Genomic DNA, 56,000 nt, shown 5'->3' on the forward strand with positions numbered 1-56,000 from the left:
TCGGGATACTTCCTCGGTGCTGCCATGACCCTCATCCTCCGTGGGTTGAGAGCCTCTACGGAAGTCGGGGCGGTTCACATCGAAACTCGCGGACTTCACATGGCAGAATCGCACTTACCGGATGCCCTTCTTCCAGGCACGCATGGACCCTCGAGAAGTCCTATCGTCCCAGGCCAGAAGGGCATTCGCGTCTCACGACCCACCCTCGGCCGCGACCCGCATCGGCGGATCCAGGCTGAAGGGGCGGGGGAACGACTAGTCCGCCTCAAGCGAGGGGCAGGATGCCCGGGTGTGTTCGAGCACCCGGGCATCCTGCATGCAGGGTCAGAGTCCTCGGCAGGTGTCGTTGCCGGGCCCAGGGCCGGGCGCACCGTCGACCACGTCGAGCTCGCGACCGCCGAGTGGGTCGACTGGTTCAACCACCAGCGCCTCTACGAGTACTGCGGAGACATCCCACCCGCCGCCCTCGAGGCGCGGGGCCACTCGGCTCACACGCGTGCGTGAGTCGACGCGCGAGGTCCTGCGCGGCGTCGCGCAGCTCGGCCGGCCCGACGAGTTCGAGCTCGGCCTCGAACATGCTGAGCCAGGCGACGAGACTGGTCCACGACCACGAGCTCGCGACGACCCTGCAGCGGTCCGGGCCGAGGGGCTCGACGACGGCGCCCGAGCCGGCCCACCGGGCGACGCGCTCGGCGGGTGCGTGGAGCACAGCCTCGCCGGTGCAGGGCAGCGGCATGCTCGCGAAGCGTTCGGCGATGAACGTCGCGACGTCGGGCGCGGGCAGGGGCCGGGGTGTGAAGCGCGGACCGGTCATGGTGCGCGGGTCCATCCGGTCCACCCGGAACGTGCGCCAGTCGGCGCGGTCGAGGTCCCACGCGACGAGGTACCAGCGCCCGCCCCAGGTGACGAGGTGGTGCGGCTCGGCCCGGCGCGGAGGTGCGGGGGAGACCGCGTGCGCGGGGCCGCCGCCCGCTGCGTCGGTGTCCTCCGTGCCCTGGCCGGGCGACGCGTAGTCGAAGCGCACCACCTCGCGGGCGCGGACGGCGGTGCCGAGCAGGAGGAGGCGGTCGGCGTCGACCGTCGTGCGACGTCCGGGACGCCCGACGGCGGTGACGTGAAGCGCGTCGACCCTGGAGCGCAGGCGCGTGGGTATGACCTGGCGCACGGTCGCCAGCGCGCGCAGCGCCGCCTCGTCGACCCCGTCGATGCCGGTCGAGGCGGTCTGGAGTGCGACGGTCACGGCGACGGCCTGCTCGTCGTCGAGCAGCAGGGGTGGCATCTCGGCGCCGGCCTCGAGGCGGTAGCCGCCGTCGGGCCCCTTGGTCGCGCGCACCGGGTAGCCGAGGCCGCGGAGGCGGTCGACGTCGCGCCGGACTGTCCGTGGGCTCACGCCGAGCCGGGACGCCAGGGTCTCACCGGGCCAGTCGCGTCGCGCCTGGAGCAGGGACAGCAGCGTGAGGAGTCGTGCGGGGGGCGAGGGCTGCTCGGTCATGCGTGAAGTATCCGCCCGGGTAGCGGACAGGATCCGGCCTCTTCTCCCGGCATCGTCGGTCCTGACAGATCGGGCGCGACCCCAAGGAGCCACACATGATCCGCACCCAAGGACTCACGAAGGACTTCGTCGTGAGCCGCACCGAGACCGTGCACGCGGTCCGGGGCATCGACCTCGAGGTCGCCCCGGGCGAGCTCGTCGCGGTCCTCGGGCCCAACGGCGCAGGCAAGACGACCACGATGCGCATGCTGACGACGCTCATCCGGCCGACGTCGGGCACCGCCGAGGTCGCCGGCCTCGACGTCGCGCAGGACGCCGCGTCCGTCCGCCGCCGCATCGGCTACGTGGGCCAGGGCAACGGCGCGGGCCACACCCAACGCGTGCGCGACGAGCTCGTCGTCCAGGGCGTCGTCTACGGGCTGGACCGTCGCTCGGCCGCGCGCCGGGCGGGCGAGCTCCTCGACGCGCTGGACCTCGCCGAGCTCGCGCGGCGCAAGGTCGCGGACCTCTCCGGCGGGCAACGTCGGCGGCTCGACGTCGCGCTCGGGCTCGTCCACGCGCCCGGGCTGCTCTTCCTCGACGAGCCGTCCACGGGCCTGGACCCGCACAACCGCGCGAACCTGTGGGAGCACATCATGCGGCTCCGCGCGGAGCACGACATGACGATCATGCTGACCACGCACTACCTCGACGAGGCCGACTCGATGGCCGAGCGCGTCGTCGTCGTGGACCACGGGCAGGTGATCGCCGACGACACCGCGGACGGCCTCAAGCGCGACCTCGCGGGCGACCGCCTCGTCGTGGAGGCCGGCGGGGGCGGTGACAGGTCGGTCGCCGCCGTCGAGCGGCTCGTGCGGATCGTGCACGCCCAGCCCGGTGCGCGGGACGTGTCCGTGGACGGCGTACGGGTCACGGCCCGAGTCGCCGACAGCGCCGGCGCCGTGCCCGAGGTCGTCCGGGCCGCCGCCGCGCAGGGCGTCGCCGTCGTGCGCGCCCAGGGCTACGCGCCGACGCTCGACGACGTCTTCCTCGCCCTCACCGGGCGCAGCCTGCGCGAGAGCGCGGCGACCCAGCACACCGGCACCACCGACCGCGAGGCCGGCCTCGCAGGAGAGGACGCAGCATGAGCGCCAGCACCAGCACCACCCCGGCGTCGACCCGTCGCGGCTCGACGGGACCCGGCACGCCCGCCCCGGCCGGCGCCGGCACGACGACGCGTGCGGGCACCTCGGCCGGCGCGGTGGCCGGCCGCGGCTGGCTCGCGGACACGGTCACCGTGATGGCGCGCGAGCTGCGGCCGGTCGTACGGGAGCCCTTCTCCGTCGTCTTCGGCCTCGTCCAGCCGATCGTGTTCCTCGCGCTGTTCGGGCCGCTGCTCGCCGGGTCGCTCGGCGGGCAGCTCGGCACGGGCGTGTGGCAGTGGTTCGTGCCGTCGATCCTCGTGATGATCACGCTGTTCGGCACGTCGACGACCGGCTCGAACCTGCAGATGGAGATGCAGACGGGTGCGCACGAGCGACTGCTCGTCACCCCGCTGTCGCGGTCCGCGCAGCTCGTCGGCCGGTCGCTCAAGGAGATGGTGCCGATCGTCGTGCAGGCCGTCGTCGTCATCGCGGTCATGCTGCCGTTCGGGTTCGACCTCCACGGCGTCGGCACGGTCATCGGCCTCGCACTCCTCGCGGTGCTCGGCGTGGGGCTCGGCTCGCTCAGCTACGCGCTGGCGATCGCGGTGCGCCGTCAGGAGTGGATGTTCTGGGTGGTCCAGCAGACGTTCCTGTTCCCGGCGATGATCCTGTCCGGGATGCTGCTCCCGCTCGACGAGGGGCCGCGCTGGATGCAGGTCGCCGCGCTCGCCAACCCGCTGCACTACGTGGTCGATGCCGAGCGCGCGCTGTTCGCGGGTGAGGTCGCGTCGGCGACGGTGCTGTGGGGCTGGGTCGCGGCTGTCGTGACCGCGCTGCTGGGGCTCGCGGTGGGCATCCGGACGATCGTGCGCAGCACGGACTGACGCCACGGGTGCCGCCGACGGGCGGGCCGGTCCCGGAGGGGGTCGACCCGCCCGTCGGCGTGCAGCGGACGCGGGCGCCGTCAGGCCGAACGGGTCAGTGCGGCGCCTTGACGGCGACGACCGGGCAGGGCGCCTCGAGGATGATCTGCTGGGAGTTGCTGCCGAGCAGGAGCTTGCCGACGGGGCTGCGGTGCCGCAGCCCGATGACCACGAAGTCGGCGAGGGTCTCGGTGGCGAGGTCGATGATTTCGTCGGCGGCGTCCTTGCCGCGGACGAGCTGGCGCAGGGTGTACGGCACGCCGCTCGCGTCGAGGGTGGCGCGCACGGCGGCGAGCTCGGTGTCGGTGGCGAACGTCGTCTCGGGCGGGTCGCTCGTGGCCGAGACGTTGACGACGAGGAGGTCGTGCTCGTGCACCTTGGCCTCGGCGATCGCGTGCCGCAGCGCGGCCTCGCCCTCGGGGGTGGGGGTGTAGCCGACGATGATCGACAAGGCCGCGCTCCTCTCGTCCGTGCTGGGGCCCGGACGAGGTCCCGGACCCTCCGGCGCGATCATCGCAGCACGCGCACGCCGAGGATAGGGGTCAGCGAGCGGCTCGCTGCACCCGGGCTCGCCCGCAAGACTTGAGTGGAATAGGCTCAAGTCTGCAGAGGTTGCTCTGATCGGACGATCGGACCGCCACGGAGGCACACCCAGATGGACCAGAAGTTCACGACCAAGTCGCAGGAAGCGCTCGCCGAGGCGATCCAGAGCGCCTCGGGTGCGGGCAACCCGCAGATCGAGCCCGTCCACGTCCTCGAGGCCCTGCTCGGCCAGTCCGGGGGCGTCGCGAACGGGCTGCTCGACGCCGTCGGCGTCGACCGCGCGGCCCTCGTGCGCCGGGCCGAGACCGCGCGCGCGACCCTGCCCGCGGCGTCGGGCGGGACCGTGAGCCAGCCGACGCTCTCGCGGGCCATGAGCGCCGTGCTCACCGCCGCCAAGGCCGAGGCGGACGCGCTCGGCGACGAGTACGTCTCCGCCGAGCACCTGCTCATGGGCATCGCGGCCGGCTCCTCACCCGCCGCCGAGGCGCTCAAGGCCGTCGGCGCGACTCGTGACGCGCTGGCCGCCGCGCTGCCCGGCGTCCGGGGCTCGGCACGGGTCACGACACCCGACCCCGAGGGCACGTACAAGGCGCTCGAGCAGTACGGCGTCGACCTCACGGCCGCCGCGCGCGAGGGCCGCCTCGACCCGGTCATCGGCCGCGACAGCGAGATCCGTCGCGTCGTCCAGGTGCTCTCGCGACGCACCAAGAACAACCCTGTGCTCATCGGGGAGCCCGGCGTGGGCAAGACCGCCGTCGTCGAGGGCCTCGCGCAGCGCATCGTCGCGGGCGACGTCCCCGAGTCCCTGCGCGGCAAGCGCCTCATCGCGCTCGACCTCGCGTCGATGGTCGCCGGCGCCAAGTACCGCGGCGAGTTCGAGGAGCGGCTCAAGGCCGTGCTCGAGGAGATCAAGGGGTCCGACGGGGAGGTCGTCACGTTCATCGACGAGCTGCACACCGTCGTCGGCGCGGGCGCGGCTGAGGGGTCGATGGACGCCGGCAACATGCTCAAGCCGATGCTCGCGCGCGGCGAGCTCCGCATGGTCGGCGCGACCACGCTCGACGAGTTCCGTGAGCGCATCGAGAAGGACCCCGCGCTCGAGCGCCGCTTCCAGCAGGTGTTCGTCGGTGAGCCGAGCGTCGACGACACCGTCGCGATCCTGCGCGGCCTCAAGGAGCGCTACGAGGCGCACCACAAGGTCGGCATCTCCGACGCCGCGCTCGTCGCCGCCGCGACCCTGTCCGACAGGTACATCAGCGGCCGCCAGCTCCCCGACAAGGCGATCGACCTGGTCGACGAGGCCGCGTCCCGGCTGCGCATGGAGCTCGACTCGTCGCCCGTCGAGGTCGACGAGCTCCGCCGCACCGTCGACCGGCTGACGATGGAGGAGTCCTACCTCTCCGACGCCGACGACGACGCCTCGCGCGACCGGCTCGAGCGGCTGCGCGCCGAGCTCGCGGACCGTCGCGAGGAGCTCGCGGCGCTCACCGCCCGGTGGGAGCGCGAGAAGGCCGGCCAGAACCGTGTCGGTGACCTGCGCGTGCGGCTCGACGAGCTGAAGATCCAGGCCGAGCGGCTGCAGCGCGAGGGCGACCTCGACGCGGCCTCCCGCCTCCTGTACGGCGAGATCCCGGCCGTTCAGAAGGAGATCGCCGCCGCCGAGGCGGCCGAGGCGGGACGCGGCGACGCCGCGCAGGTGCCCGGCGAGGCGCCGATGATCGCGGAGAAGGTCGGCACCGACGAGATCGCCGAGGCCGTCTCCGCCTGGACCGGCATCCCCACGGGCCGCCTGCTCGAGGGCGAGACGGCCAAGCTGCTGCGCATGGAGGACGTCCTCGGGCGCCGGCTCATCGGCCAGCGCCGCGCGGTCGCGACCGTCTCGGACGCCGTACGTCGCTCCCGCGCGGGCATCGCCGACCCGGACCGGCCGACGGGCTCGTTCCTCTTCCTCGGGCCCACGGGTGTCGGCAAGACCGAGCTCGCCCGCTCGCTCGCCGACTTCCTCTTCGACGACGAGCGCGCGATGGTCCGCATCGACATGTCGGAGTACGGGGAGAAGCACTCCGTCGCGCGCCTCGTCGGCGCCCCGCCCGGGTACGTCGGCTACGAGGAGGGCGGGCAGCTCACGGAGGCGGTGCGCCGCCGGCCCTACTCCGTGGTGCTGCTCGACGAGGTCGAGAAGGCGCACCCCGAGGTGTTCGACATCCTGCTCCAGGTGCTCGACGACGGCCGCCTGACCGACGGGCAGGGGCGCACGGTCGACTTCCGCAACGTCATCCTCGTGCTCACCTCGAACCTCGGCTCGCAGTTCCTCGTGGACCCGATGCTCGACGACGTCTCGAAGCGGGAGTCCGTGATGACCGCGGTCCGTGCCGCCTTCAAGCCCGAGTTCCTCAACCGGCTCGACGACGTGGTGGTGTTCGACGCGCTCACGCTCGAGGAGCTCAGCCGCATCGTCGACCTCCAGATCGAGCGGCTCGGCCGACGCCTCGTGGAGCGGCGCCTGACGCTCGACGTGAGCCCCGCCGCGAAGGAGTGGCTCGCGATCGAGGGCTTCGACCCCGCCTACGGCGCGCGGCCGCTGCGGCGCCTCGTGCAGCGCGAGATCGGCGACCGGCTCGCGCGGATGCTGCTCGCCGGCGAGGTCCCCGACGGCTCGACGGTGGTCGTCGACCGCCCCGACGCCACCGCGGACGCCAGCCAGGCGCCGGTCGCCGAGGAGGGGTCGAGGCTCGTGCTGCGCGTCGCCTGAGCACCGGTCGCCCTGCCGCGACGCGCGCGCGGGCGTAGCGTCGGGCCATGCGTTGGCAGCAGGCGGAGGCGGTCCTGTTCGACCTCGACGGCGTGCTGACGCCCACGGCCGCGCTCCACCGGCGCGCGTGGGCCCAGGTGCTCGGCGCGTGGTTCACGGCCCACGGCGTGCGGCCCGGGTACACCGAGGACGACTACTTCGAGCACGTCGACGGGCGTCCGCGCCTCGACGGGATCCGCGCGGTCCTCGCGTCGCGCGGCGTGACCCTGCCCGACGGCGAGCCGGGCGACCCGCCCGACGCGGCGGGGGCGGCGACCGTGACGTCGCTCGGCAACGCGAAGAACGCGGCCTTCGGCGCGCTCCTGGCCGAGGGCGTCGCGCCGTACCCCGGTGCGACGGACGTGCTCGACGACCTCGCCCGCCGCGGCGTCCCGACGGCGGTGGTCTCCGCGTCCCGCAACACCACCGCGGTGCTGGCAGCGGCGGGCCTCACGGAGCGCTTCGGCGTCGTCGTCGACGGGGTGCGCGCAGCGGCCGAGGGCCTGCCCGGCAAGCCCTCCCCGCGGACGTTCCTGCGCGCCGCCGAGCTGCTCGGGGTCCCGCCGGACCGGGCGGCCGTCGTGGAGGACGCGGTGTCCGGTGCGGCCGCAGGACGCGCGGGCGGGTTCGGCCTCGTCGTCGGCGTGGACCGGGGCGCGGGCGAGGACGCGCTGCGCGAGGCGGGTGCCGACGTCGTCGTGCACGGCCTGACCGAGCTGGTGGCCGCACCGTGAGGGTCCCCGGCCCCTCCCTGCCCGCACCCGACGGGCCGACGCGCTGGGGCACGCCACGGTCGCCCGGCGGTTCGATCCCGGGCGGGGCGGGCGGCGACGAGCCGCTCGACCGGCTGCGCTTCCCCGTCGACCCGTGGCGGCTCACCGAGCGCTTCCTCGACACGTCCGACCTCGGGCGTACGGAGACGCTCTTCGCGGTCGGCAACGGCTACCTCGGCATGCGCGCGAACCCCGAGGAGGGGCGCGACAGCGAGCGCCACGGCACGTTCATCAACGGCTTCCACGAGACGTGGCCGATCCGCCACGCGGAGTCGGCGTACGGGCTAGCGCAGGTGGGCCAGACCATCGTCGACGTCCCCGACCCCAAGGTCATCCGCCTCTACGTCGACGACGAGCCCCTGCTGCTCTCCGTCGCCGACCTCATCACCTACGAGCGCACGCTCGACCTCGCCGACGGCGTGCTGCGCCGGGACGTCCTGTGGCGGACGCCGGGCGGTCACCGGGTGCGCATCCGCTCGCAGCGCATGGTCTCCTTCACGCAGCGCCACCTCGCGCTCATGACGTTCGAGGTCACGGTGCTCGACGCGTCCGTGCCCGTGGGCATCTCCTCGCAGCTGATCAACCGCCAGGAGGGCGTCGACGAGTACCGGAGCGCCGCGGTCGCAGCCGGGGCGTCCGAGGGCGTCGCGGTCGCGGAGGGTGAGGGGGCGCCCGCACCGGACCCGCGCCGAGCTCAGCCGCTGCACGAGCGCGTCCTGCTGCCCGAGGTGCACGGCTCCGAGGGCGCGCGCGCCGTCCTGGCGTACCGGAGTGCGTCGTCGGGCATGAGCCTCGCGGTCGCCGTCGAGCACGCCATCGAGACGGAGAACGAGTACGAGGAGCAGGTCACCGTCGGGCCCGACGCCGCCAAGCACGTGTTCCGCGTGCAGGCCCGGGCGGGCCGGCCGATCACGATCACCAAGGTCGTCAGCTACCACACGTCACGCAGCGTGCCCCCGCGCGAGCTCGTCGACCGCTGCCACCGCACCCTCGACCGGGCCTGCGCCGAGGGCGTCGAGCACCAGCTCGCCGACCAGCGCGCGTGGCTCGACGACTACTGGGCGCGGTCCGACGTCGAGGTCGAGGGCCGCCCGGAGCTCCAGCAGGCGATCCGCTGGAACCTCTTCCAGGTCGCCCAGGCGGCGGCACGCGCCGAGGGGAACGGCATCCCGGCCAAGGGCGTGACGGGCAGCGGCTACGGCGGCCACTACTTCTGGGACACCGAGATCTACGTCGTGCCCTACCTGGTGCACACCTCGCCGATGATGGCCCGCAACGCCCTGCGCTTCCGGTACACGATGCTCCCCGCGGCCGAGCGGCGGGCGCGCGACCTCACGGAGGACGGCGCGCTCTTCCCGTGGCGCACCATCAACGGTGAGGAGGCCTCGGCCTACTACGCGGCCGGGACCGCGCAGTACCACATCGACGCGGACATCGCGTATGCGCTGAGCGCGTACGTCGAGGCCACGGGCGACGAGGAGTTCCTCGCGCGCGAGGGCATCGACGTGCTCGTCCAGACGGCCCGGCTGTGGGCTGACCTGGGCTTCTGGCGCGGCAACGGCGAGCGCACGTTCCACATCTACGGGGTGACGGGGCCGGACGAGTACACGACCGTCGTGAACGACAACCTCTACACGAACGTCATGGCGCGCTTCAACCTGCGTCGCGCCGTGCAGGCCGTGCGCGACCTCGAGCGGTCCTGGCCGGGCGAGCACGCGCGCATGGTCGCCCGGCTGCACCTGCGCCCGGAGGAGCTCGACGCCTGGACCCGTGCCGCCGACGCCATGGCGATCCCCTACGACGAGGGCCTGGGCATCAACCCGCAGGACGCCCAGTTCCTCGAGCGTGAGGTGTGGGACCTCGCGAGCACGCCTGCCGACCGCCGGCCCCTGCTGCTCTACTACCACCCGCTCGTGATCTACCGCTTCCAGGTGCTCAAGCAGCCCGACGTGGTGCTCGCGATGTTCCTGCGCGGCGAGGACTTCACGCCCGAGCGCAAGCGCGCCAACTTCGAGTACTACGACCCGATCACCACGGGCGACTCGACGCTCTCCGCGGTGGTTCAGGCGATCATGGCCGCGGAGGTCGGGTACCACGCCCTCGCCCTGCGGTACTTCGAGGACGCCCTGTACGTGGACCTCGCGGACCTGCACCGCAACACGGCCGACGGCGTGCACGTGGCCTCGGCGGCGGGCGTGTGGGGCGCGCTCGTCCAGGGGTTCGGCGGGATGCGCCAGCGGCACGGGACCGTGCACCTGGACCCGCGGCTGCCCGAGGGCTGGCAGGCCCTGACGTTCCGCCTCACGATCCGGCGCAGCCGCGTGCGGGTCACGGTCCGGCAGGACGCCGTCGACCTCGCGGTGGAGACGGATGGCGCGGTCGTGGTCGCGGTGCGGGGCGTGGAGGTCCGGGTGGAGCCCGGGGTCACGACGACGGTCCCGCTCGACGGGCACGGCCCGCGCATCGCCGGCGAGCCCGACCCGGAGGCGCTGACGGGGACGGTCCGTGCCGACGGGACCGTGATCAGGTCGTCGGTGCCCCGCAGGCCCCCGCGACGGCGCTGACGCGCGGGGCGCCCGTCAGGGCGTCGTGACGTCGTCGCCTGCGGTGAAGGAGCCGCGGACGCCGCCGCCGTCGAGCCACGCCAGGCACAGGCCCTCGCGGTCGCCCCGCGCCCAGCCCGCCTCGGACGGCGCCCAGACGACGGGTACGAACCCGGCGTCGGTCTGCGAGGTGTCCATCTCGCACGAGGCCGCGACCTTGGCGTCGACGACGTCCTGCCCGGGCCACGCGTCGTCGGTGAGCTTGCGGACGCCGAGCACCTCGGCCGCGTGGGCGTCGTCGCACGGCACGACGTCGACCGTGTCGACCGTGCCGTCGTCGGGCAGCTCCGCGACGCAGTGCCCGACGCCGAGGCGCTGCGCGCCGACCGTCATGGCGCGGTCCACGTCGCCGAGCGGACGCGTGCCGAGCCAGGCGCGCAGCCCCACGACGCCGCCGGCGAGGACCGCGACGACCAGCACACCGGCGACCGACGCCAGCACGACGCGACGACGACGGCGGTCGCGCGGCGGTGGCGGGCCCTCGGGCACCGGCTGCTGCCAGCCCGGCGCGTAGTAAGGCTGCTGCGGGTAGTAGCCCTCCGGCGGAGGGGGAGGTGTGCTCATGAACCGGACCCCGAGTCGACGATCAAGCCGATGATGAACAGGACGAGGATCACCGTCGCCACCACGCCGATCGCGATCCCCGCGATGGCGAGGCCCTGCCCGCGCGTGCCCCGGCGGGCCGTCAGGCGGATGCCGGCGATGCCGAGGCCGACGGCGACCGGCCCGAGGAAGAAGAGGCAGAGGAGGCTGACGATGCTCGTGACGAAGGCGGCCACGGCCATGGGCTCGTTCGCGGGCGGCGGCGGTGCGCCCCAGCCCGGCACGGTGCCGTAGCCGGGCCCCCCGCCGTAGCCGGGCACGCTGCCGTTGCCGGGTCCCCCGCCGTAGCCGGGTGGCCCGGCGTACGGGCCGACGGGTGGGTACGTCGTCGGGCCGACGGGTGGGTACGCGGTCGGACCGACCGATGCCTGCGCGGACGGGTGGGCAGGCGGGTAGGCGGGCGTCGTGCCGGGCGGGTAGGCCGGCGAGGGCGGCGGGTATGCCCCCGTCGCAGGACCGTGCGGCGGCCCGGGCTGACCCGGAGGCGGGAAGGGTGGGCCGGGGCGGCCGACGGGCGCGAAGCCCGGGCCGGGGATCCCTCGGGGCGGGGCACCGCCGGGGACGCCGGGGCCTGTGAAGCCGGGCGGTGGGCCGGCGGGACCGCCGGGGCCTGTGAAGCCGGGGGGCGGGCCGGCGGGACCGTTGGGGCCGGGGAAGCCGGGCGGCGGTGCGCCGTGCCCGGGCGGACCGGGGAACGCCCGGTGGGGGTGTGGCGCGTCGTCGGGCTCCGGCGGGTAGCCCTGGGCGGGGTACGTGTCCGCGAGATAACCGGCGAGGCGGGTCGAGACGGACCTCGGGGCGTCGGTGACGAGATCGGTGCGGGCGGCCCGGCTGTCGAGGGGCTCCGTCTGAGGGACCTCAGCCTGATCGTGGCCGCCCGGCTCGTCGGCCGCCGTGCCCTGCGGAGTCTCGGGCCCCGGGACCGACGGCGTGCTCATGGCGCACAACCTAGCGCCCGAGCGCGTCGTGGGGCCGCCCGTCCACCGCCGGCGCGTGCGTCTCAGTCGGCGAGGTCCAGGACCACCGGGACGTGGTCGGAGGCGCCCTTGCCCTTGCGCTCCTCGCGGTCGATCGTCACGCCGGTGACGCGTGAGGTCAGCGCGGGCGACGTGTACGCGAAGTCGATGCGCAGGCCGCGGTTCTTGGGGAACGCGAGCTGCTGGTAGTCCCAGTACGTGTAGCGGCCCTCGTCGGGGATGTGCACGCGGGAGACCTCGGTGTAGCCGGCGTCGCCGAAGGCGAAGAACGCGGATCGCTCCACGGGCGTCACGTGTGTGTGCCCCTCGAACGCCGTCACGTCCCACACGTCCGTGTCCAGCGGGATGACGTTCCAGTCGCCGACGAGCGCGACCTGGGCCTGCAGGTCGCCCGTCGCCGGGTCGATCCAGCCCGCGGCGGCCCGGCGCAGACGCTCGAGCCACTCGAGCTTGTACGTGTAGTGGGGATCCTCGGGCGAGCGGCCGTGGGGCACGTACAGGCTCCACACCCGCACGCCGCCGCACGTGGCGCCCAGGGCGCGGGCCTCGACGACAGGGGTCTCGGCGCCGAAGGTCGGCTGGTCCGGGAACCCGACCTCGACGTCCGCGAGGCCGACGCGCGAGACGATCGCGACCCCGTTCCACTGGCTCAGGCCCACGTGGGCGACCTCGTACCCCGCCGCCTCGAACACCGAGTACGGGAACTGCGCGTCGGAGCACTTGGTCTCCTGGAGAGCGAGCACGTCGGTGCCGCTCCGCTCGAGCCACGCCACCGCACGGTCCGCCCGGGCCCGCACGGAGTTGATGTTCCATGTCGCGATGCGCATGCGTCGCACGGTATCGGCAGCCACCGACGCGCGCGGCCCGCCACCGACGCGCGGTCACCTGCGCCCCCGGCCAGGGCCCGGCACGTAGGCTGACCGCATGGCTACGGCACTCATCACCGGCGCGAGCGCCGGGCTCGGCCTCGAGTTCGCGTGGCAGCTCGCGACCGCCAGGCACGACGTCGTGCTCGTCGCGCGCAACGGCGAACGCCTCGAACGCCTCGCGTCGCAGCTCGGTGCCGCCGCCGGCGTCCGGGCCGAGGTGCTCGTCGCGGACCTGGCCGACCGCGCGCAGGTCGATCTCGTCGCGCAGCGCCTCGCCGACCCTGAGCGCCCCGTCGGCCTCCTGGTCAACAACGCGGGCTTCGGCCTCGGTGAGCCGTTCGTGGGTGGCGACCTCGCGTCGCACGAGCGCGCGCTCGACGTCATGGTCCGCGCGGTCATGGTCCTCTCGCACGCCGCCGTCGGGCCGATGGTCGAGCGCGGCCGCGGGGCCGTCCTCAACGTCTCCTCGATCGCGGCGCTCGCCGCGGTGGGCACCTACTCGGCGCACAAGGCCTGGGTCCGCACCTTCACCGAGGGGCTCGCCGTCGAGCTCCGGGGTACGGGCGTGACCGCCACGGCGCTGTGCCCGGGCCTCGTCCACACCGAGTTCCACGAGCGCGCCGGCCTCGAGCACGGGGCGTACCCGGAGATCGCTTGGCTCAACGCCGAGGCCGTCGTGACCGCGGCGCTCGCGGACGTGCGTCGTGGGGCGGTCATCTCCACCCCGAGCCTGCGCTACGGGCTCGCGGCCGAGGTCGCGCGCCTGCTCCCGCGTGCCGCGATCCGTGCGCTCTCGGGTGACCGCCGCGTGCGTACCGCGACGTCCGAGCCGGCCGACGGCCCGGTGTCCTGACTCGCCAGTAGCCTGGGCGCCGTGACCTTCGACGACGCCCGCACCGTGATGTCCCCGACCCCGCGTGAGCAGCTCCGCGACCTCATCGCCGAGCTCGCCGTGGTCCACGGGACCGTGACCCTCGCCTCGGGCAAGCAGGCCGAGTACTACGTCGACCTGCGCCGCATCACGCTGCACCACCGTGCCGCGCCGCTCGTCGGGCACGTGCTGCTCGACCTCCTCGAGGAGGTCGGCCTCGGCGCGGGCGAGATCGACGCCGTCGGCGGCCTCACGCTCGGGGCTGACCCCGTGGCCGCGGCGCTGCTCCACGCGGCCGCGTCGCGCGGGCAGGACCTCGACGCGTTCGTCGTGCGCAAGGAGGGCAAGGCGCACGGCATGCAGCGACGCATCGAGGGCCCGGACGTCGCGGGGCGGCGCGTCGTCGCCGTCGAGGACACGTCCACCACGGGCGGTTCCGTCCTCACGGCGGTCGAGGCGCTGCGCGAGGCGGGCGCGGATGTCGTGGGAGTCGCGGTGATCGTCGACCGCGGCACGGGTGCCCGCGAGCGCATCGAGGCCGAGGGGCTGAGCTACCACTACCTGTACGGCCTGGCCGACCTCGGCCTGGCCTGAGCGGCGCGGCGGCCATGGGCGACTCGCTGCCGTTCCTCCTCTTCGCCCTCCTCGTCCCGGTCGCGCTCGTCGGCTCGTTCCTCTACCAGCGGCACCGCGAGAAGCTGCTGCGCGAGTGGGCGGCGCGCGTCGGGTGGACGTACGTCGGCACCGACCGCTCGCTCGTCTCGCGCTGGCAGGGCCAGCCGTTCGGCATCGGCAGCTCCCGCAACGCGACCGAGGTCGTGACCGGCCCGTTCGCCGGCCGGCAGGCGATGTCGTTCGCCTACCGCTACACGACCGGCTCCGGCAAGAACCGCTCGACCCACACCTTCCACGTCGTGGCCCTCGCGCTGCCCACGTACCTGCCGATGGTCGAGCTCACGCCCGACGGCCTCGGCGCCAAGCTCGCCAAGACGTTCGGCGGCCAGGACATCGACTTCGAGTCCGAGGCCTTCAACGACGCGTGGCGCGTGCGCGCCCACGACCCCAAGATCGCCCACGACATCGTGCACCCGCGGCTCATGGAACGGCTGCTCCAGCCCGACGCGCGGGGCATGGCGATCCGCGTGCACGGCACCGACGTCCTCTGCTGGCACCCGGGGACGCCGGACATGGACCGTGTCGCGTCGCGCCTCCAGGTGCTCACCGCGCTCGTCGAGTCGGTGCCCCGTTTCGTGTGGCTCGACCACGGCTACGATCCGGCCAGGACCTGATCCGGTCCGCAACCAGGGAGGCATCCGCATGGAGCCCGTGTCCGTCGTCCTCATCGTGATCGCCGTGCTGGTGGTCGTCGTCCTGCTCTGGGCGGTCGCGACCTACAACGGGTTCGTGCGGCTGCGGAACCTCGTGCAGGAGTCGTGGCGGCAGATCGACGTCGAGCTGCACCGCCGGCACGACCTGATCCCGAACCTCGTCGAGACCGTCAAGGGCTACGCGGCGCACGAGCGCGGCGTGTTCGACGAGGTCACGACGGCGCGCGCCGCCGCGGCCAACCCGGCCTCCGGTCCCGCCGCGCAGGCCGCGAACGAGAACCAGCTCACGGCCGCCCTGGGCCGGCTGTTCGCCGTCGCCGAGGCGTACCCGCAGCTGCGCGCGAGCGAGAACTTCAGCCAGCTCCAGACCGAGCTGACGACGACCGAGGACCGCATCGCGGCCGGGCGCCGCTTCTACAACGCGAACGTGCGCGAGCTCAACACCAAGGTCGAGAGCTTCCCCGCGAACGTCGTCGCGAACATGTTCGGCTTCACGCGCGCCGAGTACTTCGAGGCCGACGACCCGGCCGTGCGCGCGGTGCCCCAGGTCGGCTTCTGACGGCATAGCCCGCCCTCGACGCGGCGCCTGCCTCAGCCGAGCAGGAGCACCAGGGCGAGGAGCGTCGTCGCGACGATCTCGCCGATCCCGACGGCCTTGGGCGACGCCGTCGGCCACCGTCGCGGCACGACGGCGGCGCGCACCGTGAGCCCGGCGAACAGCGCCGCGAGCAGCCACGGCGTCGGCCCGTCGAGCAGCGCGACGGCGTCGCCCGACCCCCACCGGTCGAAGGCGTCGTCGGGCAGGACCGCGACGGTCGCGAGGAGCGCGGTGACCGCTGCGTGGTACGCCACCGACCCGCGGTACATCGCACGGTTGCCGCGCTCACGGATCATCGTCTTGACGTAGGGGACCGTCCCGGCGAAGTACGCGAAGAGCAGCGCGGCGAGGAGCCACGCGCTGCCGTCCGCGCCGCCGGGCAGCCACCCCGCGTGCGGCGCCGACTCCAGGGTCGTGACCGGTGCGTGCACCACGACGGCCATGAGGCAGGCGGCGGCGACGGTCACGAGGTCGTTGGTCATCGACCGGTCGTCCCGCCGCGCGGAGAAGCCGAGGCTCACGAGCAGGAGCGGGCCGTACACGAGGCCCCAGCGCAGCACTGCGGGCTCGAGCGCGAGGGTCGCGAGCCCGAGGACGGCGGTCGCGATCGCGTACGCGCGCACCGGCGGCAGGTACTTGGGCTTGCGGCGCGCGCGGAGCCAGAGCCCGGTCGCGAAGAACGCGAGGTACGCCACGAGCCAGGTGACGAGCAGCAGCAGGTGCCACCAGCGTGGCCCGGCGGCAACGGCACCCACCACGACGGGAGCGACGAGCATCGCCCACGCGCCGTGCTGGTTGGGCACCCACCCGGGCGAGCGTCGCGGTCGTCGGGACGCGTCGGGAGCCATGGCGGCACGCTAGGCAACGGCCCCACAGGCGCCCGGGACGAAGGTCCCGTCAGCCGGTCCGTCATATCGACCGAGTCGGTGCCGCATCACGAGCTCGGTGCCAGCGACCCCGGCGGTCGGTCCAGGGTCGCGCTCTCCAGGTAGCGACCGCATGGCATCGGGACACGCCGACAACCCTCCGTTGAAACAGGAGCTCGTCGGGCCATCCTTGCGCCATGACGCACCTCGTGGACGACCGGTGGCAGGAGGCGTTGCCGCACCGGTCGGGCAGTGCCCTCACGGACGCGGTGGCGAGGTTGGAGGGTGCCGGTGTCGGGCCGTCGACGGTGGCTGCAGTGCTCCGTGACCTCGGGGAGAACCTGTGGCGGACCCGGGCCGGAGGCGACCTGGTGGAAGACCCGCTCTCCGGCGCCGAAGCCCGCCTGGTCGTCCTGACCGAGCTCGCTGCGTTCTTGACCGCGAGCGTCGAGCGCGCCGCCTGCCTCCGCAGGCAGGCCGTCGAGGAGCTGAATGCCCACGAGAGCCTCAGCGCGATCGCACGACGCCTCGGGGTGTCGCCCCAGGCCGTGCACAAGCTGCTTCGTAGGAAGGCGTCGGTGGGCAGCGCGAAGTACCCGCACGCATCTGAGATGGGGGCACGATGACCGCGACCGAACGCCAGTCTCCTGGCGGGACGCATGCTGTCGAGGGCCCCGCCCCCGGCCGGGCGCTCGCCCTCTCCGCGTGGGCTGTGAGTCGTGGAGCCGTCCTCACGGGCGCTCTGGTCACGGCACAGATGCTCCGCGCGGACGTGTACACCGCCGCGAAGGCGGTCCTTCTCGTGGTCGCGCTTCTTGCCGTGCTCGCCATGCTGCTGTGGGCGGGTGAGCTTCGCACGCGTGCGTGGTGGACGGTCCCCGATGCGGGACGCCGCGCACCCCTGCCTGCGCGATGGCAGGTGCTGGACGGGCTCCTTGACGGACTCCTCGTCGGTGCCCTCGCCACGCTGCTCGTCCGTCACCCGGGGCTGGGCACGGTCTACCCAGGGGCCCTGGTCGCCGTGATGCTGGGTGCGTTCGCGGGCGTGCACGCCATCGTCACCTTCGTGCGTCAGGCACGTGCCGGTGCTGCCGCGGGGATCGTCGCGCTCCTTCTACGCATGCTCGGCCCGGGCGTCGCGATGTGGAGCGGGATGACCGCCATGCCGTCGGTGTGGCTTCTCGAGCAGGTGGCGGTCGGCGCCTCGGTCGGTTGCTTCACCTACGCAGCGATCGTCGTCGTGCGCATCTGGGCGAGCAGGGCTCCGATGCTGGCAGGCGGCAGCTAGGTCGCCGCGTCGCCGCTCGTCTCGGTAGCTCCTCAGACGCGGGCGATGAGGTCCGCGACCGAGTCGACGACGTGGCTCGGCCGGTAGGGGTACGTGCCGACGTCGGCCGCGCGGGTCGAGCCGGTCAGGACCAGGTAGGTGAGGAGACCGGCCTCGATGCCCGCGACCACGTCGGTGTCCATGCGGTCGCCGACCATCGCGGTGCTCTCCGAGTGCGCGTCGATCCGGTTGAGGGCCGAGCGGAACATCATCGGGTTGGGCTTGCCCACGAAGTACGGTGCACGGCCCGTCGCGGCGGTGATCATCGCGGCCACGGCGCCCGTCGCGGGCAGGTCGCCCTGGGTGCTCGGGCCGGTGACGTCGGGGTTCGTCGCGATGAAGCGGGCGCCGCCCTGGATGAGCCGGACGGCCTTGGTGATCGCCTCGAACGAGTAGGTGCGGGTCTCGCCCAGCACCACGTAGTCGGGGTCCGACTCCGTGAGGGTGTAGCCCGCCTCGTAGAGCGCCGTCGTGAGGCCGGCCTCGCCGATCGCGTACGCGGACCCGTCGGGCACCTGGTCGGTGAGGAAGTCGGCTGTCGCGAGCGCGGACGTCCAGATGGCCTCCTCGGGCACCTCGATGCCGGCCGCGGCGAGGCGTGCACGCAGGTCGCGCGGCGTGAAGATCGAGTTGTTCGTGAGGATGAGGAACGGGCGGCCCGCGTCACGCAGCGCCCGGATGAACTCGGGAGCCCCCGGCACGGCCCGGCCCTCGTGCACGAGCACGCCGTCCATGTCCGTGAGCCAGGACCGGATCTCCCTGTCCTGGGTCCCGCGCGTCATCCCTCGATGTCCTCGCCCGCGACGCGCTCGCGCTCGGCCGGCTCGTCGTACCGCGGGTCGCGTGACTTGCTCCGCGCACGCAGGAGCTCGATCGCGACGGGGATCACGGAGACGCCGACGATCGCGATGAGGATGAGCTCAATGTTCTCCTTGATGAACGTGACGTTCCCCAGGAGGTAGCCGAGGACCGTCACGCCGACGCCCCAGAGGAACGCGCCGACCACGTTGTACGAGACGAAGTGGCGGTATTGCATGTTGCCGACGCCGGCAGCGACGGGTGCGTAGGTCCGGACGAACGGCACGAACCGCGCGATGATGATGGTCCGGCCGCCGTACTTGTCGAAGTACGCGTACGTCTGGTCGATGTACTGCTGCTTGAAGAACCGCGAGTCAGGCCGGTTGAAGATCTTGGGCCCGGCCTTGCGGCCGATGAAGAACGCGACCTGGTCGCCGAGGAACGCCGCCGCGAAGAGCGCCAGGCACAGCACCCACAGCGGAACCGTGATGTGCTCCTGCGCGACGAGCATGCCCGCCGTGAAGAGCAGCGAGTCGCCGGGCAGGAACGGGAAGAGCAGGCCCGTCTCGATGAACACGACCACGACGACGCCGATGAGCGCGTACGGGCCGAACGACTCGATGAGCTTCTCGGCGTTCAGGAAGTCGGGCCCGAGCGTGGAGACCGGACCTCCCGCGAGCACGGCGTCGGCCAGGGCGGAGGTGAGGTGCACGTGCCCAGGGTACGTGGTGCGGCCCGGCCGCTAAGGTCTCGACCAGGACGCAGGGAGAGGTGAGGACGGGGCTGTGCGGGACGAGCAGGCAGGCGACGCGGGCGACGAGCTGACCCTCACGGGCGTCTCCCGCAGCTTCGGGGACCGCCTGGTGCTCGACGACGTGGGCTTCACCGTCCGCCCCGGCCGCATGACCGGGTTCATCGGCGCCAACGGCGCGGGCAAGACCACGACGATGCGCATCGTGCTGGGCGTCCTGGCGCCCGACGCGGGCCGGGTCGAGCTCGGGGGCCGCGAGCTCACGCGCCCCGTCCGGCGCCGGTTCGGGTACATGCCCGAGGAGCGGGGCCTGTACCCGAAGATGCGCATCGACGAGCAGCTCGTCTACCTCGGTCGCGTCCACGGCCTCGGCCTGCGTGACGCGCGCCGTCGCACCGACGAGCTCCTGGACCAGCTGGGCCTCGCCGACCGCGCGCACGACCAGCTCCACACCCTCTCGCTCGGCAACCAGCAGCGCGTGCAGGTGGCGGCCGCCCTGGTCCACGACCCCGTCCTGCTGGTACTCGACGAGCCGTTCTCCGGCCTCGACCCGATCGCCGTCGACGCGATGGGCGCCCACCTACGCGCACGGGCCGACGCCGGCGTCCCCGTCCTGTTCTCGTCGCACCAGCTCGAGCTCGTCGAGCGGCTGTGCGACGACGTCGTGATCATCGACCACGGCCGGGTCGTCGCCGCCGGGTCCGCCGACGCCGTCCGCACCCAGCGCAAGGGCCGGCGTTTACGCCTCCTCGTCGAGCCGGAGCCGGGCGAGATGGCGTCCGCCGCGCCGCTGGCCGAGGGCGCGCCCACGGGGCTGTCCGCGTTCCTCGAGCAGGTGCCGGGCGTCAGCGTCCACAGCCAGGACGGGCTGCGCGTGGTCGTCGACCTCGCGGACGACGCCGACGACCAGGCGCTGCTCGCCACGGCCCAGCAGCACGGGGTGGTCCGGGAGTTCACCCCGCTGGTGCCGACCCTGGCCGAGATCTTCCGGGAGGTCGTCCGATGAGCACGCGCGCGGGCGTCGAGGTCGACGCGATGTCACCGTGGACCGCCGTCCGGGTCGTCGCGGCACGCGAGATCATGGTCAAGCTGCGGGACAAGGCGTTCATCGGGTCGACCGTCTTCATGCTCCTGCTCGTCGTGGTCGCGACCGCGATCCCGCTGCTCCTCGGCAACCAGACGCCGAGTCTGCGGGTCGCGGTCCAGGGCTCCGCGGCGCACGACGCCGTCGAGCTCGCCACCGCGCTCGGCCGCGAGGCGCAGGAGCCGTCGGCCGAGGGCACGGACGTGTCCTCCGTCCTGTCGCTCCTCGGCGTCGGGACGCTCCCGGGGGCGGACCTGACGACGGTCGAGGTCGAGCCGGGCTCCGACGTCGGGCGCCTGGTGCGGGACGGTGACGTGGACGCGGCCGTCGTCGGTGACGACCTCGCGACGCTCCGCGTGCTCGGCGCCGAGTCGGTGCCCGACGAGGTCGCGCTGCTCCTGCGTGCGGCGTCCACCGAGCTGCAGGTCGCGCAGACCGCGGAGCGCGGCGGGCTGACCACGGCGGAGGTCCAGGCGCTGACGAGCCCGCCCGCGCCGACCACGGAGCTGCTCGAGCCCCGGCCCACGGGGTCCATGCCGCCCGAGCTGCTGGTCCTGGCCTTCGCGTTCCTCTTCTACATCTCCGTGCTCACGTTCGGCATGTCGATCGCGCAGAGCGTCGTCGAGGAGAAGCAGTCGCGCATCGTCGAGCTGCTCGTCGCGGCCCTGCCGGTCCGCTGGCTGCTCGCCGGGAAGGTGCTGGGCAACACGGTCATGGCCGTCGGCCAGATCGTCCTCGTGGTGGGGACCGGGCTGCTCGGTGCGTCGCTCGCGGGCCAGGGCGCGATCCTCGGCCAGGTGCTGCGGGCGTCGGGCTGGTTCGTGCTGTTCTTCGTGCTCGGGTTCGTCATGCTCGCGTGCCTGTGGGCCGTCGCCGGGTCGCTCGCGTCACGCGTCGAGGACCTCCAGTCCACGACCGTGTTCATGCAGGTGCTGGTCATCGCCCCGTTCTTCGCCGCGATCTTCGCGATCGACCCGGGGCCGACCCAGACCCTCCTGTCCTACATCCCCTTCACCGCCCCCCTGCTGATGCCCGCCCGCGTGGTGCTCGGCACCGTCGAGGTGTGGGAGCCGTACGTCGCGGCCGCCGTCGTGCTCGTCACGGCGCTCCTGTTCGTCGGCCTCGGCGCGCGCCTCTACGAGGGGTCGGTGCTCCACACGTCGAACCGCCTCAAGGCCGTGCAGGCGTGGCGCTCGGCCCGGCGCACGGGGGCCTGAGGACGTGGTCCTGCCCGACGCCGGCCATCTCGGCACACCGCTGACCCCCGGGGCGACCCGCGTCCTCCTGCTCGGCTCGGGTGAGCTCGGCAAGGAGGTCGCGATCGAGCTCCAGCGCCTCGGTGTCGAGGTCGTCGCCGCGGACCGGTACGCCGACGCCCCGGCCATGCAGGTCGCGCACCGCTCCCACGTGCTCGACATGCTCGACCCGGTGGCGCTGCGGGCGCTGCTCGACGCGGAGCGGCCGCACGTCGTGGTGCCCGAGATCGAGGCGATCGCGACGCAGGTGCTCGCCGACGTCGAGGCCTCGGGCCTGCGCGTCGTGCCCACGGCGCGTGCCACGGTGCTCACGATGGACCGCGAGGGCATCCGGCGCCTCGCGGCCGAGGACCTCGGCCTGCCGACGTCGCCCTACCGGTTCGCGGGGACCCGCCACGAGCTCGACGCCGCGGTCGCCGCCGTCGGCTTCCCCTGCGTGGTCAAGCCCGTCATGTCCTCGTCCGGCAAGGGCCAGTCGGTCCTGCGCGGACCGGACGACGTCGACACCGCGTGGGCGTACGCGCAGACCGGTGGGCGCGTGGCGGCCGGCACCGGTGACGGGTCGGGTGACCACGCGGCGCGTGTCATCGTCGAGGGATTCGTGCCCTTCGACTCGGAGATCACGCTCCTGACGGTGCGGCACACGGGCGGCACCACGTTCTGCGACCCGATCGGCCACACGCAGGTCGACGGCGACTACCGCGAGTCGTGGCAGCCGGCCGCGCTCCCGCCCGGCGTCCTCGAGCGGGCCCAGGAGGTGGCCGCGACGGTCACGGACGCGCTCGGCGGCTGGGGCGTGTTCGGCGTCGAGCTCTTCGTCGTCGGCGACCAGGTGCTCTTCTCGGAGGTGTCGCCCCGCCCGCACGACACGGGGCTGGTCACGCTCGTCTCGCAGGACCTCTCCGAGTTCGCCCTGCACGCGCGTGCCGTGCTCGGCCTGCCGGCTGCGCCCGTGCTGCGGCTCGGTGCCGGGCAGGGCCAGGACGCCGCGGCGTCGTGCGCGGTGCTCGCCGAAGGCCACGGGGTGCCCGACGTCGCGGGGGTCGAGCGGGCGCTCGCGGTCCCGACCGCGCAGGTGCGCCTGTTCGGCAAGCCCGTCGTGTCCGGCCGCCGGCGGGTCGCCGTCACGCTCGCCCGCGGCGCCGACGTCGACGAGGCGCGTGCGCGGGCCACCCGGGCCGCCGCGGCGCTCGACGTCCGGCTGGTCTGACCGCGTGGGGGACCAGGCCCACGAAGCGCCCGACGCGCGGGCGGGAGACCACGCGGCGCCCGGCGGTGCCCCGTCGGACGCTCGCCCGGCCGAGGACCTGGCGCCCGAGGTCGGCGTCGGCCCCTGGCCCGGCGGACCGGACGCCTGGCCCGACCTCGACGTCGACGGGGTGCGCCGCTACGACCCGGACCTGCTCGCTCACGGCGACCGCCGCAACGTCGTCGACCGCTACCGCTACTGGACGGTCGAGGCAGTCGTCGCGGACCTCGACACCCGACGGCACCCCTTCCACGTCGCGATCGAGAACTGGGCGCACGACCTCAACATCGGGTCCGTCGTCCGGACCGCCAATGCCTTCGCGGCTGCCGAGGTGCACATCGTCGGTCGCCGCCGCTGGAACCGCCGCGGGGCCATGGTGACGGACCGGTACCAGCACCTGCGGCACCACCCGGACGTCGACGACCTGCTCACCTGGGCGCGCGACGCGGGGCTGCCCGTGCTCGGCGTCGACAACCTGCCGGGCTCGGTGCCGCTCGAGGGCTACCCGCTGCCCCGCGCGTGCGTGCTGCTGCTCGGCCAGGAGAGCGTGGGCCTGTCCGACGCCGCGCGCGCCGCCTGCACGGACGTGCTGCACATCCGCCAGTTCGGCTCGACGCGCTCCATCAACGCCGGTGCTGCTGCGGCCATCGCGATGCACACCTGGATCACCCTGCACGCCTGACCGGCACACGGGTCGCCGGATCGGCAGGTGCGGCGGGTCGGCTCGCGGGGCGCCGGGACCAGGGGGCGAGAAGTCCCGGTGCCTTTTCCGCGGGTGGTGGGAGGATGTCGGTGATCCAACCCCACATACAGCAGGAGTCTTCATGGCCATCGCCACCCCTGAGGTCTACGCCGAGATGATCGACCGGGCGAAGGCGGGCAAGTTCGCCTACCCGGCTGTCAACATCACCTCCTCCCAGACGGTCACGGCCGCTCTGCAGGGTTTCGCCGAGGCTGAGTCGGACGGCATCATCCAGGTCTCCGTCGGTGGCGCGGAGTACGCGTCCGGCTCGACGATCAAGGACCGTGTCGCGGGCACCATGGCGCTCGCCGCCTACGCCGCCGAGGTCGCGAAGAACTACCCGATCACGATCGCGCTGCACACGGACCACTGCACCAAGAAGAACCTCGAGACCTGGGTCCGCCCGCTCCTCGCGATCGAGGCCGAGCAGGTCAAGGCCGGCAAGCTCCCCACGTTCCAGTCGCACATGTTCGACGGCTCGGACATCCCGCTCGACGAGAACCTCGTCATCGCGGCCGAGCTCCTCGAGCTGTCGCAGGCGGCGCGCACCATCCTCGAGATCGAGGTCGGCGTCGTCGGTGGCGAGGAGGACGGCCACGAGGCCGCGATCAACGACAAGCTCTACACGACGGTCGAGGACGGCCTCGCGACGGTCGCCGCGCTCGGCACGGGCGAGAAGGGCCGCTACCTCACGGCCCTCACGTTCGGCAACGTGCACGGCGTCTACAAGCCGGGTGCCGTCAAGCTGCGTCCCGCGATCCTCAAGGAGATCCAGGACGCCGTCGGCGCGAAGGTCGGCAAGGCCAACCCGTTCGACCTCGTCTTCCACGGCGGCTCGGGCTCGACGGCCGAGGAGATCTCCGAGGCTGTCGACAACGGCGTCATCAAGATGAACATCGACACCGACACCCAGTACGCGTTCACGCGTCCCGTCGTCGGCCACATGTTCAGCAACTACGACGGCGTCCTCAAGATCGACGGTGAGGTCGGCAACAAGAAGGCGTACGACCCGCGCGCCTGGGGCAAGCTCGCCGAGGCGGGCATGGCTCAGCGCATCGTCGAGGCGTCCCAGCAGCTGCGCTCCGCGGGGCACAAGCTCGGCTGACACACCGCAGCGGACCGACGAGGCCGCCGCCACCACCCACGGGTCGGTGACGGCGGCCTCGTCGCGTCAGGCGGAGAATCGGCGACGGGGTCGGCCGGTGCCTAGGTCCGGCCGGCGCGGTGGGTCGGACGGACCAGCGTCAGGCGACGTCCTCGGGGCCGGACGGCACCGGCTGGGTGCTGCGGCCCCCGGGCCCGATGGTCGGCAGGCCGTGCGCCTGCGGCGCGGGCACGGGCTCGCCGTCCTCGACGAGCTCGAGGAGCTCCCCGATCCGCGTGACCTGGAGCAGGAACCGCACCGTCTCGGGTGCCCTGAGCACGCGGACGCGCTCGGTGCTGCGCGTCGCGATGCGCGCGAGGAAGGCGATGCCCGACGAGTCCATGAAGGTCACGTGCTGGGCGTCGATGTCGATGGGCAGGCCGGTCGCCTCGGCGTCGGCCGTGGCCTCCGTCAGATCGGCGGCGAGGTCCGCGTCGACCTCGCCCGACAGGACGATCCGGGTGCGCTCACCCTCGACGATGACGTGCACGGACGCGGGCTCCGCCGCGGTCTCGGACAGGGGGGCGAGGCTGGCGTCGGACGCGTCGCCGGTGGCACGCTCCTGGGAGCCCCCTGGCTCGACAGGCCCGCCCGGCGTCCGGCTGTTACCGTCGCGCACGTCGCTCCCTCCGGCCGAGCCCTCGCTCCGTGCCCCGTCTGGGACGCGTGACCCGCAGGGCGTCTGTGCGAACGGTAGACGATCGGAGGTGCTGATGGTCAACCAGCACGAGCCCGGCGCCTCCCCGACGTCCGCCCCACCCCCGTCCGGCCCGCCTGACGGCCTGCTCGCCGAGGTCAGGGACCGGGCGCTGCACGCCACTGACGTGTCCTTCGTCATCACGGACGCGGCCGAGCCGGGCCGCGGGATCGTCTGGGTCAACGACGCCTTCACGCGAACGACGGGCTACCCGCTCGAGGAGGTCCTGGGCCGCACGCCCTCGATGCTGCACGGGCCGGACACGGACCGCACGGCCACCGCTCGCCTCGGCGCGGCGGTCGCCGAGGGCCGGCCGGGGACGGCGACGGTCCTCAACTACCGGCGCGACGGCACGACGTTCTGGAACCAGGTGTCCGTCTCGCCGGTGCCGGACGAGCACGGTCGGATCACGCACTGGGTGGGCATCCAGGTGGACGTGACCGACCAGGTCGAGCGCACCGACGAGCAGGCGCGCGAGATCGAGGTGGAGCGTCGTGCACGCGCCGGGCTCGCCCTCGTGTCGCAGGTCTCGGACCTGCTCTCGGACCTCGAGGACCCGTACGTGCTGCGGGAGATCGCGTCGCTCCTGCGCGCCGAGGTCGTCGCGTGGGCGGCGTTCTTCGTGGACGACGCGGGCCTGCGACCGGCCAACGGCATCGACCCCGCCTTCCACGAGCGTTCCGTCGTGCCCCGTGCACGTAGCGGCGGTGTGCCCGGCGTCGACGCGCAGGGCCGCCCGGACCCCGTCCTGGCCCTGCTCGACGGCAGCGCAGCGGGCCCGATCGAGCTGTCGCTCGACCCGGTGGCGTCCGGCACGACGACGACCTGGCTCGCCGACCAGGTGCGCGCCGCCCTGCGGGGACGCGACGCACCGCCCGAGGTCGTGGTCGTCCACGCGGTGCCTGGGCGCCGCCGGACCCAGGGCGTCCTGGTGAGCGTGCCGCGGGGCGGGCCCGGCCTCGAGTCGCTCGACGAGAACGACCGGACCGTGCTCAGCCTCGTGGTGCGGCGCGTGGGCATGGCCGTCGACAACGTGCGCCTGTACACGCGCGAGCACCGCCTCGCCGAGACCCTCCAGCGCGCGATGCTGCCCGAGCAGGCCGAGATCCGTGACCTGGACGTGTGGACGTACTACGCCCCCAGCTCGGAGCACGCGCAGGTGGGCGGCGACTGGTTCGACGTGCTCCAGGTGTCGCCCGACGTCATCGCCCTGGTGATCGGTGACGTGGTGGGGCACGACGTCGAGGCGGCTGCGGCGATGGGCCAGCTCCGCTCCGTCGTCCGCTCCTACGTGTTCGACAGCGTCGAGCCGGGCGCGGTGCTCGACCGCGTGGACCAGCTCGTCGCAGGCATGCGGATCCCGCGGTCTGCGAGCCTCGTGCTGGCGATGCTCGTCCGCGCGGACGGGGCGTGGACCCTGAGGTACTCCCGCGCGGGCCACCTGCCGCCGCTCCTCGCGCGCTCCGGCGAGGTCCTCCAGATGTCCGACGCCGGGGGCGCCATGGTCGGCTTCGGCACGTCCGGGCGCACCACGGGCCAGGAGGAGCTGCAGCCCGGGGACGTGCTGGTCCTGTACACCGACGGCCTCATCGAACGGCGCGACCGCACGCTGCGTGCAGGGCTGGGCGCCCTCGTCGACGCGATGGCCCTGGTCGGTGCGGTCGACGCCGCAGGCGTGGGCGAGGAGCTCCTGTCCAGGCTCGCCGACGGGCCGGAGGACGACGTCGCCGTCGTCGTGCTGCGGGTCCCTGACCCTCAGGCGCCCGTCACCCACGGCCCCGGCACACCGCGGCGCCGGCGGTGGTCCCTGCCGAGCGAGCCGTCGTCGATCGCGCGGGCCCGGCATGCCGTGGTCCGCACGTGCGCCGCGTGGGGGATCGAGCGCCCGCAGGCCGCCGAGCTCGTGGTGTCGGAGATGGTCGCGAACGCCGTGCTGCACGGCTGGGGGCACGTGGTGCTGCGGCTGTTCGACACGGGCGAGGGTCTGCGCATCGAGGTCGAGGACGCCAACCCGGCGCCGCCGGTCACGACGGACGGGCACCCCGGGCGCGTGGGTGGCTACGGCATGCAGATCGTCGAGCGGCTCGCGGACTGGGGCTGGCGGCCGTCGGGCGGCGGCAAGCTCGTGTGGGCGAAGGTCCACCCGTCACCGTTCGGCCTCACGGGCGCGCCGCCCGCCCCCTGAGGGGGGCCCGCACCCCGAGCCCTGCGGGCTGAGTGCGGCAGGCCGAACGCCCTGGCCCTACAGGTGGGCGGCCTCGATCGGCGGGCACGCGTGCTCGGTGTCGATGCGGAACAGCTCGAGCGCACCGCACACCTCGAGCACGAAGAGCTCGCGCTCGTCGCAGCCGCGCAGCACGGTCGCGCCGCCGCGGCGGCGACTCGAGTCGGCGAGCGAGATGAGGAACGCGGCGCCCGTCGAGTCCATGAACGTCACGCGGCACATGTCGATGACGAGGAGCTGGCGGCGCAGACCGGTCACCCGTGCGGCGATCTCGGGGAACTGCTCGCGTTCCGCGAGGTCGAGGTCGCCCGAGATGGTCAGCGTGGTCGTCGCGGACGACATCGCGATCTCGATCATGAACGGCGTCTCCTTGGGGCTGGGCGAGGCCGCCCGAGCCGTCCTCGACTGTAGCCACCGACCCCCGCACCTGCATGTCCAGCCGGCGGCCGGCCATCCCTCGACCGGGCGCCTCCGGTAGCCTCGATCCGGCATCGCGGGCACCGTCGCGGGTGCCGCACGGCCCCTCGGCCGTGCACCGGGTGCCCCGCGCGTGCCCCGGGCGCCCTCCGCGCCGGCCGTCGAGAGAAGGAAGAGCAATGCCAGCCGTCGTCGTGCTCGGCGCCCAGTGGGGCGACGAGGGCAAGGGCAAGGCCACCGACCAGCTCGGCTCCCGGGTCGACTACGTCGTCAAGTTCAACGGCGGCAACAACGCCGGGCACACGGTGGTCATCGACGGCGAGAAGTACGCGCTGCACCTGCTCCCGTCGGGCATCCTCTCGCCCGGGGTCACCCCGGTGATCGGCAACGGCGTGGTCGTCGACCTCGAGGTCCTGTTCCAGGAGATCGACGCGCTCGACGCGCGCGGCGTGGACACGTCGAAGCTCCTCGTCTCCGCGAACGCCCACATCATCGCGCCCTACAACCGCACGATCGACAAGGTCACGGAGCGGTTCCTCGGCAAGCGGCGCATCGGGACGACGGGCCGCGGCATCGGCCCCACGTACGCGGACAAGATCAGCCGCGTGGGCATCCGTGTCCAGGACCTGTTCGACGAGCACATCCTCGCGCAGAAGATCGAGGGCGCCCTCGACCAGAAGAACCACCTGCTGGTCAAGGTCTACAACCGTCGCGCGATCACCGTCGAGGAGACGCTCGAGGACCTGCTCACGCTCGCCGAGCGGCTGCGGCCGATGGTCGCGGACACCTCGCTCGTGCTCAACCAGGCGCTCGACGCGGGCAAGACCGTGCTGTTCGAGGCGGGCCAGGCGACGATGCTCGACGTCGACCACGGCACGTACCCGTTCGTCACGTCGTCGTCGGCCACGGCGGGCGGGGCCTGCACCGGCTCGGGCGTCGGGCCCACGCGCATCGACCGCGTCGTCGGCGTCATCAAGGCGTACACGACGCGCGTCGGTGAGGGCCCGTTCCCCACGGAGCTCCTCGACGACATGGGTGAGCACCTGCGCAAGACCGGCGGCGAGTACGGGACGACGACGGGCCGACCGCGCCGCACCGGCTGGTACGACGCGGTGGTCGCGCGCTACTCGAGCCGCGTCAACGGCCTGACGGACCTCGTGGTCACCAAGCTCGACACGCTGACCGGCCTCGAGAAGGTCCCCGTGTGCGTGGCGTACGACGTCAACGGCGTGCGCCACGACGAGATGCCCGTCGACCAGAGCGAGTTCCACCACGCGACGCCGATCTACGAGGAGCTCGACGGCTGGTGGGAGGACATCTCCGCGTGCCGGTCGTTCGACGAGCTGCCGGCGACGGCGCAGCGGTACGTGCTCGCGCTCGAGGAGATGTCAGGCACGCGGGTCTCGGCGATCGGCGTGGGCCCTGGCCGCGAGGCGACGATCGTCCGGCACGACCTGCTGTCCTGACGCACCGGGCGGCACGGCAGCGGGCCGGGGCGGGTCGGTGGTGCGCGCCGCTCACGCGTCCGGGTTGGCCCGCTCGGCCGCCTCGACCGTCGACCGCCGCACCCTGAGCGCGGGGTACGCGGCGGCGAGCGCCGTGACCACGGCGGCACCGACGAGGACCGGGGCGACGTCGACGCGCTCGGCGGCCGCGCCCGCCAGGAGGGCGCCGACGGGCATCAGGCCGTAGCCGATGGTCCGCCCGGCGCCGGACGTGCGGCCCAGGAGGGCACGCGGCACGACGCGCTGGCGCAGGGACATCGAGATCGTGTTGCCCACGGTGTTCGTGGCCCCGACGAGGAGCATGACGACGGCGAGCGCGGGCACCGTGGGGACGAGGACGGGCACGAGCAGCAGCGGGGCGACGGCGAGCCAGCACGCGTACATGACGCGGAGCTCCGCGACGTGCCGGAGCAGGCGCTCGGTCAGGAGCGACCCGGCCACGGCGCCGACGGCGAGGACCGTGGTCAGCAGCGGGTAGTGCGCGGCCTCCATCTGCATGCGGGACCCCGGCCCGACGACCCAGAGCAGGAACACGGCCATGTACGCGGTCGAGGCCATGTTCATGAGCCCGCCAGCGAGGACGAACGGTCGCAGCACGGGGTGGTGGACCACGTAGCGGATGCCCTCGAGGACGTCCGCGACCGGCCGCGTGGGCGTCGTGGGCTGCGCGCGGTGCGGGCCGGGGACGCCGCGCAGCAGCACCACGGCCGCGGCGACGGCCAGTGCCGCGGGCACTCCCAGCACCCACCCGGCGCCGAGCGTCAGGAGCACGCCCGCGACGGGGCTCCCGACGAACGTGTTGGTCACCTGCTGGGTCGCGAGGAGGCGTCCGTTCGCGGCCTGGAGCCGGCTGCGGGGGACGAGGTCGGGCACGAGCGCCGTCTCGGCGAGGTCGGCGAACACCTCCGTGACGCCGTAGGCCAGGACCAGGCCGACCAGGACGGGCATGGTGAGGCGGTCGGCCGCGGCGAGCGACGCGCCCGCGAGGAGGAGCGCCGCACGGGCCGCCAGGGCGACGACCTGCGCGGTGCGGCGGTCGGTGCGGTCGACCACGACGCCGCCGACGAGGCCGAGCACCAGCCAGGGCAGCCAGGTGGCGGCCGCGACGAGCGCGAGCTGGCCGGGGGAGCGGGTGATCGTCAGGGCGACGAGGGGTGCGCCCATCTGCACGACGCCGTCGCCCAGGTTGGCGAGGCCGGTCGAGGTGAGCAGGGCGGTGAACGGCCGTCCGAGCGGGGCCGGGGGCGCGTCGACGTCCGCCGCGCGGGTCGTCGGGTGCGCTGCGCTCGTGGTCATGGTTCCCCCGGTTAGGCTCGGCTCGTTGCAGAGGAGTCGTTGCAAAGGATTCTCTGCAGAAGTATCGATGCAAAGGTATCTCTGCATATGACCGAGAACAAGACCCCCGTCGACCCCGCCGCGCCCGCAGGTGTCCCCGCACGCGGGCCGGGGCCCGACGACGGGCTCCCCTCGGGCGCACCGGCGGCCGTCGGCGACGCGCCCCCCATCGGGCCGGAGGCGCTCAAGGCGTTCGCCCACCCCCTGCGGATGGCCATGTACCGGTACCTCACGGCGCACGGGTCCGGGACGGCCAGCGCGCTCGCCCGGCACACCGGGGAGAGCACCGGCCAGACGAGCTACCACCTGCGCCAGCTCGAGCGGCACGGCCTGATCGAGGACGACCCCGAGCGGGCCGGCTCGGGCCGTGAGCGGTGGTGGCGCCCCACGGGCTTCAGCCTCGACCCCCGCACGTTCGACGACCCGGCGGTCAGGCTCGCGGCGGATGTCGCGCTGCGCGCCCTCGTCGACGAGCGCTCCGAGCTGCTGCTCGGCTGGTTCGACCGCGCCCAGCGCAGCTCCGTCGACCCGTGGGTCGACGCGTCGATGCACAACGTCGCGACCGGGGACCTGACCGTGGACGAGCTGGCGAACCTGCGTGAGCGGCTCGGGGAGGTCCTGGACGACGCGTTCGCGGCGGCCAAGGCCCGCAAGGCCGCAGACGGCCCGGCCGGCAGGCGTCGCGTCCGCGCGTACGTGGACGCGTTCCCGCTCGACGTCACGGACTGACTCCGCTGCATGACCGGGCGTCGGACCGCGCTGACCCCGGCGCCCCGCACTAGGCTGACGGCCCGTGAGGATCCTCGTCATCGGTTCGGGCGCGCGCGAGCACGCCATCGTCGTGGCGCTCTCCCGGGGGGCCGCCCCGGGCGACCCCCCAGGTGCCGAGACCCCGCACGAGCTGCACGCCGCACCCGGCAACCCGGGCATCGGCACCCGCGCGACGCTCCACGACGTGGACCCCCTCGACCCCTCGGCCGTCGCCGCGCTGGCCGGTGAGATCGGAGCGGACCTCGTCGTCGTCGGGCCCGAGGCCCCGCTCGTCGCGGGGGTCGCGGACGCTGTGCGTGACGCGGGCATCGCGTGCTTCGGCCCGAGCGCCGAGGCCGCCGCGCTCGAGGGTTCCAAGGCGTTCGCGAAGGAGGTCATGGCGGCCGCGGGCGTGCCCACCGCGATGGCCCACGTGTGCACGACGGTCGACGAGGTGGCCGACGCGCTCGACGCGTTCGGCGCCCCCTACGTCGTCAAGGACGACGGCCTGGCCGCCGGCAAGGGCGTCGTCGTGACGTCGGACCGCGACGAGGCCCTGACCCATGCGCGCACGTGCCTGGAGCGCCGGTCGGGCGCCGTCGTCGTCGAGGAGTACCTCGACGGGCCGGAGGTGTCGCTGTTCTGCCTCAGCGACGGCGCGACCGTCGTCCCCCTCGCCCCGGCGCAGGACTTCAAGCGCGCGCTCGACGACGACGAGGGGCCGAACACGGGCGGCATGGGCGCCTACTCGCCGCTGCCCTGGGCGCCTGCGGACCTCGTGGACGAGGTCGTCGAGCGCGTGGCGCAGCCCACGGTCGACGAGATGCACCGCCGCGGTACCCCCTTCGCGGGGGTCCTGTACTGCGGGCTCGCGCTGACGTCGCGCGGCGTGCGGGTCATCGAGTTCAACGCGCGCTTCGGGGACCCCGAGACGCAGGTGGTGCTCCCGCGCCTCGCGACGCCGCTCGCCGACGTGCTCCTCGCGGCCGCGACCGGACGCCTCGAGCACGTCGCGCGGCTGCGCTGGCACGACTCCGCGGCGGTGACGGTCGTCGTCGCCGCGCACGGGTACCCCGGCCCGGTACGGGCCGGTGACGAGGTCGAGGGCATCGACGACGCCGAGGCCGTGCCGGGCGTGCACGTGCTCCAGGCCGGCACGGCGGCCGCGGACGACGGCGGGATCGTGTCCGCAGGCGGGCGCGTGCTGTCCGTCGTGGGCGTCGGGCCCGACGTCGCGGCGGCGCGCGAGACCGCGTACGCGGGCGTCGACCGGATCGGGCTGCGCGGGTCGCACCACCGCGGCGACATCGCGGCGCGCATGCCCGAGCCGGTGGCCGGGACGCCTGGGACACCCGGGACACCTGGGGCGCCCAGGTCGTCGGCGGGGGCCGACGTCGAGGCGGGGATCTGAGGTACGCGGTGCGCCGCGCCGGACGGCGGTCTGAGGTCGGGGCGCCGGGCGCGTCGACCCTGCCGCGCGGTCAGGTGACCCGGCGGGTGCTCCGCGCGGCCCGTGCCTGCGCGGGCGGTGCGCTCGTCGCCGTGCTGCTCGTGGCGTGCTCGGCCGGTGGCGACCCCGTGCCCACGCCGACGCCGTCGGCCACCCCCACGCAGACGCCCGAGCCCACGCCGGAGCCCGAGCCCTGGCTCTCGGTCCTCGCGACCGCGACCGGACCGACGGTCGACCTCTACGCGGAGCCCGACCCCGCGGTCGCCGTCCCGGTGCCCGTGCGCACGCTGGCCGCGGCCGAGGTGGTCTCGCGGCCCGACGCCGTCCCCCTGACGCTCCTGGTGATCGAGCAGCGGGACGGCTGGCTGCACGTGGCGCTCCCCGTCGCCCCGCACGGCTCGACGGGGTGGGTCCGGGCCGCGGACGTGACGCTGTCCTCGACGGACCTGCGCCTCGAGGTGCGCCTCACGGAGCACAGGCTCCTGCTGCACCGGCGTGACGAGGTCGTCCTCGACGTCGCGGTGGGCGTCAACCCGCAGGCCGCGCCGGCGCCGGGCACCGGGTACTTCGTGACAGAGCTGCTCCAGCCGCCGACGCCGGACGGCGTCTACGGCGCCTACGCGTACGGGCTCTCGGGCGCGCCGCCCGTGCTGAGCGCGTTCGCGGCAGGTGCCGGCCTGGTCGCCCTGCACGGCACGAGCCAGCCCGAGACGGTGGGTACGGACACCCCGACGGGCTCCATCCGGATGCTCGACACGGACGTCACACGCCTCGTCCAGGAGTTCGGGCTGCCGCTCGGCACGCCCGTCGACGTCGTCGCCTGAACGGTGCCGCCCCTGGCCCCCCGACCCTGGGAGACTGCCGCCATGACCCTCGAGCTCCCGGGCTGGACCCACACCTACTCAGGCAAGGTCCGCGACCTGTACGTGCCGGCGGCGCCGCACCCCGCGGGTGACGTGGTGCTCGTCGTGGCGAGCGACCGGATCAGCGCGTACGACCACGTGCTGGCCACGCCGATCCCCGGCAAGGGCACCGTCCTGACCCAGCTGAGCCTGTGGTGGTTCGACCAGTTCGCCGACCTCGTGCCCAACCACGTGGTGACCGCGGACGGCGGCCCGCACGGGGTGCCCGACGCCGTCGCAGGCCGGGCGATGGTGTGCCGCCGGCTCGAGATGTTCCCGGTCGAGTGCGTCGTGCGCGGCTACCTGACCGGGTCGGGTCTCGTCGAGTACCGCGCGGGCGGTGCGGTGTGCGGCGTCGAGCTGCCCGTGGGTCTCGAGGACGGGTCCCGGCTGCCGCACCCGATCTTCACGCCCGCGACGAAGGCCGAGCTCGGCGAGCACGACGAGAACGTGACGTTCGAGGCCGTCGTCGGGCAGCTCGGCGAGCCGGACGCCACGGCCCTGCGGGACCTCACGCTCGCGGTCTACGCGCGGGCCGAGGAGGTCGCGCGGGAGCGGGGGATCGTCCTGGCCGACACCAAGCTCGAGTTCGGCCGCGCTCCGGACGGACCCGACGCGGGTGCGATCGTGCTGGGGGACGAGGTCCTCACACCTGACTCGTCCCGCTTCTGGCCGGCCGACGCGTGGCAGCCCGGCCGGGCGCAGCCGAGCTTCGACAAGCAGTACGTCCGGGACTGGCTCACGGGGGAGTCCGGGTGGGACCGCGCGTCGGACACCACGCCGCCGCCGCTGCCCGACGACGTGGTGCGGCGCACGCAGGAGCGGTACCTGGACGCGTTCCGTCGCCTCACGGGCCGGGACCTCGACCTCGGCTGACCCCGGGGACTGACCCGGGGACCGCCCTGGGGACGGCGTTGCGCGGGGCGGGTGCGGGGGCCGGGGTGTGGCCCGGCTCACACCCTCCCGGCCCCGGGCAGGGCTACCTTGCTTAGGTAAGCCTATGCTTTACTGAAGCCGCCCGAGAGGCCGCTGACCCGGCGGCCACCGCCGCAGCAGCAGCCCGAGGAGCCGGATGACCGCCGTCGCGCAGCCCTCCGTGGCACCGCAGGCAGCGGTGCTGCCGTACCGCGGGTTCGCCGTGCACGTCGCCCGGACGCGGCGCCTGAGCCCCAGCTTCCTGCGGATGACCTTCAGCGGTCCCGACCTGGACGAGTTCGGCACCGACGGCCTCGACCAGCGCATCAAGCTCGTGCTCCCGATGCGCCGCGGCGAGGTGCTCGACCCCGCGGACTTCTCGAGCCCCGACTGGTACGCGGCCTGGCGGCAGCGCCCCGACCACGAGCGCAACCCGCTGCGCACCTACACCGTCCGCGCCGTCCGGCCCGCCCAGCGCGAGGTCGACGTCGACGTCGTGCTCCACGGCGTGAGCCCCGGCGCGGTCACGACGCGCGGCTGCGGCCTCGCCGAGGTCCTGGGCTGCGCGTGCGCCGACGACGCCGCAGGCCCCGCGGTGCGGTGGTGCGCCGCCGCCCGCACGGGCGACCCCATCGTCCTCATCGGTCCCGACGGGCGGTGGACCGGTGCGCCGTCGGGCATCGAGTTCCGGCCCCCGGCCGACGCCGCGACCTACCTCCTCGCGGGCGACGAGACCGCCGTGCCCGCGCTGTGCGCGATCCTCGAGAGCCTGCCCGCCGACGCCCGCGGCTACGCCTACCTCGAGGTCCCCACCGAGCACGACGTCCTCGACGTCCGCAGCCCCGCCGGGGTGGACGTGCGCTGGCTCCCGCGCTCCCGACGTGACGTCCCCTCGGCCGCGCCCCACGGGCGCCCCATGTCCGAGGCCGTGCGCACCACCGCCGGACGCCTGGCCCGAGCGAGCGCCGCGGGCATCGAGCCCGAGGACGTCGACGTCGAGCACGCGATCCTGTGGGACGTCCCCTCCAGCGCGAGCGCACCCGACGGCCTCTACGCCTGGATCGCGGGGGAGGCGGGCGTCATCCGTGACCTGCGCCGCCACCTCGTCCGTGACATCGGCATGGACCGTGGCGCCGTGGCCTTCATGGGCTACTGGCGCACCGGCCGTTCCGAGGCCGCCTGAGGCGCCTGGGATCTCGTCCGAGCGCCGAGCACCACCCTCGCACCCCGTGCGAGCCCGCCTGAGCACGCTGAACCCCGCACGCCCCCCGTGCGGTCACCGAACGGAGCACCCATGTCCGCACGCCCCCGTCGATCCACCGTGGGCCGTCGCGCCCGCGCCGCGGCAGCCGTCGCCGCCGTCGCGCTCCTCGCCGCGTGCGGGGCGGGCGGCGGGGAGGCCGAGGACGGCGCCGAGTCGTCGGCCCCCGCGGCCGAGGCCGACGCGTTCCCCGTGACCATCGAGCACGCGCTCGGCACGACCGAGATCACCGAGCAGCCCGAGCGCGTCGTCACCATCGGCTGGGGCTCGCAGGACACGGTCCTCGCGCTCGGCATCGTGCCCGTCGGCGTCCCCGCCGACACGTGGGCCGGTGACCCCGACACGGGCCTGCTGCCCTGGACGGCCGAGGAGGTCGAGGAGCTCGGCGGCGAGGCGCCGACCACGTTCATCGACATGCCCGAGGTCGACGTCGAGGAGATCGCGCTCCTCGCACCCGACCTCGTCCTCGCGACCTACTCCGGCATCACCGCCGAGGTCTACGAGCAGCTCTCCGCGATCGCGCCGACCGTCGCCTACCCCGACCAGCCGTGGCTCGTCAGCTGGCAGGACCAGACGGTCATCAACGGCACCGCGCTCGGTCGCAAGGCCGACGCCGAGAAGCTCGTCGAGGAGATGACGCAGACCATCGCGACGGCCGCCGAGGCGAACCCGACCCTCGAGGGCAAGACGTTCGCGTACGTCTACGCGAGCCCCGACGGGACCCTCGGCGCCTACGTCGCCGGTGACCCGCGCGTCGACCTCCTCACGGACCTCGGCATGGTGCTCGCGCCGTCGATCGACGAGCTCGAGGTCCCCGCGGGCACGTTCTACGTGGACCTCGGCACCGAGAACACCGACCTGCTCGCGGACGTCGACGTGCTCGTGACCTTCTTCAACGACGAGGCCGAGCAGGCCACCGTCGAGGGCCTCGGCACGTTCTCGTCGATCCCCGCGGTCCAGCGCGGCTCCTACGTCGCCCTCCTCGACCGGCAGCTCGGCATGGCCATGAGCACCACGACCGCGCTCAGCCTGCCCTGGGGTCTCGAGGAGTTCGTGCCGCAGCTCGTGACGGCCGCCGAGGCAGCCGAGTGACGCGGACGGTGGCGGCGAGGACCACGGTCCTCGCCGCTGCCGTCGCGCTCCTGGTCGTCGCCGTCGTGCTGAGCATCGCGGTCGGCGCCCGCTCCATCCCGCTCGACCAGGTGTGGAGCCTCCTCTGGTCTCCCGACGGGTCGAGCGACGCCGCCGTGGTCCGCGAGCTCCGCGTGCCGCGCACCCTGCTCGGCCTCGCCGCGGGCGCCGCCCTCGGCCTGTCCGGCGCACTCATGCAGTCCCTGACGCGCAACCCGCTCGCCGAGCCCGGCCTGCTCGGCGTCAACGCGGGCGCGGCGGCCGCCGTCGTCGCCGGCATCGCGTTCCTCGGGCTCGGCCAGGTCAGCGAGTACGTGTGGCTCGCGTTCGTCGGCGCCGGTGGTGCGGCGGTGCTCGTGTACCTCGTCGGCGGACGCGGCGGCGCGGGCCAGACGCCGATCCGGCTCGCGCTCGCGGGCGCGGCGGTCACGGCCGCGCTCATGGCGCTCGTGTGGGCCATGACGTTCCTCGACGCCCAGGCGCTCGACCTCTACCGGTTCTGGGCGATCGGCAGCCTCTCCGGCCGCGACCTCGACGTGCTGCGGCAGGTGCTGCCGTTCCTGGTCGTGGGCCTCGTGACGGGGCTGCTCCTCGCGGGACCGCTCAACGCGATGGCGCTCGGCGAGGACACCGGGCGCGCCCTCGGGCTGCGCCCCGGCGTCGTGCGCGCCGGGACCGCGGTCGCCGTGACGCTGCTGTGCGGCGCGGCCACGGCGGCCGTCGGGCCGCTCGCGTTCGTCGGCCTCGCCGTGCCCCACGCGGTGCGTGCGCTGACCGGGCCCGACGACCGGTGGGTGCTGCCGCTGTCCGCCGTCGCCGCGCCCGTGCTGCTGCTCCTCGCGGACGTCCTCGGGCGGGTCGTCGCCGCGCCCGCGGAGCTGCAGGTAGGTGTCGTGACCGCGTTCCTCGGTGCCCCGGTGCTCATCGCGCTCGCGGGTCGACGCCGGGTCGTGGCGGTATGACCGCCGCTGCGCCGCCCGTCCCGGGCCCGACCGGCAGGCCGACGACGTCCGTCCGGGTGCTGCGCGGACCCCTCGGCCTCTCCTGGCGCTGGCGCCCGCGGGCCGTCGCCGTCGGGGCCGGGCTCGTCGTCGTGCTCCTCGCGCTACTCGTCCTCTCCGTCATGGTCGGGGACTTCCCCGTGGCGTTCGGTGACGTGGTCGCCGCGCTCCTGGGCCGGGCCGAGGGGCCGGCGGCGTTCATCGTCGGGGAGCTCCGCCTGCCGCGCGCGCTCGCCGGGATCGGTGCAGGCGCCGCCTTCGCGGTCAGCGGCGCGATCTTCCAGACCCTCGTGCGCAACCCGCTCGGCAGCCCCGAGCTCATCGGCTTCACCCAGGGCGCCTCCGCCGGTGCGGTCGCCGGCATCGTCCTCGGTGGTGCCACGGGAGCGGCGCTCGCCGGCTCCGCGCTCGCGGGCGGCATCGCCACGGCCGTGGTCGTGTACCTCGCGGCGTTCCGCAGGGGGCTGCTCGGCACGCGGCTGGTCCTCGTCGGCATCGGGGTCGGGGCCATGCTCAACGCGGTGACGTGGTGGCTGCTCACCCGTGCCGAGCTCACGACCGCGCAGTCCGCGGCCGCCTGGCTCGTCGGCAGCCTCAACGCGCGCACCTGGACCAACGTGCTCGTGCTCGCCGTGGCCCTCGCGGTCCTCGTCCCCGGGGGCGTCGTCGTCGCCCGGTGGCTGCGGATGGTCGAGCTCGGCGACGAGGCGGCGCGTGCGCTCGGCCTCCCGCTCCGCCGAGTCCAGCTCGCGGCCGTCGCGCTCGCGATCGCGCTGTGCTCGGCCGCCGTCGCGACCGCCGGGCCGGTGCCGTTCATCGCGCTCGCCGCGCCGCAGCTCGCCCGACGGCTCGTGCGCGGGCCAGGGATCGGGCTGGTCACCTCGGCGCTCGTCGGGGCGGTGCTGCTGCTGGCGAGCGACATCGTCGCCCAGCGCGCGCTCGCACCCGTCGGCCTGCCCGTCGGGGTCACGACGGGCATCCTCGGTGGGGCCTACCTCGCGTGGCTGCTCGGCACCGAAGGGCGGGGGCGCGCACGGGGTTCGCGGGGCGCAGGTCGGTCGGGCGGCGCGGGGGTCTCGGGAAGTGCGGGACGTCCGGGGCCCGCAGGTCGCGCGGGACGCACGGAAGGACAGATCGCGTGAGAGGGGACGGCATGACGCAGGGCGCCAGGCCGCCGGCAGGGGCCGGCGACGGCCGGAGGGTCGCGGACGCTGTGGACGGCGCGGACGACACGCGTGCGGCGAACAGCCTCGTCGCGGAGGCCGTGACGCTCGCGTACGACCGTCGCGTCGTCGTCGAGGACCTGAGCCTCGAGATCCCCCCGGGGTCGTTCACCGTCGTCGTCGGGCCCAACGCGTGCGGCAAGTCGACGCTCCTGCGTGGCCTGGCCCGGCTCCTCGCACCGCGTTCCGGGGCGGTGCTCCTCGACGGCCGCGCGGTGCACACGCTGCCCACCAAGGAGGTCGCGCGGCGCATCGGCCTGCTGCCGCAGAGCGCGATCGCCCCGGAGGGCATCACCGTGTCCGACCTCGTCGCGCGCGGCCGGTACCCCCACCAGGGCCTGCTGCGCCAGTGGTCGGTCGCCGACGAGGACGCCGTCCGCGAGGCCATGGACCTGACGGACGTGACCGACCTCGCCGAGCGAGCCGTCGACGAGCTGTCCGGCGGACAGCGGCAGCGGGTGTGGCTCGCGATGGTCCTCGCGCAGCAGACGCCGATCCTCCTGCTCGACGAGCCGACGACGTTCCTCGACATCGCGCACCAGTACGAGGTCATGGACCTGTGCGCCGACCTGCACGAGCAGGGGCGCACCCTCGTGGCCGTGCTGCACGACCTCAACCAGGCCGCGCGCTACGCGACCCACCTCGTGGTGATGAAGGACGGCGTGGTCGTGGCGCAGGGCCACCCGGGTGACGTCCTGACGGCCGAGCTCGTCGAGCACGTCTTCGGTCTGCCGTGCCGCGTGGTCCCGGACCCCGCGAGCGGCACGCCGCTCGTCGTCCCCGAGGTCCGCAGAGGCGCGGCCGGCCGCGCCTGAGGTGCTTCGATGAGCAGGCCACGCACCGTTGGCCCGCCCAGCGACCCGTTCGCGACCTGATCGCGCGGCGCGCACCCTGCCTGGAGGCACTCGTGCTCCACCCGTCCGACGACGCCGCGCCCACCGGGACCCTCCTGCGGCACGCCCGCGTCGTGCCGCTCGACGGGCCCGGGGTCGGTGCGGGCGGTGCCGACAGGTCCGACCACGGTGCCGTAGGTGCGGTCGGTGGGCGCTCGGCGTCGTCGCCCGCGGCGGGCGCCGACCGTCCTGTCGACGTCCGGATCCGCGACGGCCTCGTCGTCGAGGTGGGCACCGACCTCGCCCCGGCGGACGGATCGGGGGGAGCGGGCGGCCGGGACGTCGTCGTCGACCTCGAGGGCCGGTGGCTGCTGCCCGGCCTGTGGGACGCGCACGTCCACATGACGCAGTGGGCCCTGAGCAGGCGCCGCCTCGACGTCTCCGGCGCGTCGTCAGCGGGGGAGGTCGCCGCGCTCGTGCGCGAGCGCCTGCGGGAGGACCCGCCGCCGCCCGGGCTGCCGCTCGTCGGCGTCGGCTTCCGCGACGCGCTGTGGACCGACGTGCCCACGTCGGTGCTGCTCGACGACGCCGCGCACGACGCCGGGGTGCCCTCGGCCGTCGTCGTGCTGGTCAGCGGCGACCTGCACTGCGGGTGGCTCGGCGGACCGGCCGCGCGCACGTACGGCGTCGACGGCCTCGTCGGTGCGGACGGCACCGGGCTGCTGCGTGAGGCGCCGTGGTTCGCACTCATGGACCGGCTCGGTGAGGCTCCCGACGACGTGACCGACGCGTGGGTGGCCGACGCGGCACGCGCCGCCGCCGCCCGGGGCGTCGTCGGGGTCGTCGACTACGAGGCGGCCTCCGACGTCGAGGTGTGGCGCAGGCGCGTCACCGGCGGGTTCGACCTGCTGCGCGTCGAGGCCGCGGTGTGGCCCGACAGGCTCGACGCCGCCCTGCGTCGGGGCCTGCGCACCGGTGAGCCCGCGCCCGGGACCGGTGGCCTCGTGACCATGGGCGCCCTCAAGGTCATCAGCGACGGTTCGCTCAACACCCGCACCGCGTACTGCCACGACCCATACCCGGGCCTGCGCGGACCCGACGCGCACGGCGTGATGTCGGTCCCGCCCGAGGAGCTCGAGCCGTTGATGGCCCGCGCGGCGGCGGGCGGCCTGCGGTGCGCGATCCACGCGATCGGCGACCGGGCGAACACCCTGGTGCTCGACGCCTTCACGCAGACGGGCGCGCGGGGCAGCGTCGAGCACGCCCAGCTCCTCACCTGGGCCGACGTCGCCCGGTTCCGTGACCTCGGCGTCGTCGCGAGCGTGCAGCCCGAGCACGCGATGGACGACCGGGACGTCGCCGACCGGCACTGGTCGGGCCGCACCGGCCGCGCGTTCGCGTTCCGTGCCCTGCACGACGCCGGCGTGCGGCTCGTTCTCGGCTCCGACGCGCCGGTCGCCCCGCTCGACCCGTGGTTCGCCGTCGCGTCGGCGGTCGGTCGTAGCCGGGACGGACGGGAGCCGTGGCACCCCGAGCAGGCGCTGCCGCTTGCCGTCGCGCTCGCGGCGTCCGTGCGCTCGCGCGTCGCGGTCGGTGAGGTCGCGGACCTCGCGGTGCTCGACGCCGACCCCGTCGCTGTCGACGTCGTGGCGCTGCGGACGCTGCCCGTGGCCGCGACGCTCCTCGGTGGGCGCTGGACGCACCGCACGTTCTGAGCCCGAGGCGGGTGCGTGCCGCGGCGGGCAGGGCAGAATGCCGAGCATGCGCGCGACGATCATCCACGGTGGCTTCGACGTCCGGGTCGAGGACGTGCCCGACCCCGTGCTCCTCGAACCGACGGACGCGATCGTCCGCGTCCTGCTGTCCTGCATCTGCGGCAGCGACCTGTGGCCGTACCGGAGCACGACGCCGCGCCGCAACGGCCCCGGGCGCATCGGCCACGAGTTCCTCGGCGTCGTCGAGGAGACCGGCCGGGACGTGGCGTCCGTGCGGCCCGGCGACGTCGTCGTCGCGCCCTTCATGTGGAGCGACGGGACGTGCCCGCACTGCCGGGCCGGCATCCACACGTCGTGCCTGCACGGCGGCGGCTGGGGCTCCGACCGGGTCGACGGCGGCCAGGGTGAGGCCGTGCGCGTCCCGCAGGCCGACGGGACGCTCGTCGCCGCACCCGTCGAGCCCGACGACGAGCGGCTGCCCGCGCTCCTCACGCTGTCCGACGTCATGGGCACCGGGCACCACGCGGCGCTCGCGGCCGGCGTCGGCCCGGGCTCGCACGTCGCAGTCGTGGGCGACGGGGCCGTCGGGCTGTGCGGGGTGCTCGCCGCGCGTCGGCTCGGGGCCGAGCGCATCACGCTGCTCGGCCGGCACCCGGACCGCATCGCGGTGGGCCGGGCGTTCGGTGCGACGGACGTGGTGACTGAGCGCGGCGACGACGCCGTGGCGCGCGTCCTCGAGATGACCGACGGGCTCGGCGTCCCGCACGTCCTCGAGTGCGTCGGCATGCAGTCCTCCTGGGACACCGCCGTCGCGATCGCCCGACCCGGCGGGACCGTCGGGTACGTCGGTGTGCCGAACGGCCTCGAGTCGGGCCTGCCGATCCGCGCGATGTTCGGCAACAACGTTTCGGTCCACGGCGGCGTCGCCCCCGTCCGCGCGTACCTGCCCGAGCTCATGGCCGACGTGCTCTCGGGCGCCATCGACCCGTCGCCCGTCTTCGACCTCGAGCTCCCGCTCGACCGCGCGCCCGAGGGCTACGCGGCGATGGACGAGCGCCGGGCGATCAAGGTGCTGCTGCGGCCCTGACGGGTGGTGGGGTCTCGTGTCGCCGGTCTTCCGGCGGCCGCTGATCCGGGACGATGGGTGCATGCGCGCCGTCGTGGTCGAGGAGTTCGGACGTCAGCCCGAGGTGCGGGAGGTGCCCGCTCCGGCGTGCCCGCCGCACGGTGTGGTGATCCGGGTCGAGGCGACGGGCGTGTGCCGCAGCGACTGGCACGGCTGGCAGGGGCACGACGACGGCATCACGCTGCCGCACGTCCCGGGGCACGAGCTTGCCGGGACCGTCGTCGAGGTCGGTCCGGGCGTGCGGTCCTGGCGCGCGGGCGACGTCGTGACCGTGCCGTTCGTGTGCGCGTGCGGCACGTGCGTCGCGTGCCAGGCCGGTGAGCAGCAGGTCTGCGAGCGGCAGACCCAGCCGGGGTTCACGCACTGGGGCTCGTTCGCCGAGCTCGTCGCGATCAGCAACGCCGACCTCAACCTGGTCCGGGTTCCGGCCGGGATGTCGGCCGTGACGGCGGCGTCCCTCGGCTGCCGGTTCGCGACCGCCTACCGCGCGCTCACCGTCCACGGGCGCCTGCGCCGCGGAGACTGGCTGGCCGTGCACGGGTGCGGCGGCGTCGGGCTGTCGGCCGTCATGATCGCGGTGGCGTCGGCTGCGCGGGTCGTCGCGCTCGACCCGTCCGCCGACGCGCGGACCGCCGCCACCGCGCTCGGTGCGCACGTCGTCCTCGACCCCGGGACGGCCGACCCCGAGGCACTCGCCGAGCTCGTCGTCGAGGCGTCCGAGGGCGGTGTGCACGTCTCGCTCGACGCGCTCGGCAGCCCGGCGACGGCCCTCGCGTCGGTCCTGGGGCTGCGCCGTCGAGGCCGTCACGTGCAGGTCGGCCTCCTGCTCGCCGACGACGCGCGCACGGCCCTGCCCATGGACCGCGTCGTCGGCTGGGAGCTCGAGGTCTACGGGAGCCACGGCATGGCCGCGCACGAGTACCCGGCGATGCTTGAGCGCGTGGCCCGCGGCGAGCTGCGGCCCGAGCAGCTCGTGGGTCGCGTCGTCGCCCTCGACGAGGCACCGGCCGCGCTCGTCGCGATGGGCGGCCCGCCGTCGACCGCGGGCATGACCGTCGTCGACCCCACCCGCTGACGCCCGCGGCGCCGAGGTCGGACGCTCCGGCTGAGGTCGGACCTCCCGAGGCCCGACGTCGGCACGCCGGGCCGACCTCAGCGCACACGCGGGCTGCGGGAGCCGTCGGTCGCCGCACCCGCTGACGCCCGCGGCGCCGAGGTCGGGCGTCCCGGCTGAGGTCGGCCCTCCCGAGGCCCGACGTCGGCACGCCGGGCCGACCTCGGTGGGCGGAGAGGGCCCGCGGACGCCGTCGTCGGGCTGGGGTGTCTCGCGGGGGCGCGGAGGGGGCAGACTCGGGGGACCTAGGCCCCTGTCGGCGGCTCGGTCGCGGGTCTTGCCTGGGTGCTGGAGGTGGTCCCCATGCCCGCACCGTCACGTGCCACGTGGTTCCGTCCGCTGGTCGGCGTCGCGGTCGTCGCGGGTCTCCTCCTGCTGAGCGCGTGCGCACCGGGGTTGAACGACGTCGCGACCACGGCGTCCCCCGGCAGCAGCGACCCGGCCGGGTTCTGGTTCGGCCTCTGGCACGGGCTGATCAGCCCGATCACCTTCATCATCTCGTTGTTCACCGAGACCGTCGGGATCTACGAGGTGCACAACAACGGCGGCTGGTACGACTTCGGTTTCATGATCGGCGTCTCGATGGCCTTCGGGGGAGCCGCACGCTCCGGTCACGCAGGTCAGAAGCGCGCGACGAGCCGGCGACGCTCCCGCTGAGGCTGCCCGCACGGAGCGAACCGCGCCCGCCTGGCGCCCACGTGCCGATCGAGCGCGCACGCACGGAGCGGGCCCCGGCCACCGCACGTGCGTGGGGCCGCTCCGCCCGGCACCCACGTGCCGACCGCGCACGCACGCACGGCGCGGGCCCTGGCCGCCGTACGTGCGGCGGGGGCCGCTCCGCCGGGCACCCACACGCTGACCGGGCGCGACGTCGTCGGGCAGGGTCCACAGGTGGACACGGCGTCGGACCCGCGCCGGGCGCTGGGTACGCTGGCCTCCGGGCACTCGCCCCCGCAGCCGCCGCAACTCCGATCACCCTGGAGCACTCCGTGGGACGTGTCGTCGTCGATGTGATGCCGAAGCCCGAGATCCTCGACCCGCAGGGCAAGGCCGTCGCGGCCGCCCTGCCGCGGCTCGGGTTCACGGGCTTCACCGGGGTGCGTCAGGGCAAGCGGTTCGAGCTCGAGGTCGACGGTGACGTCACCGAGGAGGTGCTCGAGGCCGCTCGGCGCGCCGCGGAGACGCTGCTGTCGAACCCCGTGATCGAGGACGTGATCCGCGTCGCCGACGCGCAGGACCGGGCGTGACCGCCGTGACCGCGGACCGCGCCCAGCCGGCGACGGGCGCGGCGGGCGCGCGCATCGGCGTCGTCACGTTCCCGGGCACGCTCGACGACCGCGACGCCGCACGCGCGGTCCGCCTCGCCGGAGCCACGCCCGTGCCGCTGTGGCACGCGGACGCGGACCTGCAGGGTGTGGACGCCGTCGTCCTGCCCGGCGGGTTCTCCTACGGCGACTACCTGCGCGCCGGTGCCATCAGCCGGTTCGCGCCGGTCATGGACGTGCTCGTCGACGCCGCGCGCGGCGGCCTGCCGGTGCTGGGGATCTGCAACGGCTTCCAGGTGCTGTGCGAGGCCCACCTGCTGCCCGGTGCCATGATCAAGAACGATCACCGGACGTTCATCTGCCGCGAGCAGGTCCTCACCGTCGAGAACATCGACACCGTGTGGACGCGCGACTACCAGGCGGGTGAGCAGATCACGATCCCGCTGAAGAACCAGGACGGCCAGTACGTCGCCGACCCGCACGTGCTCGACGAGCTCGAGGCCGAGGGGCGCGTCGTGTTCCGCTACGCGGGCTGGAACCCGAACGGGTCGCGGCGCGACATCGCAGGCATCACGAACGCGGCGGGCAACGTGGTGGGCCTCATGCCTCACCCGGAGCACGCCGTGGAGTCGGGCTTCGGGCCCGACGGCGCCCGTGGCCCGCGCACGGGGACGGACGGGCTGCGGTTCTTCACGTCGGTGATCAGCACCCTCGTCGGCTGACACGTCGGTGGACCAGAGCCTCGAGGGCGGTCCCGGCATCGTCGCCGGAGTCGTTCCCCCTCCCGCAGCCGCAGCGGCGGGTGATGCAGCTGCGCCCCGGGTCGAGCTGCGCCAGGTCGGTTGGGACGACGCCGACGCCGAGGTGCTGCGGGTCGAGCAGCAGGCTGAGCTCGCCGAGATGTACGACGGCGAGGGCGACATCGAGCCCGAGCTGCCGCGGGACGAGATGGTCGCGACGGTGCTCGTCACGGTCGACGGCGAGGTCGCCGGGTGCGGCTCGCTGCGGGACGCCGCGCGGTACGGCGAGGGGTACGGCGAGCTCAAGCGCATGTTCGTGCGACCGGCGTTCCGTCGGCGTGGGCTCTCGCGCTTGGTCGTCACCGAGCTCGAGGCGATCGCCCGCGCCGCGGGGTACGTGCGGCTCATCCTCGAGACCGGGGTGCGGCAGCAGCAGGCCATCGGCCTGTACCGGTCCTGCGGGTACCGGCGCATCCCCAGCTACGGCCCGTACGAGTTCGAGGAGCACTCGGTCTGCTACGGGCGCTGGCTGCGCGGCGTCGGCATGCGTGTCCTCGTGGTCAGCGGGACAGTCGGCGCGGGCAAGACGACGATCGCGGCCGAGGTCGCTGCGGCCCTCGAGTCGCGCGACGTGCCGCACGCGTGGATCGACGTCGACACGGTGTGCCAGGTGTGGCCGCGCACGTCCGAGGACCCGTTCGCGCAGCAGCTCGTCTTCGAGAACCTGGGCGCGATCGCACCGAACCTGGCGCGGCACGGGTACCGCCACGTGGTGCTTGCGCGGGTCGTCGAGGACGTGGCCGACCGGGAGCGCTACGAGGTCGCGTTCGACGGCGCCGAGGTCTCGGTCGTACGGCTGACCGCGACGGAGGCGACGCGGCTGGCCCGGCTGGAGCGCCGGGAGCAGGTCGACCGCTGGCGAGCCTGGCACCAGGCCCGGACCGTCGAGCTCGACCGCGTCCTGTCGGCAGCCGGCATCGAGGACGCGGTGGTCGAGAACGAGGGCCGCGCGCCGCAGGAGGTCGCCGCCCAGGTGCTCGCCGAGATCGGCTGGTAGGCCCCCGCGCCCGAGGGCGCCGTCAGATCGTCACGGCCCCGTCGGCGGCGACGCTCCACGACGGGTTGAAGGCGACCTCCCACAGGGTCCCTGCGGGGTCGGCGAAGTAGCCGTGGTACCCGCCCCACTCGGCCCGACGGGCCTCCTTGACGAGGCGGCCACCGGCGCGGACGGCATCGGCGAGGGCGGTGTCCACCTCGGCCTCCGACCCGACGTTGTGCGCGAGGGTGACGCCCGCGGGGGCGGCTGCGGGCACTGCGGTGCCGTCCGGGTCGACGTCGCGCGCGAGCGCCGCCGCGCCGAACAGGGACAGCGCGAGCCCGTGCCCGACCTGGAGGAACACCACCTCTCCGGGCACCTCGAACAGGGGCTGCCACCCGAGGCCGTCGACGTAGAAGGCGCGGGCCCGGGCGACGTCGGGCACGCCGAGCGTGATGAGCGAGAGTCGAGGTTCCATGCCCCGCACGCTAACCACCCCCACCGACACGCCCGCCCCAGCCGTGGAGCGCACGACCGGGCGCCCACTACCCGTCCCGGCCGCGGAGCTGACCACCCGGCGCTGAGGTCGGACTCTCGCGCTGAGGTCGACCCTCCGGATGCCCGACCTCGGCACGAGCTACCGACCTCGGCGACGTCGGGGACGCCAGCGACCTCAGCGACCTCAGCGACGTCAGCGAGGCGGCGTGACCGAGCCCGTGAGGTGTCGGCGGCCGCGGCCGTCCCAGGCGTCGTAGCGCCAGACGTCGCCCTCACGGGCCACGCGGACGTTGACGTTCGACGGCAGCAGCACGGGCTTGGCGAACGTGACGTCCCACGTGAACGCCTCGCCGCGAGCCGCGGGGCCGATGTCGGCGAGCGCGCGGGACGCCGTGTACATCCCGTGCGCGATGGCGCGGGGGAACCCGAACGCCTTGGCCGTCAGCGCGGACATGTGGATCGGGTTCCGGTCACCGGACACGGCCGCGTAGGCCCGCCCGACGCCGCCACCGAGCGCCCAGCGTCCCGTCGGCAGCGGCGGCTCCCACTCCGCTCGCAGGTCCGGGGCGCCGGCGTTCTGAGGCGCCCTGCCGTTGTGCGCGCTGCTGCCCGTTGCCGCGGCGTCCACCCCGACGTCGTGCCCGCCACCGCGCACCCCGGCGAGTCGGACGCCCTTCGCGAGGTACGTCGAGATGCCGCGCCACACGTGCTCCCCGCCGACGCTGACGTCGGCGACGACCTCCACGGTGACGCCGGCCCGGTGGGCGCGCAGGTCACGGGCGTGCGCGTCGATGTCCAGTCGTTCACCGAGGCGCACCGCCCGCCGCTGCTCGACGCGGTTCGCGACGTGCACGAGCCCGAGGAGGCCGAGCGGGAAGTCCGGGCGGACCATGACCGCGGTCGCCACCGGGAAGGCCACGACGTGCACGAACCCGGCCGGCAGCGCATCCGCGCCGGGCTCGCCCAGCAGGTGCTGGTAGGCCGTGAGGTGGTCGGCGTGGGGTCGGACGTCTCGCACGACGACGTGCGTGTCCGGCAGGTCGCCCGCGCGCACGGTCGTGCGGCGGGTCGCGGCCGCGCGTGCCGAGCCGGCGAGCCCGCGCGCGTAGAGGCCGCCGAGGGCCGGGACGGTCGCGAGCTCGACCGCGGGCTCGTCCGGCGCGGGGGCGTCGGGCATACCAGCGGCATGGGCCAGGCCGGGGACGTCGGGTACGGGGACGGCGGGCACGCCGTCGTCAGGCACGGACGCGCCGTCGTCGGGCACGCCTTCGCCGGGCATCCCGGGCACGGCCCCGCCGCGTGCGCCGTCGTCGGGCACGGGCGCACCGCCGCTCCGACCCACCCCCGCGTTGTCGGAGCTCATGCCCCGACCATGTTCTGCCCGCACACGCGCACGACCTGCCCGTTGATGCCGCCCGCCTGGGGCGACGCGAGGAACGCGATGGTCTCGGCGACGTCGATCGGCTGCCCGCCCTGCTGGAGCGAGTTGAGCCGGCGGGCGACCTCGCGCGTCGCGAACGGGATGCGCGCGGTCATGTCGGTCTCGATGAAGCCGGGTGCGACGGCGTTGATGGTGCCCCCGGCGGACGCGAGTGCCGTCGCGGACGCGCGCACCATGCCGATGACCCCGGCCTTGGAAGCGCCGTAGTTGGTCTGCCCACGGTTCCCGGCGATGCCGCTGGTCGACGCGAGGCCGATGACGCGCGGGGCGGGGCCGAGCGTGCCGGACGCGAGGAGCGCCTCGGTGATCCGCAGCGGTGCCGTCACGTTGACGGCGAGGACCGGGTCCCACCTCTCGGGCCGCATGTTCACGAGGAGCTTGTCGCGCAGGATCCCGGCGTTGTGGACGACGACGTCGAGCCGGCCGTACCGGGCGCTCACGTGCTCGAGCAGGCGCTGCGCGGCGTCGTCGGCCGTGACGTCGAGCTGCAGGGCCGTGCCGCGCACCTCGTTGGCGACCTTCGCGAGCGCGTCGCCGGCGCCGGGGACGTCGACGACCACGACCGTCGCGCCGTCGCGCGACAGCGTCCGCGCGATGGCCGCGCCGATGCCGCGTGCGGCGCCCGTGACGACCGCGACGGTCCCGTCGAGCGGGCGGTCCCAGTCCGCGGGGACCGCGCCCCCGGTGGAGCCGACGTGCACGAGCTGCCCGTCGACGAACGCGGACCGGCCGGAGAGCAGGAACCGCAGGGCCCCGACCGCCGAGGGCGCGTCGACCCCGACCCCGTCGTCGAGCACGATCCCGTTGCCGGTGGCCCCCGCGCGCAGCTCCTTGGCGAGCGAGCGCAGCATGCCGTCCACGCCCTGGCGGGCCGCGGCGACGGCGGGTGCGGCGTCGGACGGCGCCCGGGAGACGGTCACGACCCGACCGCCGGGAGCGAGCGAGCGCAGCACGCCGCCCAGCTCGAGCATGGGCGCTCCGAGCTCGGCGGGCGCGCCCACCTCGGTGAGCACCACGACGACGGCGCCGTACCGGTCGTCGCCACCGTGGCGGCGCACGTCGAGGTCCCAGTCGAGCAGGGTCGCGGCGAGCGCGTCGGCGTCCTTGCCGGACGCGGCGTCGGCGAGGACGAGCACGGGCCCCGGCACGAGCGGGGCGCCGGGGCTGTGGCGGCGCAGCACGGCGGGGCGCGGCAGGCCCAGCTGCTTGGCGAGCTTCTTCGTGAACCCCGAGTTGACGAGGTTCAGGTACGTGTCGGTCACGCTGCCTCCAAGATCGCGACGACGCCCTGCCCACCGGCAGCGCAGACGGAGATGAGGCCGCGGCCCGAGCCCTTGGCCGCGAGGGCCTTGGCGAGGGACGCGACGATGCGGCCGCCCGTGGCGGCGAACGGGTGGCCCGCGGCGAGCGACGAGCCGTGGACGTTGAGCTTGGCGCGGTCGATGGACCCGAGGGCGCGGTCGAGGCCGAGGCGCTCGCGGCAGTACTCCTCGCTCTCCCACGCGGCGAGGTTGCACAGGACGGTCCCCGCGAACGCCTCGTGGATCTCGTAGAAGTCGAAGTCCTGGAGGGTCAGGCCGTTGCGGGCGAGCAGGCGGGGCATCGCGTGCACGCCGGCCATGAGGAGCCCGTCGCGCCCGTGCACGAAGTCCACGGCGCCGGCCTCGGCGTCGACGACGGTCGCGAGGGGGCGCAGCCCGCGCTGCTCGGCCCAGTCGTCGCTCGCCAGGAGGACGGTGGACGCGCCGTCGGTCAGCGGCGTCGAGTTGCCCGCGGTCATGGTCGCGGGGGCGCCGAGGCGCTTGCCGAAGACGGGCTTGAGCGACGCGAGCTTCTCCATGGACGTGTCCGCTCGCAGGTTCGCATCGCGCGTGAGCCCGCGGTACGGCGTCATGAGGTCGTCGAAGAACCCGGCCTCGTAGGCGGCCGCGAGGTTGTGGTGGCTCGCGAGGGCGAGCTCGTCCTGGGCCTCGCGCGTGATGGCGAACGCCGCGGTGGTCAGGGCCTGGTGCTCGCCCATGGATAGCCCCGTGCGCGGCTCGGCGGTGTCGGGGGCCGACGGCGTGAAGTGGCCGGGCCGGATGCGCGTGATGTGCTTGAGCTTCTGCCCGGTGGTGCGCGCCCGGTTGATGTCGAGGATGACGGCGCGCAGCGGGTCGCTGACGACGATGGGGGCGTCGGACGCGGAGTCGACGCCACCGGCGACGGCCGAGTCGATCTGGCCGAGGCGGATCTTGTTGGACAGGCCGACGACGGTCTCGAGGCCTGTCGCGCAGGCCTGCTGGAGGTCGTAGGCGGGCGTCTCCGGGGAGAGCGCCGAGCCGAGGACCGCCTCACGCGTGAGGTTGAAGTCGCGCGAGTGCTTGAGGACGGCACCCGCGGCGACCTCGCCGATGCGCTCGTCGGCGAGGCCGAAGCGTGCGACGAGCCCGTCGAGGGCTGCGGTGAGCATGTCGAGGTTGGTGGCGCGCGTGTAGGCGCCGCCGGCCCGGGCGAAGGGGATCCGGTTGCCGCCGACGACGACGGCCCGCCGCGTGGCGGGGGTGCCCGCGGGGCCGGGGGAGTCGGGTGCTCCGCCCGTGGGTGTCGAGCCGGTCGTGCTGCGGGGTGCCGCCATGGCCTGGTCCTCTCGCGTCGTCATTGAGCGTGTGATCCGGGGTGGTGCGCTGCGAGCAGGTGCACGACTCGGGACCACGGTCCCGGGTGAGGCGGCTCGCAGAGTGATAGTGCCTGACACGCACAGTACCTGATACCGTCGGTTTCGTGAGCCGCATCACACCGGCAGGGTCGCCGGCGTCCCGCACCGCGGGCGAGCAGGAGTCCGTCAGCCCGGGCACGCCCCCGGCCGACGGGCAGGTGCTGCCCCCGCCGCCCGCCCCGTCGTCGCTGCCCACCACGTCGCCCCTGCCGGCCGACGGGCGCTCGACCCGGTGGGAGGACCACCGCGCCGCGCGTCGGGCCGAGCTGGTCCACGCCGCGCGCCGGGCGGTCCACCGCCAGGGCCCCGACGTCTCCATGGACGAGATCGCGACCGCCGGCGGCACGTCGAAGTCGATCGTCTACCGGTACTTCGTCGACAAGACCGGCCTCCAGCTGGCCGTCGGCGAGGCCGTGATCTCGCAGATGCACGCGGCCCTCGACGCCGCAGCCCAGGCCGCGACGACGCCGCGCGAGGGCCTGCGCTCGATGATCGACGTGTACCTCGAGATGGTGGAGGCCTCGCCCAACGTCTACTGGTTCGTCACCCGGCCGGTCGCCGACGACGCCTCCGGGCCCCTCGGCCCGTTCCTCGAGCAGGTCGCGGCGCTCATCGCGCGGCCCTTCGCCCGGGTCCTCACGGCGGGCACCCCGGCGCCCGACCTCGCCGACGTGTGGGCGGCGGGCGCCGTCGGGTTCATCCGCGGCGCGGGGGAGTGGTGGCTCAAGCACCGCTCCGACCCGGCCGCGCCCCCGCGCGAGGAGCTCACCGAGCGCGTCACCGCCTGGCTGTGGGCCGGGCCCGTGAGCGTGCTCGCCCGCGCACGTACAGACGTCGGGCAGGTCGACGAGGGTGTCGACCTGCCGCCCGGCACCACCACGCCGCCCGTCCTCGACGCCTCACGGGGCGCCGGCACGGGCACCGACCAGCGCACGTCCCATCACCTCACCGACGAGGAGCACCGATGACCACCCTGAGCGACAAGCGCCCGAGCCACGGCCGCACGGACCACCCGGCGACGTCCCGCGCGGAGCGCACCGACCACGGCCCGACGCCGCGCGTCGACGTCCCCCTGCTCGAGCAGGTCGTGCTCGGACGGTGGGCCGATGTGCGCCGCGAGGCCCGCGAGTTCCTCAAGGACCCGCGCATGCACCGCATCGAGGGCCTGTCGATGGCCGAGCACCGGGCGCGCGTGCTCGAGCAGGTCAAGATCCTCGCGACCGAGGGCGACGTGCTGCGTGCCTTCCCCACGGCGCTCGGCGGCGCGGACGACCACGGCGGAAGCCTCGCGCGGTTCGAGGAGGTCGTCACTGCCGACCCGTCGCTGCAGATCAAGGCGGGCGTCCAGTGGGGGCTCTTCGCCTCGGCGATACTGCACCTGGGCACCCAGGAGCACCACGAGCGCCTCCTGCCCGCCGCCATGTCCGTCGACGTCCCGGGTGCGTTCGCGATGACGGAGACCGGCCACGGGTCCGACGTCGCGAGCATCGGCACGACCGCGACGTACGACGCGGCGACCCAGGAGTTCGTGATCCACACGCCCTTCCGGGCCGCCTGGAAGGACTACCTCGGCAACGCGGCGCTGCACGGGACCGCGGCCGTCGTCTTCGCCCAGCTGATCACCGCCGGCCCCGGCGAGGAGCCCGTGAACCACGGGGTCCACGCCTTCTACGTCCCGCTGCGCGACCCCGCGACCGGCGAGCTCCTGCCCGGCGTCAGCGGAGAGGACGACGGGCTCAAGGGCGGCCTCAACGGCATCGACAACGGTCGCCTGTGCTTCGACCAGGTGCGCGTGCCCCGCCACGACCTGCTCAACCGCTACGGCGACGTCGCGCCCGACGGCACCTACACCTCGCCGATCACGAGCCCCGGCCGCCGGTTCTTCACGATGCTCAGCACCCTCGTCCAGGGCCGCGTGTCGCTCGACGGCGCCGCGGTGAACACGAGCAAGCTCGCGCTGATCATCGCCATCACGTACGCGAACGAGCGCCGGCAGTTCTCGGCCGCGTCGGAGACCGACGAGGTCGTGCTCCTCGACTACGCGGAGCACCAGCGACGCCTCCTGCCGCGGCTCGCGCAGACGTACGCGGGCGCGTTCGCGCACGAGAGGCTCCTCGAGGCGTTCGTCGGCGTGTTCTCGGGCGCGGACGACACGGACGAGAGCCGCCAGGACCTCGAGACGATCGCGGCGGCCCTCAAGCCCGCGTCGACGTGGCACGCGCTCGACACCCTCCAGGCGGCGCGCGAGGCGTGCGGCGGCGCGGGCTTCCTCACGGAGAACCGCCTCGTGTCGCTGCGCGCGGACCTCGACGTGTACGCGACGTTCGAGGGCGACAACACGGTCCTCATGCAGCTCGTCGCCAAGCGGCTGCTCGCGGACTACTCCAAGGAGTTCAAGGACATCGACGCGAGCGGCGTCGCGCGCTACGTCGCGGGCCGGGCTGCGGACGCCGCCCTGCACCGCACCCCGCTCCTGCGCGTCGTGCAGACGCTGGCCGACGGCGGCAACCGCCGCAGGTCCGCGGGCCAGCTCCGGGAGACGGAGACGCAGCGCGAGCTCCTCACGGACCGCGTCGAGACGATGGTCGCGGAGGTCGCCACGGCGCTGCGTCCGGCGATGAAGGGCTCGCGCGAGGAGGCGGCCCGCCTCTTCAACGAGCACCAGCACGCGCTGATCGAGTGCGCGCGGGCGCACGCGGACCTGCTCCAGTGGGAGGCGTTCACCGCGGGCCTCGAGAAGGTCGGCGACCCCGGGACGCGCCGGGTCCTGACGTGGCTGCGCGACGTCTTCGGCCTCAGCATCATCGAGCGGAACCTCGCGTGGTACCTGATCAACGGGCGCCTGTCGGCGGGCCGCGCGCGCACGGTGACCTCCTACATCGACCGCCTGCTCGTCCGCCTGCGCCCGCACGCGCAGGACCTCGTCGACGCGTTCGCCTACGGCCCGGAGCACGTGCGCGCCGCGATCGCGACGGGTGCCGAGCGTGAGCGCCAGGACGAGGCGCGGGCGCACTACCGCAAGCAGCGCGCGACCGGCGAGGAGCCCCGCAAGGAGAAGTCGAGCGTCAAGCCGGCCGTCAAGGCGGTCAGGCAGGCGCCGAGCCCCGCCTGAACGACCCGAGGCGCCGGGGCGTCGCGTGGAACGTGCGGCAGCGGGCGACCCGACCGGGCTCAGTCCGGTCGGGTCGCTCGCGCGGCGTGCTCGAGCACCGCGGTCGCGACCTCGGACGCCCGGTGCTCGGGAAGCCAGTGGTCGGCGTCGAGCTCGCGGTGCTCGAAGGGTCCGGTGACGAACGCCGCGGTCCCGGCGACGGCGTCGGGCGCGAAGAAGGGGTCGCGGCGGCCCGTGAGATAGGTCGTCGGCACGCGTGTGCGGCCGGCGCCACCACCCCGGGTCACGGGCAGCGCGCGGTACCAGGCGAGCGCCGCGGTCAGGGCACCCGGCTCGCGCATGCGCTGCACGTAGCGGTCGGCGGAGGCCTCGGACAGCCCCGAGCGCATGAGCGACGAGCGCAGCCGCGCACCGTCACGTGCGAGCAGGCGCGCCTCGGGGAGCCAGGGCAGCTGGAACCCGAGCATGTAGCGCGAGCGGCGCGCCTGGTCCCGGTGCCTCAGCGCGGCGGCCATCGCCGCGGGGTGCGGCGTCGAGAGCGCCGTGAGCGACAGGGTTCGCTCGGGCCGGCGGCCCGCGAACGTCCACGCGACGGACCCACCCCAGTCGTGCCCGACGACGTGCGCCCGCTCGACCTGGGCGGCGTCGAGCAGGGCGACCACGTCCTCGACGAGCTCCGGCACCGTGTAGGCCCGGCGCCCGCGCGGCCGGGCCCCGGGCGAGTAGCCGCGCTGGTCGGGGACGAGCACGCGCATGCCGCCGGCCACGAGGAGCGGGATCACGGCGTCGTACGCGGAGCCGTTCTGGGGGAAGCCGTGCAGCAGGACCGCCGTCGGCGGATCGGCGCGCGCTGCGTCCGGCGCCGCCGGTCCGGGTGCGGCAGGGGTTCCGGGCGCCTG

The 56,000-nt window shown here is 74.4% G+C and carries 51 protein-coding genes and 2 pseudogenes (1 of these 53 running past the window's edge); 37 read left to right on the forward strand and 16 right to left on the reverse strand.

All coding sequences use genetic code 11. From position 1 onward, the window contains the following. Nucleotides 1–366 precede the first annotated feature (366 nt). Nucleotides 367–504 (forward strand): annotated as a pseudogene (locus tag FZ988_RS19015) (IS3-like element IS987 family transposase); the annotation flags it as partial. Between the two features lie 10 nt (nt 505–514). Here FZ988_RS19015 and FZ988_RS13330 read toward each other — a convergent pair. Next, nucleotides 515–1,492, reverse strand: a pseudogene (locus FZ988_RS13330) (helix-turn-helix transcriptional regulator); the annotation flags it as partial. Between the two features lie 95 nt (nt 1,493–1,587). On the opposite strand from FZ988_RS13330, the gene FZ988_RS13335 reads away from it, so the two are divergent. Continuing rightward, nucleotides 1,588–2,619 carry an ATP-binding cassette domain-containing protein gene (locus FZ988_RS13335; RefSeq protein WP_149204530.1) on the forward strand — a complete coding sequence of 344 codons (1,032 nt, stop codon included), beginning with the start codon at nt 1,588–1,590 and terminating at the stop codon, nt 2,617–2,619. Beyond that, on the forward strand, nt 2,616–3,500 hold the full coding sequence (locus FZ988_RS13340) for an ABC transporter permease (RefSeq protein WP_149204531.1): 885 nt from the start codon (nt 2,616–2,618) through the stop codon (nt 3,498–3,500). The genes FZ988_RS13335 and FZ988_RS13340 overlap by 4 nt, the downstream gene beginning before the upstream one ends. Before the next feature lie 94 nt (nt 3,501–3,594). Here the strand turns inward: FZ988_RS13340 and FZ988_RS13345 are convergent, their stop codons facing one another. Continuing rightward, nucleotides 3,595–3,990: a universal stress protein gene (locus tag FZ988_RS13345; RefSeq protein ID WP_149204532.1), complete on the reverse strand. Its 396-nt coding sequence runs from the start codon at nt 3,988–3,990 to the stop codon at nt 3,595–3,597. Nucleotides 3,991–4,194: 204 nt separating this feature from the next. Here FZ988_RS13345 and clpB point away from each other — a divergent pair, with 204 nt between their 5' ends. From clpB to FZ988_RS13360, 3 genes are all read left to right on the forward strand, one after another. Further along, nucleotides 4,195–6,834 carry an ATP-dependent chaperone ClpB gene (gene clpB, locus FZ988_RS13350; protein ID WP_149204533.1) on the forward strand — a complete coding sequence of 880 codons (2,640 nt, stop codon included), beginning with the start codon at nt 4,195–4,197 and terminating at the stop codon, nt 6,832–6,834. Between the two features lie 47 nt (nt 6,835–6,881). Beyond that, nucleotides 6,882–7,607, forward strand: a complete 726-nt coding sequence (locus FZ988_RS13355) for an HAD family hydrolase (RefSeq protein WP_149204534.1) — start codon at nt 6,882–6,884, stop codon at nt 7,605–7,607. Between the two features lie 74 nt (nt 7,608–7,681). After that, nucleotides 7,682–10,210 (forward strand): glycoside hydrolase family 65 protein, encoded by a 2,529-nt coding sequence (locus tag FZ988_RS13360; protein ID WP_149204651.1) that lies wholly within the window; start codon nt 7,682–7,684, stop codon nt 10,208–10,210. A gap of 15 nt (nt 10,211–10,225) precedes the next feature. Here the strand turns inward: FZ988_RS13360 and FZ988_RS13365 are convergent, their stop codons facing one another. From FZ988_RS13365 to FZ988_RS13375, 3 genes are all read right to left on the reverse strand, one after another. Next, nucleotides 10,226–10,813 (reverse strand): septum formation family protein, encoded by a 588-nt coding sequence (locus FZ988_RS13365; RefSeq protein ID WP_149204535.1) that lies wholly within the window; start codon nt 10,811–10,813, stop codon nt 10,226–10,228. Further along, the gene (locus FZ988_RS13370; RefSeq protein WP_149204536.1) at nt 10,810–11,790 is read right to left on the reverse strand and encodes a DUF4190 domain-containing protein; all 981 of its coding nucleotides are present in this window, start codon (nt 11,788–11,790) and stop codon (nt 10,810–10,812) included. Before FZ988_RS13370 ends, FZ988_RS13365 begins: the two co-directional genes overlap by 4 nt. Before the next feature lie 62 nt (nt 11,791–11,852). Then, nucleotides 11,853–12,656, reverse strand: coding sequence for an exodeoxyribonuclease III (locus tag FZ988_RS13375; RefSeq protein ID WP_149204537.1), 804 nt, complete (start codon nt 12,654–12,656; stop codon nt 11,853–11,855). Between the two features lie 97 nt (nt 12,657–12,753). Between FZ988_RS13375 and FZ988_RS13380 the strand changes: the two genes are divergently transcribed. From FZ988_RS13380 to FZ988_RS13395, 4 genes are read left to right on the forward strand one after another with little or no spacing between them, the layout of a single operon-like run. Beyond that, on the forward strand, nt 12,754–13,551 hold the full coding sequence (locus FZ988_RS13380) for an SDR family NAD(P)-dependent oxidoreductase (protein WP_149204538.1): 798 nt from the start codon (nt 12,754–12,756) through the stop codon (nt 13,549–13,551). Between the two features lie 48 nt (nt 13,552–13,599). Beyond that, nucleotides 13,600–14,163: an orotate phosphoribosyltransferase gene (gene pyrE, locus FZ988_RS13385; RefSeq protein WP_149204652.1), complete on the forward strand. Its 564-nt coding sequence runs from the start codon at nt 13,600–13,602 to the stop codon at nt 14,161–14,163. Between the two features lie 14 nt (nt 14,164–14,177). Then, nucleotides 14,178–14,858, forward strand: coding sequence for a hypothetical protein (locus FZ988_RS13390; protein ID WP_149204539.1), 681 nt, complete (start codon nt 14,178–14,180; stop codon nt 14,856–14,858). Nucleotides 14,859–14,886: 28 nt separating this feature from the next. Further along, the gene (locus tag FZ988_RS13395) at nt 14,887–15,456 is read left to right on the forward strand and encodes a LemA family protein (RefSeq protein WP_149204540.1); all 570 of its coding nucleotides are present in this window, start codon (nt 14,887–14,889) and stop codon (nt 15,454–15,456) included. A gap of 32 nt (nt 15,457–15,488) precedes the next feature. Here the strand turns inward: FZ988_RS13395 and FZ988_RS13400 are convergent, their stop codons facing one another. After that, nucleotides 15,489–16,343, reverse strand: a complete 855-nt coding sequence (locus tag FZ988_RS13400) for a YwiC-like family protein (RefSeq protein ID WP_149204541.1) — start codon at nt 16,341–16,343, stop codon at nt 15,489–15,491. Between the two features lie 215 nt (nt 16,344–16,558). On the opposite strand from FZ988_RS13400, the gene FZ988_RS13405 reads away from it, so the two are divergent. Beyond that, nucleotides 16,559–16,987 carry a hypothetical protein gene (locus tag FZ988_RS13405; protein ID WP_149204542.1) on the forward strand — a complete coding sequence of 143 codons (429 nt, stop codon included), beginning with the start codon at nt 16,559–16,561 and terminating at the stop codon, nt 16,985–16,987. Beyond that, nucleotides 16,984–17,649 carry a hypothetical protein gene (locus FZ988_RS13410; RefSeq protein WP_149204543.1) on the forward strand — a complete coding sequence of 222 codons (666 nt, stop codon included), beginning with the start codon at nt 16,984–16,986 and terminating at the stop codon, nt 17,647–17,649. The genes FZ988_RS13405 and FZ988_RS13410 overlap by 4 nt, the downstream gene beginning before the upstream one ends. Before the next feature lie 32 nt (nt 17,650–17,681). Here the strand turns inward: FZ988_RS13410 and FZ988_RS13415 are convergent, their stop codons facing one another. Together FZ988_RS13415 and FZ988_RS13420 are read right to left on the reverse strand one after the other, a co-directional pair. Next, nucleotides 17,682–18,470 carry an HAD-IIA family hydrolase gene (locus tag FZ988_RS13415; protein WP_149204544.1) on the reverse strand — a complete coding sequence of 263 codons (789 nt, stop codon included), beginning with the start codon at nt 18,468–18,470 and terminating at the stop codon, nt 17,682–17,684. Continuing rightward, complete coding sequence (locus FZ988_RS13420; protein ID WP_149204545.1) at nt 18,467–19,198, reverse strand: DedA family protein; 732 nt, start codon at nt 19,196–19,198, stop codon at nt 18,467–18,469. Before FZ988_RS13420 ends, FZ988_RS13415 begins: the two co-directional genes overlap by 4 nt. Nucleotides 19,199–19,271: 73 nt before the next feature. On the opposite strand from FZ988_RS13420, the gene FZ988_RS13425 reads away from it, so the two are divergent. The 5 genes from FZ988_RS13425 (at nt 19,272) to fbaA (ending at nt 24,673) form a co-directional block, all read left to right on the forward strand. Further along, entirely contained in the window at nt 19,272–20,243 is a 972-nt protein-coding gene (locus FZ988_RS13425) for an ABC transporter ATP-binding protein (RefSeq protein WP_246169499.1), read from the forward strand. Continuing rightward, complete coding sequence (locus tag FZ988_RS13430; protein ID WP_223145136.1) at nt 20,240–21,538, forward strand: ABC transporter permease; 1,299 nt, start codon at nt 20,240–20,242, stop codon at nt 21,536–21,538. Before FZ988_RS13425 ends, FZ988_RS13430 begins: the two co-directional genes overlap by 4 nt. 4 nt (nt 21,539–21,542) lie before the next feature. Beyond that, nucleotides 21,543–22,787: a formate-dependent phosphoribosylglycinamide formyltransferase gene (gene purT, locus FZ988_RS13435; RefSeq protein WP_246169500.1), complete on the forward strand. Its 1,245-nt coding sequence runs from the start codon at nt 21,543–21,545 to the stop codon at nt 22,785–22,787. 97 nt (nt 22,788–22,884) lie between these two features. After that, on the forward strand, nt 22,885–23,508 hold the full coding sequence (locus FZ988_RS13440; RefSeq protein ID WP_149204656.1) for a TrmH family RNA methyltransferase: 624 nt from the start codon (nt 22,885–22,887) through the stop codon (nt 23,506–23,508). A 142-nt stretch (nt 23,509–23,650) separates the two neighbouring features. Then, the gene (gene fbaA, locus FZ988_RS13445) at nt 23,651–24,673 is read left to right on the forward strand and encodes a class II fructose-bisphosphate aldolase (protein WP_149204546.1); all 1,023 of its coding nucleotides are present in this window, start codon (nt 23,651–23,653) and stop codon (nt 24,671–24,673) included. A 139-nt stretch (nt 24,674–24,812) separates the two neighbouring features. Here fbaA and FZ988_RS13450 read toward each other — a convergent pair whose 3' ends face one another. Next, complete coding sequence (locus FZ988_RS13450; RefSeq protein WP_188079117.1) at nt 24,813–25,331, reverse strand: STAS domain-containing protein; 519 nt, start codon at nt 25,329–25,331, stop codon at nt 24,813–24,815. 94 nt (nt 25,332–25,425) lie between these two features. Between FZ988_RS13450 and FZ988_RS13455 the strand changes: the two genes are divergently transcribed. Next, nucleotides 25,426–27,594 (forward strand): SpoIIE family protein phosphatase, encoded by a 2,169-nt coding sequence (locus tag FZ988_RS13455; protein WP_149204548.1) that lies wholly within the window; start codon nt 25,426–25,428, stop codon nt 27,592–27,594. A 57-nt stretch (nt 27,595–27,651) separates the two neighbouring features. Here the strand turns inward: FZ988_RS13455 and FZ988_RS13460 are convergent, their stop codons facing one another. Beyond that, nucleotides 27,652–27,990 carry an STAS domain-containing protein gene (locus FZ988_RS13460; protein ID WP_149204549.1) on the reverse strand — a complete coding sequence of 113 codons (339 nt, stop codon included), beginning with the start codon at nt 27,988–27,990 and terminating at the stop codon, nt 27,652–27,654. Between the two features lie 239 nt (nt 27,991–28,229). Between FZ988_RS13460 and FZ988_RS13465 the strand changes: the two genes are divergently transcribed. After that, nucleotides 28,230–29,516 carry an adenylosuccinate synthase gene (locus tag FZ988_RS13465; protein WP_149204550.1) on the forward strand — a complete coding sequence of 429 codons (1,287 nt, stop codon included), beginning with the start codon at nt 28,230–28,232 and terminating at the stop codon, nt 29,514–29,516. A gap of 51 nt (nt 29,517–29,567) precedes the next feature. Here FZ988_RS13465 and FZ988_RS13470 read toward each other — a convergent pair whose 3' ends face one another. Beyond that, a complete protein-coding gene (locus tag FZ988_RS13470; RefSeq protein ID WP_149204551.1) occupies nt 29,568–30,851 on the reverse strand; it encodes an MFS transporter in 1,284 nt (427 codons plus the stop codon). Nucleotides 30,852–30,938: 87 nt separating this feature from the next. Here FZ988_RS13470 and FZ988_RS13475 point away from each other — a divergent pair, with 87 nt between their 5' ends. From FZ988_RS13475 to FZ988_RS18780, 16 genes are all read left to right on the forward strand, one after another. Further along, nucleotides 30,939–31,619, forward strand: coding sequence for a winged helix-turn-helix domain-containing protein (locus FZ988_RS13475; protein WP_149204552.1), 681 nt, complete (start codon nt 30,939–30,941; stop codon nt 31,617–31,619). A 64-nt stretch (nt 31,620–31,683) separates the two neighbouring features. Beyond that, on the forward strand, nt 31,684–33,051 hold the full coding sequence (gene purD / locus FZ988_RS13480; RefSeq protein ID WP_149204553.1) for a phosphoribosylamine--glycine ligase: 1,368 nt from the start codon (nt 31,684–31,686) through the stop codon (nt 33,049–33,051). Nucleotides 33,052–33,125: 74 nt separating this feature from the next. Next, entirely contained in the window at nt 33,126–33,914 is a 789-nt protein-coding gene (locus FZ988_RS13485; protein WP_149204554.1) for a hypothetical protein, read from the forward strand. Between the two features lie 42 nt (nt 33,915–33,956). Further along, nucleotides 33,957–34,868, forward strand: coding sequence for a phosphoribosylaminoimidazolesuccinocarboxamide synthase (locus tag FZ988_RS13490; protein WP_149204555.1), 912 nt, complete (start codon nt 33,957–33,959; stop codon nt 34,866–34,868). Nucleotides 34,869–35,064: 196 nt separating this feature from the next. Next, the gene (locus FZ988_RS13495) at nt 35,065–36,090 is read left to right on the forward strand and encodes a siderophore-interacting protein (protein ID WP_149204556.1); all 1,026 of its coding nucleotides are present in this window, start codon (nt 35,065–35,067) and stop codon (nt 36,088–36,090) included. A 111-nt stretch (nt 36,091–36,201) separates the two neighbouring features. Further along, nucleotides 36,202–37,260, forward strand: coding sequence for an iron-siderophore ABC transporter substrate-binding protein (locus tag FZ988_RS13500; protein WP_149204557.1), 1,059 nt, complete (start codon nt 36,202–36,204; stop codon nt 37,258–37,260). Nucleotides 37,261–37,268: 8 nt separating this feature from the next. Then, on the forward strand, nt 37,269–38,261 hold the full coding sequence (locus FZ988_RS13505; RefSeq protein WP_223145137.1) for a FecCD family ABC transporter permease: 993 nt from the start codon (nt 37,269–37,271) through the stop codon (nt 38,259–38,261). Beyond that, nucleotides 38,258–39,442 (forward strand): FecCD family ABC transporter permease, encoded by a 1,185-nt coding sequence (locus FZ988_RS13510; RefSeq protein ID WP_149204559.1) that lies wholly within the window; start codon nt 38,258–38,260, stop codon nt 39,440–39,442. Before FZ988_RS13505 ends, FZ988_RS13510 begins: the two co-directional genes overlap by 4 nt. Next, nucleotides 39,439–40,338, forward strand: a complete 900-nt coding sequence (locus tag FZ988_RS13515) for an ABC transporter ATP-binding protein (RefSeq protein ID WP_246169501.1) — start codon at nt 39,439–39,441, stop codon at nt 40,336–40,338. Before FZ988_RS13510 ends, FZ988_RS13515 begins: the two co-directional genes overlap by 4 nt. Before the next feature lie 92 nt (nt 40,339–40,430). After that, the gene (locus tag FZ988_RS13520) at nt 40,431–42,071 is read left to right on the forward strand and encodes an amidohydrolase (RefSeq protein WP_246169502.1); all 1,641 of its coding nucleotides are present in this window, start codon (nt 40,431–40,433) and stop codon (nt 42,069–42,071) included. Nucleotides 42,072–42,117: 46 nt separating this feature from the next. Then, on the forward strand, nt 42,118–43,158 hold the full coding sequence (locus FZ988_RS13525) for a zinc-dependent alcohol dehydrogenase family protein (protein ID WP_149204560.1): 1,041 nt from the start codon (nt 42,118–42,120) through the stop codon (nt 43,156–43,158). A 61-nt stretch (nt 43,159–43,219) separates the two neighbouring features. Further along, complete coding sequence (locus FZ988_RS13530) at nt 43,220–44,272, forward strand: zinc-dependent alcohol dehydrogenase family protein (protein WP_149204561.1); 1,053 nt, start codon at nt 43,220–43,222, stop codon at nt 44,270–44,272. Nucleotides 44,273–44,614: 342 nt separating this feature from the next. After that, on the forward strand, nt 44,615–44,968 hold the full coding sequence (locus tag FZ988_RS13535; protein WP_149204562.1) for a hypothetical protein: 354 nt from the start codon (nt 44,615–44,617) through the stop codon (nt 44,966–44,968). Between the two features lie 332 nt (nt 44,969–45,300). Beyond that, the gene (gene purS, locus FZ988_RS13540; protein ID WP_149204563.1) at nt 45,301–45,558 is read left to right on the forward strand and encodes a phosphoribosylformylglycinamidine synthase subunit PurS; all 258 of its coding nucleotides are present in this window, start codon (nt 45,301–45,303) and stop codon (nt 45,556–45,558) included. Further along, entirely contained in the window at nt 45,555–46,298 is a 744-nt protein-coding gene (gene purQ / locus FZ988_RS13545) for a phosphoribosylformylglycinamidine synthase subunit PurQ (RefSeq protein ID WP_149204564.1), read from the forward strand. The genes purS and purQ overlap by 4 nt, the downstream gene beginning before the upstream one ends. Before the next feature lie 7 nt (nt 46,299–46,305). Further along, a complete protein-coding gene (locus FZ988_RS18780) occupies nt 46,306–47,373 on the forward strand; it encodes a GNAT family N-acetyltransferase (protein ID WP_223145138.1) in 1,068 nt (355 codons plus the stop codon). Nucleotides 47,374–47,395: 22 nt separating this feature from the next. Here the strand turns inward: FZ988_RS18780 and FZ988_RS13555 are convergent, their stop codons facing one another. The 4 genes from FZ988_RS13555 to FZ988_RS13570 all read right to left on the reverse strand — a co-directional run bounded on the left by FZ988_RS13555 (nt 47,396) and on the right by FZ988_RS13570 (nt 51,908). Next, the gene (locus FZ988_RS13555; RefSeq protein WP_149204565.1) at nt 47,396–47,830 is read right to left on the reverse strand and encodes a VOC family protein; all 435 of its coding nucleotides are present in this window, start codon (nt 47,828–47,830) and stop codon (nt 47,396–47,398) included. A 213-nt stretch (nt 47,831–48,043) separates the two neighbouring features. After that, on the reverse strand, nt 48,044–49,213 hold the full coding sequence (locus tag FZ988_RS13560) for a MaoC/PaaZ C-terminal domain-containing protein (RefSeq protein WP_342781272.1): 1,170 nt from the start codon (nt 49,211–49,213) through the stop codon (nt 48,044–48,046). Then, nucleotides 49,210–50,553, reverse strand: a complete 1,344-nt coding sequence (locus FZ988_RS13565) for a 3-oxoacyl-ACP reductase (protein ID WP_149204566.1) — start codon at nt 50,551–50,553, stop codon at nt 49,210–49,212. Before FZ988_RS13565 ends, FZ988_RS13560 begins: the two co-directional genes overlap by 4 nt. Further along, nucleotides 50,550–51,908, reverse strand: coding sequence for an acetyl-CoA C-acetyltransferase (locus FZ988_RS13570; RefSeq protein ID WP_149204567.1), 1,359 nt, complete (start codon nt 51,906–51,908; stop codon nt 50,550–50,552). The genes FZ988_RS13565 and FZ988_RS13570 overlap by 4 nt, the downstream gene beginning before the upstream one ends. A gap of 146 nt (nt 51,909–52,054) precedes the next feature. Here FZ988_RS13570 and FZ988_RS13575 point away from each other — a divergent pair, with 146 nt between their 5' ends. Next, nucleotides 52,055–52,957, forward strand: coding sequence for a TetR/AcrR family transcriptional regulator (locus FZ988_RS13575; RefSeq protein WP_342781274.1), 903 nt, complete (start codon nt 52,055–52,057; stop codon nt 52,955–52,957). Next, on the forward strand, nt 52,954–55,101 hold the full coding sequence (locus tag FZ988_RS13580) for an acyl-CoA dehydrogenase family protein (RefSeq protein WP_149204568.1): 2,148 nt from the start codon (nt 52,954–52,956) through the stop codon (nt 55,099–55,101). Before FZ988_RS13575 ends, FZ988_RS13580 begins: the two co-directional genes overlap by 4 nt. Nucleotides 55,102–55,160: 59 nt before the next feature. On the opposite strand, the gene FZ988_RS13585 is transcribed toward FZ988_RS13580, so the two are convergent. Further along, nucleotides 55,161–56,000: the 3' portion of an alpha/beta fold hydrolase gene (locus FZ988_RS13585; RefSeq protein ID WP_149204569.1), read on the reverse strand. Its footprint extends 57 nt past the window's final position; the window shows 840 of its 897 coding nt (coding positions 58–897); the start codon falls outside the window, past its right edge; the stop codon is at nt 55,161–55,163.

It is taken from the genome of Actinotalea subterranea, assembly GCF_008364845.1.
Lineage (GTDB): Bacteria > Actinomycetota > Actinomycetes > Actinomycetales > Cellulomonadaceae > Actinotalea > Actinotalea subterranea.

What these genes read in the sequence shown, in the direction of transcription:
- FZ988_RS13335 (WP_149204530.1), top strand. Translation starts at nt 1,588, where the DNA reads ATGATCCGCACCCAAGGACTCACGAAGGACTTCGTCGTGAGCCGCACC.
- FZ988_RS13340 (WP_149204531.1), top strand. Translation starts at nt 2,616, where the DNA reads ATGAGCGCCAGCACCAGCACCACCCCGGCGTCGACCCGTCGCGGCTCG.
- clpB (WP_149204533.1), top strand. Translation starts at nt 4,195, where the DNA reads ATGGACCAGAAGTTCACGACCAAGTCGCAGGAAGCGCTCGCCGAGGCG.
- FZ988_RS13355 (WP_149204534.1), top strand. Translation starts at nt 6,882, where the DNA reads ATGCGTTGGCAGCAGGCGGAGGCGGTCCTGTTCGACCTCGACGGCGTG.
- FZ988_RS13365 (WP_149204535.1), bottom strand. Translation starts at nt 10,813, where the DNA reads ATGAGCACACCTCCCCCTCCGCCGGAGGGCTACTACCCGCAGCAGCCT.
- FZ988_RS13370 (WP_149204536.1), bottom strand. Translation starts at nt 11,790, where the DNA reads ATGAGCACGCCGTCGGTCCCGGGGCCCGAGACTCCGCAGGGCACGGCG.
- FZ988_RS13375 (WP_149204537.1), bottom strand. Translation starts at nt 12,656, where the DNA reads ATGCGCATCGCGACATGGAACATCAACTCCGTGCGGGCCCGGGCGGAC.
- FZ988_RS13380 (WP_149204538.1), top strand. Translation starts at nt 12,754, where the DNA reads ATGGCTACGGCACTCATCACCGGCGCGAGCGCCGGGCTCGGCCTCGAG.
- pyrE (WP_149204652.1), top strand. Translation starts at nt 13,600, where the DNA reads ATGTCCCCGACCCCGCGTGAGCAGCTCCGCGACCTCATCGCCGAGCTC.
- FZ988_RS13390 (WP_149204539.1), top strand. Translation starts at nt 14,178, where the DNA reads ATGGGCGACTCGCTGCCGTTCCTCCTCTTCGCCCTCCTCGTCCCGGTC.
- FZ988_RS13395 (WP_149204540.1), top strand. Translation starts at nt 14,887, where the DNA reads ATGGAGCCCGTGTCCGTCGTCCTCATCGTGATCGCCGTGCTGGTGGTC.
- FZ988_RS13400 (WP_149204541.1), bottom strand. Translation starts at nt 16,343, where the DNA reads ATGGCTCCCGACGCGTCCCGACGACCGCGACGCTCGCCCGGGTGGGTG.
- FZ988_RS13405 (WP_149204542.1), top strand. Translation starts at nt 16,559, where the DNA reads ATGACGCACCTCGTGGACGACCGGTGGCAGGAGGCGTTGCCGCACCGG.
- FZ988_RS13410 (WP_149204543.1), top strand. Translation starts at nt 16,984, where the DNA reads ATGACCGCGACCGAACGCCAGTCTCCTGGCGGGACGCATGCTGTCGAG.
- FZ988_RS13415 (WP_149204544.1), bottom strand. Translation starts at nt 18,470, where the DNA reads ATGACGCGCGGGACCCAGGACAGGGAGATCCGGTCCTGGCTCACGGAC.
- FZ988_RS13430 (WP_223145136.1), top strand. Translation starts at nt 20,240, where the DNA reads ATGAGCACGCGCGCGGGCGTCGAGGTCGACGCGATGTCACCGTGGACC.
- fbaA (WP_149204546.1), top strand. Translation starts at nt 23,651, where the DNA reads ATGGCCATCGCCACCCCTGAGGTCTACGCCGAGATGATCGACCGGGCG.
- FZ988_RS13455 (WP_149204548.1), top strand. Translation starts at nt 25,426, where the DNA reads ATGGTCAACCAGCACGAGCCCGGCGCCTCCCCGACGTCCGCCCCACCC.
- FZ988_RS13460 (WP_149204549.1), bottom strand. Translation starts at nt 27,990, where the DNA reads ATGATCGAGATCGCGATGTCGTCCGCGACGACCACGCTGACCATCTCG.
- FZ988_RS13465 (WP_149204550.1), top strand. Translation starts at nt 28,230, where the DNA reads ATGCCAGCCGTCGTCGTGCTCGGCGCCCAGTGGGGCGACGAGGGCAAG.
- FZ988_RS13470 (WP_149204551.1), bottom strand. Translation starts at nt 30,851, where the DNA reads ATGACCACGAGCGCAGCGCACCCGACGACCCGCGCGGCGGACGTCGAC.
- FZ988_RS13475 (WP_149204552.1), top strand. Translation starts at nt 30,939, where the DNA reads ATGACCGAGAACAAGACCCCCGTCGACCCCGCCGCGCCCGCAGGTGTC.
- FZ988_RS13490 (WP_149204555.1), top strand. Translation starts at nt 33,957, where the DNA reads ATGACCCTCGAGCTCCCGGGCTGGACCCACACCTACTCAGGCAAGGTC.
- FZ988_RS13495 (WP_149204556.1), top strand. Translation starts at nt 35,065, where the DNA reads ATGACCGCCGTCGCGCAGCCCTCCGTGGCACCGCAGGCAGCGGTGCTG.
- FZ988_RS13500 (WP_149204557.1), top strand. Translation starts at nt 36,202, where the DNA reads ATGTCCGCACGCCCCCGTCGATCCACCGTGGGCCGTCGCGCCCGCGCC.
- FZ988_RS13510 (WP_149204559.1), top strand. Translation starts at nt 38,258, where the DNA reads ATGACCGCCGCTGCGCCGCCCGTCCCGGGCCCGACCGGCAGGCCGACG.
- FZ988_RS13525 (WP_149204560.1), top strand. Translation starts at nt 42,118, where the DNA reads ATGCGCGCGACGATCATCCACGGTGGCTTCGACGTCCGGGTCGAGGAC.
- FZ988_RS13530 (WP_149204561.1), top strand. Translation starts at nt 43,220, where the DNA reads ATGCGCGCCGTCGTGGTCGAGGAGTTCGGACGTCAGCCCGAGGTGCGG.
- FZ988_RS13535 (WP_149204562.1), top strand. Translation starts at nt 44,615, where the DNA reads ATGCCCGCACCGTCACGTGCCACGTGGTTCCGTCCGCTGGTCGGCGTC.
- FZ988_RS13555 (WP_149204565.1), bottom strand. Translation starts at nt 47,830, where the DNA reads ATGGAACCTCGACTCTCGCTCATCACGCTCGGCGTGCCCGACGTCGCC.
- FZ988_RS13560 (WP_342781272.1), bottom strand. Translation starts at nt 49,213, where the DNA reads ATGAGCTCCGACAACGCGGGGGTGGGTCGGAGCGGCGGTGCGCCCGTG.
- FZ988_RS13570 (WP_149204567.1), bottom strand. Translation starts at nt 51,908, where the DNA reads ATGGCGGCACCCCGCAGCACGACCGGCTCGACACCCACGGGCGGAGCA.
- FZ988_RS13580 (WP_149204568.1), top strand. Translation starts at nt 52,954, where the DNA reads ATGACCACCCTGAGCGACAAGCGCCCGAGCCACGGCCGCACGGACCAC.